This window comes from Metallococcus carri, assembly GCF_011440275.1.
In the GTDB taxonomy this organism is placed as follows: Bacteria; Actinomycetota; Actinomycetes; order Actinomycetales; family Dermatophilaceae; genus Metallococcus; species Metallococcus carri.
Map to the genome: position 1 here is coordinate 113,838 of NZ_JAAOIV010000009.1, position 54,774 is coordinate 168,611.

Below are 54,774 nucleotides of genomic sequence, written 5' to 3' on the forward strand. Positions count from 1 at the left end.
GGTGGAGCGGTAATTCTGTTCCAGCAGAATGGTTTTGGCGTCCGGGTAGTCCTCTTCGAACTCGACGATGTTGCGGATCGTCGCGCCACGGAAGGCATAGATCGACTGGTCGGCGTCACCGACGACACACAGCTCTGCCGGGGGCACCTGACCGACGGCTGGGTCGGGCGTGCCGGTGCCGACGAGCTCGCGCACGAGCACATATTGCGCGTGGTTGGTGTCCTGGTATTCGTCGACCAGGACATGCCGGAAGCGCCGGTGGTAGTGCTCAGCGACATCCGGGAAGGCCTGCAGCATGTGCACCGTCGTCATGATCAGGTCGTCGAAGTCGAGCGCGTTGGCCTGCCGCAGCCGCCGCTGATAACCGGTGTAGGCCTCGGCGAGCATCCGGTCCTGGTGCGAGGAGTCCTCGGCGGCGACCCGGGCGGCATAGGTCTCCTCGTCGACGAGCTCGTTCTTGAGGTTGGAGACCTGGTGGCTGAACGACTTGGGCGGATAACGCTTGGGGTCGAGGTCGAGATCGCGCACGACCATCGCCATCAGCCGCTGGGAGTCTGCCGCGTCATAGATCGAGAAGGACGACTTCAGCCCCACGGTCGCAGCCTCGCGCCGCAGGATGCGCACGCACGCGGAGTGGAAGGTCGACACCCACATCGCCTTGGCCGCCGGGCCGACGAGGGCCTCGACCCGCTCACGCATCTCGGCGGCCGCCTTGTTGGTGAAGGTGATCGCCAGGATCTGCCCGGGCTGGGCGTGCCGCTGGCCGAGCAGGTAGGCGATCCGGTGGGTCAGCACCCGGGTCTTGCCCGAGCCCGCGCCGGCGACGATCAGCAGCGGCGAACCCTCGTGCACGACCGCCTCCCGCTGCTGCGGATTGAGGCCCTCCAGCAGCGACTCCGGGTCGCGCATCGTGGGCCGGTTGGGCGCGGGCGGGGCCGCCTCCGATGCGTCGCGCGGGGCGTCGCTCGCCCAGGTCGGTATGCCGTGCTCGTCCACCTCGCCGATCCGCCCCGGCGAGCGATGTGGGGACGCCGAGTCGGCGCCGAAACCGGGCAGGGGAAGGTCGTCGAACAGGCTGCTCATCTCGTGCTCCAGCCTACGTGCCGGCACCGACAGCGGCTGGCGTGTGGGGGAAGCCTCGCCGGGACATCCGGCATACGCTCGGCGACGTGATCCGACTCGTCGACCCCGATCCGCAACGGCACGCCGACTGGCTGGCGGCCTACGACGACTTCGACGACGGCGCGGTGCGCCATGGTTTCGGGGTCTATCTGGAGGATCCGGCGCAGCTGCGCGACCCTGCCCATTTTGCCGAGGTGGTGCGCCGGCAGCTGGCCGGTGCCTATGGACGCGAACTGCCCGAGGGTTATGTGCCGGCGACCTGTTTCTGGATCACCGACGATTCCGACATCGTGCTGGGCGCGCTGCAGTTGCGGCATACGGTGGCCACGCCATTCCTGCTCAACGAAGGCGGCCACATCGGCTATGGCGTGCGCCGCTCGGCGCGCGGCCGAGGTGTCGCGACCGCGGCCTTGCGTGAGGCGGTGCGCCGGGCGCATGGTCTCGGCATCGACCGGGTCTTGCTGACCTGCGATCTGGACAATCTCGCCTCCGCCCGCACCATCGAGCGGTGCGGCGGCGTCCTCGAGGACGAGCGCGCCGGCAAGCGCCGCTACTGGATCCGGACGTCCCCGTGAACCTCGACGACGAAGCACATCCTGGGTGAGGCGTCGACTCCGGGCGGCGCGGGCCCGGCGGGTTGGCACTGAGCCCCCACCCCAACGGACGTACGATCGCCCTCGATGAACATCGACCACCTGCTGCAGACGATCCCGGCCGACGCCGTCTACGGGCTCGTCGGTCTGGTGGTCGGCATCGAGAGCCTCGGCATCCCGCTGCCCGGCGAGGTCGTGCTCGTCGCGGCGTCGGTGCTGTCCTCCCGCGGCGGGTCGCAGCTCACCCCGCACGGCATCGCCATCGGCGCGATCCTCGGGGCGGTCATCGGCGACTCGATCGGCTATGCCATCGGCCGGCGTTATGGCGACCGGCTCTTCCGGCTGCTCGCCCGTCGCTTCCCGCGGCATGTCAACGACGATGTCGTCGCCTATGCCGAACATGTCTTCCAGCGGTATGGCGTGCTCGCCGTCTTCTTCGGCCGGTTCGTGGCGCTGCTGCGCATCTTCGCAGGGCCGCTGTCGGGGATGTTGCGGCTGTCCTATCCGAAGTTCCTCGCCGCGAACGTGCTCGGCGCGATCTGTTGGGCCGGCGGCACCACCTATGCCGTCTATTACGCCGGCCGGGCCGCCGAGGCCTATCTGAAGAACTTCTCGTATGCCGGGCTCGCGCTCGCTGTCATTCTCGGCATCCTCGCCTCGACCGTGCTCCGGCGGCGGCTGGAACGCAATGTCGAAGCCTTCGCCGCCTCCCGGCGGGCCGAGAAGGACAACCCCTCCACCGCCCCCGCCTGAACTTCTCGTTGGTTGAGCGAGGACGAGGCGCCAGCCGAGTCCGCGTCGAAACCCGATGAACCCAGGAGGTTTCGACTCGCTCCGCTCGCTCAACCGACGAAGAAGGTGCCCGCTCGCTCAACCGACGAAGAAGGTGCCCGCTCGCTCAACCGACGAAGAAGGTGCCCGCTCGCTCAATCCACGGGGCGCCGCGGCATACCCTCGACGTCGTGGACGCCATCGACGCCGCCTTCGCCGCGATCGACCGGCGCGGGTTCCTGCCCGAAGGCACCGCTGACCCGCGGGTCGATGCGCCCATCGAGATCGGGCATGGCCAGACCAACTCTCAGCCCCGCACGGTGGCCGACATGCTGCGCTTGCTGCAGCCGCACCCCGGGCAGCGCGTGCTCGATGTCGGCTCCGGATCCGGTTGGACCACAGCGCTTTTGGCTCACCTGGTGGGCGCGTCGGGTGAGGTGTTCGGTGTCGAGATCGTGCCGCAGCTGGTCACCTTCGGTGCCCGCAACCTGGCCGCCACCGACCAGCCGTGGTCCTCGATCCGGGCCGCCGCGCCGGGCAGGCTCGGCCTGCCACAGTTCGCGCCCTTCGACCGCATCCTCGTCTCGGCATCCCCGCCCGAGCTACCGCAGCAACTGGTCGACCAGCTCGGTCCTAGCGGCCGGATGGTCATCCCGGTCGCCGGCGAGATGCTGCTGGTGCGACGCGTCGGAGCCGAGGTCGAGGTGACCCGGCACGGCCGTTACCGGTTCGTGCCCCTGCACGCGTGAAGTGTCCGCGTGTGCGCACCACGGCTGGTGCGCACGCGCGGACACCGGGCCAGCTCCGGCATACCCCCTAGAGCAGACCGAGCGCGGTGAGTTCGGCCTCGTCGAAGACGCGCGACCGGATCAGGAAGCGCACGCCCTCCGGCGCCTCGAGGGAGAACCCGCTTCCTCGGCCAGGCACCACGTCGAGCGTCAGGTGGGTGTGCTTCCAATATTCGAACTGCGACTCCGACATGTAGAACGGCACCGGCTCGACGACCCCGTCAATGCGCAACTCCTGCAGCAACACATCGACGTCACCGATGAGGAAGTCGCCGTCCGGATAACACATCGGCGCGCTCCCGTCGCAGCAGCCGCCGGACTGGTGGAACATCACCGGTCCGTTGCGCTCCACCAACCGGCGGATCAGTTCCGCGGCGGCCTCGGTGTAACCCACCCGCTCGACCTCGGTCATGTCCGCTCCTCTCACCGATGAATTCAGCTGCCGATCGACAAGGGGCAGCACGCACGAGCGGCATACCGCCCCCTGGTTCGATCAACGATTCGGTCGACGATCCGCACGGGCGAGCCTGCGAGCCGATGCGGGGAGGAGCCGAATCAAAGGACATCTGATCGAACGGGGCGGTACGCACGCGAGCGCGAGCGAGCGGCATACCGCCCCCGTTCGATCAGAAGAAGCCGAGCGCGTCGGGGCTGTAGGAGACCAGGAGGTTCTTGGTCTGCTGGTAGTGGTCGAGCATCATCTTGTGCGTCTCGCGCCCGATGCCGGACTGCTTGTAGCCGCCGAATGCCGCGTGCGCCGGGTAGGCGTGGTAGTTGTTCACCCACACCCGACCGGCCTTGATGCCGCGGCCCATCCGGTATGACGTGCCGCCGTCGCGCGACCACACACCGGCGCCGAGACCATAGAGGGTGTCGTTGGCGGTCTTGAGCGCGTCCGCCTCGTCGTTGAACTGCGTCACCGACACGACCGGGCCGAAGATCTCCTCCTGGAAGATCCGCATCGAGTTGTCGCCCTCGAAGACCGTGGGCTGCACGTAGTACCCGCCGTCGAGGTCGCCACCGAGCTTGGCGACCTCGCCGCCGGTGAGCACCTTGGCGCCCTCCTCCTTGCCGATCTCGAGGTAGGACTTGATCTTCTCCAGCTGGTCGTTGCTGGCCTGAGCGCCCATCGTGGTGTCGGTGTCGAGCGGGTTGCCCATCTTGATCTTCTCGACGCGGGCGACGGCGTCCTTCATGAACTCGCTGTAGATGCTGCTCTGCACGAGTGCGCGAGAGGGACAGGTGCACACCTCACCCTGGTTGAGGGCGAACATCGCGAAGCCCTCCTGCGCCTTGTCGTAGAACGCATCCCGTTGTGCTGCAACGTCTTCGAAGAAGATGTTCGGGGACTTGCCACCGAGTTCGAGGGTGACCGGGATGAGGTTCTGGCTGGCGTACTGCATGATCAACCGGCCGGTGGTGGTCTCGCCGGTGAAGGCGATCTTGGCGATCCGCTTGTTGCTGGCGAGCGGCTTGCCGGCCTCGGTGCCGAATCCGTTGACGACGTTGAGGACGCCGGGCGGCAGCTGGTCGCCGATGAGCTCCATCAGCTTCAGGATCGACCACGGGGTCTGCTCGGCCGGCTTCAGCACGACCGCGTTGCCGGCGGCGAGCGCCGGTGCGAGCTTCCAGACCGCCATCAGGATCGGGAAATTCCACGGGATGATCTGGCCGACCACGCCGAGCGGCTCGTGGTAGTGATAGGCCACCGTGTGCTCGTCGATCTCGCTGATCGTGCCCTCCTGGGCGCGCAGCACCCCGGCGAAATACCGGAAGTGGTCGATCGCAAGCGGTATGTCGGCCGCGAGGGTTTCGCGGACCGCCTTGCCGTTGTCCCACGACTCGATGACCGCGATGTCCTCGAGGTTCGCCTCCATGGTGTCGGCGAGTTTGAGCAGCAGGTTGGCGCGCTCGGTCGGCGCGGTGCGGCCCCACGAGTCGGCCGCGTTGTGTGCGGCGTCGAGGGCGGCCTCGATGTCCTCGGCGGTGCCCCGGCCCACCTGGGTGAAGACCTGACCGGTCTGCGGGGCGTAGTTGTCGAAATACTCGCCCTTCTTCGGCGCGACGAACTCGCCGCCGATGAAGTGGCCGTACTTGTCCTCGACCTTGATCTGCGAGCCGGAGCTTCCCGGCCGTTCGAACACGGGCATTGCGGGCTTCCTTTCGCCATCGGGGCGGGCTCGCCCCGGCTGCCCGTGACGCTAATCACACCGACGTTGCAATCACGTTGCACCAGAAAGCTCTACTCCCGCCGTGGCGGGTGGTGGCGGCTTCAGCTGCAGGCAGCCGCGCTGCCATTCGTACGCACGCAGGTGTACGCCGCGCTGTCATTGGTCGTGTCGGAGTTGGCGTTGCCGTTCGTGGTCCCGACCTTGAGGGTGGCCGTCGCGGTGTTGTTGCCGCCGATGGACGACAGCGCCACGCCGAGTGTCCAGCACGCCCCGGCAGCCAGCGTGCCGGTCGTGGTGAAGGTGTAGGTCGTGCCGGCCTGGACCACGGTGCTGTTCGTGACCAGCGTCCCGGACAGCGCCACGGAGGTTGTGCCCGTGACGGTCAGGGTGAAGGTGCTGCCGGACGCGAGTGCCGAGCCCACCGCGCAGACGCTGAAGTTGACGGTCGCGGAGTTGTTGCTGCTCGTGTACCCCGCACCCGTCACGGCGACGTCCTGCAGCGAGCTCGCCTGCGCCGCGGCGGGACGCCCGACGATCAGGACGGGCGTCGCCCACGCGGTCCCCTTGACCACGGCGCGGCGTGACATCTGTGCCATCTGAAGCCCTCTCTCAGGATTGCCGCCTACGGTACGGATCGGGAGGCCGGAACCACTCATCGATGCAGCTTTGTTTCGCAGATCTGCACGGAATGGAGGAACCGATGCCTGCAGACAACGCCCGCACGTTCAACGACCCTCGGGTCGTCGCCGTCTACTCGGCCACGGGGTGGCTCGACCCCGGCGAGGAGCGCAGCATCCGTCGGGTTGCCCGCGAGTGCCGCGGCGGCCGCATCGTCGACCTCGGCGTCGGCACCGGCCGCACGACGGGTCTGCTCACCTTGCTCAGTGACGACTATGTCGGCCTGGACTATGCGCCGCGCATGCTGGCGAAGGCGCGCGAACGCTTCCCCGGGGTCGACCTGCGCGACGGTGACGCGCGCCGGCTGGACGGCATACCTGATCACAGTGCGCGACTGATCATGTTCTCCTACAACGGAATCGACGCGGTCGCTCATGAGGATCGGGCCGGCGTGCTGGCCGAGATCGTGCGCGTCCTCGAGCCCGGCGGGTATGCCGTCCTGTCCAGCCTCAACCTGCACGGCCGGTCCGCGCGGCCCCGCTTCCACCGGCTGCTGTCCCGCGACGAGGGGCTGCTCACGCCCATCCGCCGAGCGCGCCGGCTGGGCCGGTCAGCGCTCAACTACCGGCGGGCCCAAAGTCACGTGCGGCGCGGCGATGGCTGGGCGCACCTTCCCCTCGACGCCCACGAATGCGGCGTGCTCGCGCACTTCTCGACGCTCTCCCGGCTGCGCGAGGAGTGGGCGACGGCAGGGCTCACCGTGGTTGCGATCTACACCGACAGGGGCCGGGACGTGACCGCCGACGAGGACAGCGACGCCGACTACTTCCACTACGTGCTGCGCGCCGCCTGATCGAGCCTGCGCAGGTGTGTAGCGGCCAGGGTGCGCATCGGGCCGCTGGCCAGCCCGGCGAGCGCACGCCATGCGCCGAGGTCGTCCGCGCCCCACTCCGAGCGCGTCCAGGTGGCCAGCAGGTCCGGCCGGCAGGATGTCGCCACCGCCCGCGACAACGCCGCGTGCACCCGATCGCGGATCTCGACCACCCCGGGCGCCATCGAGTGCGGCAGCAGCGGCCCCGGATAAGCCCGCACCGCTCCAGCCACGTCCCCCACCGCGACCATCGCCTCGACGGCCGACCAGTCGGTGGCGACCTGCACGGTCAGCCGGTAGGGCCGCGACCCGAGCACGTCATCGCCGAGCACCTTGCGCAGCCGGATCAGCTCGGCCCGCACCGTCGACTCCCCACCGTCGGATTCGTAGAGCTGACAAGCGATTTCGTCACCGCGCAGGCCATCCGGGTGCTCGGTGAGCACCGCCACGATCTCGCTGTGCCGCGGGCTCAAGACCGTATGCCGACCGCCTCCCCGGACCGTCAACGCGTCGGCTCCCAGCCCGGTGAGCTCGGTGCCGCTCGGCGGCGGGTCCGCCAGGGCGAAGCCGGCATCGGCCCGCACCAGCTCCCACTCGGCGAGGCGAGCGGCGGCCCGCAGCATCGCCATGGTCTGCGGCACCGCGATCGCGTCACCGCCGGTCACGTCGACCGCTCCGACGATGCCACCGGTGCGCAGATCACGGATCGGCACGGCGGCACACGACCAGCGGTGCACCGACTCCCGGAAGTGCTCGGCGCCGAACACCTCCACCGGCCGCCCGAGCGCGAGCGCCGTGCCCGGCGCATTGGTGCCGGCGAGCCGCTCGTCCCAGGTCGAGCCCTCGACGAAACCGATGCCCTCCGCCTGGCGCAACGCCGACCGGCTGCCCTGGACGAAGAGCAACTGACCGAGTTCGTCCGCGACCGCCATCAACGCATCGCACCGCTCGGCCGCCTGGCCGACGACATCCTGCAGCACCGGCAACGCCCGCCAGAGCGGGTGCTGCGCGCGGTGTTCCCGGAGCGCGTCCGGGTCGAACACCACCGGTGCCTCGACCTCTTCGCGGCGCACGCCCGCGGCCGACGATCGCATCCAGGATGCGGTCACCAGGGGCCGGACGGCGTGCTTCATCCCACCAGTAGAACCCGCCGCCGAACCGATGGGAAGGGTGAACGGGTGAAATCAGCCGGTATGCCGGTGTCGCTGCTGGTCGCGGGCGCGCTCGTATTCGGCGATGACCATGTCCACGACGCTCGGCCAGGACTCCTTGGGCAGCTGGGTGCGGTTGGTCTCGGTCATCCGCTCGCGCAGCGGCTCGTCCCGCCCGAGACGCACCAGCGCTTCGACCATCGCCGCGTCGTCACCGCACAGCACCCCGTTGACGCCGTCCGCGACGAACTCGGACACGCCGCTGCGCCGCGGCGCCACCACCGGCAGCCCGGTCGTGCGCGCCTCCAGCGCGGCGATGCCGAAGGCCTCGAGTTCGGCCGGCGCGATGTAGAGATCGCTGGTGCGATAGACCTCGCGCACCTCGTCCCGGGTTCGCCGCCCCGGCGCGGAGAACCACGACCTCGCGCCCTTGGCCGCCACCGCCGCCTCCAGCCGGGGTCGCAACGGCCCCTCGCCCAGCACCTCCAGCCGCAGGTCCACCTCGGGCGCGCGCCGCCTCGCCTCTGCCACGATGTCGAGCAGTTCCAGCGGTCGTTTGCGGCCGGCCAGCCGCATCGCCGACACGACCCGCACCGGGTCGCCCGTCGCGCGCACCGGCCGCTCCCCCGGCTGCCACTGGGACACGTCGATGCCGTTGGGCAGGATCGACACCGGATGCCGCGGCCCGGCCAGATCCATGATCGGCAGCGCCGCCGGCCCAGACACTGCGGACAGCGCCACGCCCTGGCGAGCCCAGCGGCCGACATACCCGAGCAGTTTGATCGGCGTGGTCATCCAGCTCTGCATGGAGTGCCAGGTGACGGCGGTCGGCAGCCCGATCTGGTCGGTCACCCGCACCGCGTCATTGGCGAAGGGCGCCACGACCCCGAGGTGGACGTGCGCGACGTCATACTGCCCGGCGACGAGCAGCCGGCGCAGCGTCGGGGGCGCGAGTGGATTGATCGGCAGTCCGCGCGGCATCGGGATCGCCAGCCGGTGCACCGGGACCCCGTCGATGAACTCGCATTCATTGCGCTTCTGGCCCGGTTCGCGGGTCGCGGTGAAGGCCGTCACCTCGTGGCCCGCCGCGCGCAGATGGCGCGCGAGGTCGTGCACCTGCACCTCGATGCCACCCAATCGCGGCAGGTAACAGTCCGAGATCAGGGCCACCTTCACGGGCTCGATGATCCCATGCGTGACAATGGCGCCGATGTCGCACACGCTCGTGGCCTTCCACGCCCACCCGGACGACGAGGCGCTGCTCACCAGCGGCACCCTCGCCAAGGCGGCCGCCGCCGGTCACCGGGTGGTCATCGTGGTGGCGACCGACGGCGCGGCCGGGCTCGCGTCGGTCGACTTCCGTGGTGACGGGCAGCTCGCGCAGCGCCGGCTGGCCGAGTTGCGGCGCAGCGCGGAGGCGCTGGGGGTCGCGGACGTCATACATCTGGGGTATGCCGACTCGGGCATGGGTCCGCAGGAAGCTCCCCCCGGCTCGTTCGTCGCGGCGCCGGTGGAGGAGGCGGCGCAGCGTCTCGCGCGGATCCTGCGCGACCAGCGTGCCGACGTGCTGATGACGTATGACGCCCAGGGTGGTTACGGCCACCGCGACCACGTGCGCGTGCACCAGGTCGGGGCCCGCGCGGCCGAACTCGCGCCGGTGCGCCGGGTGGTGCAGGCGACCGTGCCGCGCGACACGATCGTGCGGGCGCTGCGGCTGGCCCGCCGGGTCTACCGGTTCCCCGCCGACTTCGACGCGGCGGCCTTCGAGCGGGCCTTCAGCCCGCGCTCGCAGATCACCCACCGGGTCACCGTGCTGCGGCAGATCCGCGCCAAGCGCGCCTCGATGCGCGCGCACGCGTCGCAGGCCTCGGCCGATGACGGGGCCGACCGCACCCTGGCGGCCTTCCTGCGCATCCCGCGGCCGCTCTACGACCTGGTCTTCGGACGCGAGTGGTTCATCGACCCGGCCCACCGCGGCCCGGTCGCCCGTGACATCTTCGACGGGCTGCCATGACCGAGCATCCGGCCTTTCCCAGCATCGGCTGGCGGCAGGTGCTGCAGGCCCTGGTCGGCATCGCGGCCGCGGTGGCCATCATCGCCTTCGGTATGCCGTTCTTCGCGCACACCAGTTGGTCGCGGATCCTCAGTCACCTCGGCCAGGTCGGCTGGCTGGCCGGGCTCGAACTGTTCGGGCTGATGGCCTTCGGGCTGTGGTGCTACACCTTCACCCTCACCGGATCGCTGCGCGGCCTCAGCCACTCAAAAGCGTTGATTCTCAACGTTGCCGGCTCCGCGGTGAGCAACCTGCTGCCGGGCGGCGGTGCGGTGGGCGCGGCCGCGAGCTATCTGATCCTGCGGTCATGGGGTTTCGCCCGGCGCGACATCTCCACCTCGGTGATCGTCACCTCGGTGTGGAATGTGCTCGCCCGCGTCGCCATGCCGCTGCTCGGTGTCGCGGTGGTCGCCGAGGCCGGCAACGCCCTGCCCAAGGGCGTGCGCACCGGCGCCTTCGTCGGCGGCAGCACCGGCCTGGTGGTGCTGCTGGCCTTCATCGCGGTGCTGATCAGCCCGGGCGCGACCGCGCGCCTCGGCCGCATTCTGGACCGATCGATCGGCGCCCTGCTGCGCCGCACCCGCCGCGGCGCGCGCGTCAACCTCGCCGAACTGCTGGTCGACCAGCGCAGCCGCATCTCCACGGTCACCGCGCATGGCTGGCTGCCGATGACCTTCGGCGTGGTCGCCTTCCTCGGCATCTACTACCTGCTGTTCGTGCGCTGCCTGACCGCGGTCGGGGTCACCTTGTCGTGGTCGGACCTCTTCGCGGCGTATGCCGTGGGCCGGTTGCTCTCCGCGGTCGGCGTCACCCCCGGCGGACTCGGGATCACCGAAGCGGGCACGCTGGCGGTGCTGGTCGCGTGGGGAGCCGAACCCTCCAGCGCCGCCGCGGGCGTGCTGGTGTTCGCGCTCTTCTCTCACCTGCTGGAGGTGCCGATCGGCGCGCTCGGGTGGCTCGCCTGGTGGCTGTCACCGAAGGTCGAACCGAGCGACCCCTGACGGGGGGCGGGCTCCGGACGCGGGTCGAAGCGGTCGGCCCACAGCGCCGCCCACCACACCACGAGCGCGCACCCACCGGTGACGGTCACGGTCACGAAGGCGTCGAACAGATACATCGCGGCGCTCGCCCCGTTGAAGCGGTAACCGATGAGCCCGAAGATGAATAGCCACGCCCCGACCATCGCCAGGATGCTGGCGGCCAGCAGCGGCCACGGGCGGCCCGAGCTCAGCCGAGTCGTCGAACGGGCCCGCAGGGCGAGGACACCGGCGGCGCCGAGACCCAGCCAGGCCAGGCAGACGAGCGCCGCGGCATACACGTCCGAGGGCCGGTGCCAGTAGGCCGCCACCGTGCCCATGCCGATGCTGACCGCGACGAACCCGGCCGCGGCGACGGCATACGGTCGGGCGATCCGCGGGACCGCCCAGACCGAGGCGACGGCGAGGATCACCCCGGTGGTGGAGTGCCCGCTCGGCAGCGTGTTGGGGCCGGTGACCGCGTGGAAGACGTAGTTCTTCAGCACCTGGGTGGTGACCGACGCGCCCGCGATCATCACCGGGATCGCGGCGGCGACCGCCCACCGGCGCTGGATCGCCGCCAGCACCGTGCAGACCAGGGTCGCCTGGATCAGATGCGGCACCGTCACGATCGACAAGAAGAGCACCATCCGGTCGTAGCGGGCGATGGTGCCACCGACGGAGTACATGCCGAGGGTGTCCCACTGGCGGCCGGTGTAACTGTGCAGCGCGAACCGCATGAGCACCCACATCCCGGCGAGTGAGAGCAGCGCGATACCGAGCAGGTGCAGCGCGGGACGCAGCACTGAACGGTCCGGTGGGGCGGTCGGCATACCCCCTAGTGTGCGGCCTCGACCTATGCCGCACCTGTGCTTCCCCGAGGTGCTACTCCCACTCGATGGTGCCCGGCGGCTTGCTCGTCACATCGAGCACGACCCGGTTGACCTCTTCGACCTCGTTGGTGATGCGACCGGAGATCTTGGCCAGCACGTCATAGGGCAGCCGCGACCAGTCGGCCGTCATCGCATCCTCCGAGGACACCGGCCGCAGCACGATCGGGTGGCCATAGGTGCGGCCGTCACCCTGGACGCCCACCGAGCGGACGTCGGCGAGCAGCACGACCGGGCACTGCCAGATGTCGCGGTCCAACCCGGCAGCGGTCAGTTCTTCACGAGCGATCTTGTCCGCGCGGCGCAAGACGTCCAGCCGCTCCTCGGTGACCGCGCCGACGATGCGGATGCCCAGGCCGGGGCCGGGGAAGGGCTGGCGCCAGACAATCCCTTCGGGCACGCCCAGCTCGAGACCGACCTGGCGCACCTCGTCCTTGAAGAGCGACCGCAGCGGCTCGATCAGCTCGAACTGCAGGTCGTCCGGCAGGCCGCCGACATTGTGGTGGCTCTTGATGTTCGCGGCGCCCTCGCCGCCGCCGGACTCGACCACGTCGGGGTAGAGCGTGCCCTGGACCAGGAATTTCACCGGATGGCCGTCGGCCTCGGCTGAGCCGACCACCTCACGCGCCGCCCGCTCCAGGGCGCGGATGAACTCGCGGCCGATCGCCTTGCGCTTCTCTTCGGGGTCGGTCACCCCGTCGAGCGCCTCGAGGAACTGCTTCTTGGCGTCGTTGACCACCAGTTTCACCCCGGTCGCCTCGACGAAATCCTGCTCGACCTGCTCGGCCTCGCCTTCGCGCAGCAAACCGTGGTCAACGAAGACGCAGGTCAGCTGGTCCCCGACGGCCTTCTGCACCAGCGCCGCCGCGACCGAGGAGTCGACGCCACCGGAGAGCGCACACAACACCCGGTCCTCGCCGATCTGCTCGCGGACCTGCTCGACCAGGGTCTCCACGACGTTCTCGGCGGTCCAGTCGCCGGTGAGCCCGGCTCCGGCATACAGGAAGTTCTCCAGCACCCGCTGCCCGAAGGTGGAGTGCATGACCTCGGGGTGCCATTGCACGCCATACAGCTTGCGTTCGTCGTCCTCGAAGGCGGCCACGGGCGCGCCGGGCGTCGTCGCGGTCACCCGCACGCCCTCGGGCGGTGTCGAGGCGGAGTCGCCGTGGCTCATCCAGACCGACTGTTCGCTGGGCTGGCCGTTGAACAGCGTGGAGCCGGTGTCGCTGATGTTGGCCATCGTCGAGCCGTATTCGCGCAACCCGGTGCGCTCGACCTCACCGCCGAGCGCCCGCACCATCGACTGGAAGCCGTAGCAGATGCCGAAGACCGGGACGCCCGCCTCGAGCAGGGCCGGGTCGAGCGGCGGCGCGCCATCGGCATACACCGAGGACGGACCACCGGACAGGATGATCGCCGCGGGCTCGCGCGCCAGCAGCTCGGCGGCGTCGGCAGTGTGCGGGACGACTTCGCTGTAGAGGTTCGCCTCACGCACGCGGCGGGCGATCAGCTGGGCGTATTGCGCACCGAAGTCGAGGACCAGAACGGGGTGGTCTTGCAAGGGGGACGTCACGCGCCCAGGGTAGTCGGCTGCCGCCGCTCGCCTTCCACGCCGGCCAGCGTCCGCTCGACGTCGGCGGCCATCTTCCGCTCCACCCAGAAGGACAGGAACGGCACGCAGCCCGCGAGCATCACCAGGACCATTTTCCCGAGCGGCCACCGCACCTTGAACGCGAGGTTGGCCACGGCAGCGACATACGCGAGGAAGAGCAGACCGTGCGGCTGCGGCCACCAAGCGAGCGCCTTGTTGTCGAAGCCGTAGTTGAGGATCACCTCGGCGACCATGAGCAGCAGGCCGATGCCCACGAGGATCGCGGTGACCTTGAAGAGCGTGAGCGCGCGGCGCACGCTGTCGGGTTCGATCAGGTCGGTCTGGGTCATGAGGAGGTCGTCTCCGTATGCCGGGTGCTGCGGTCGGCGTCCATTGTCACCTGCTCGGCTGTGCTGCTGTCCGGCTGGTCCCCCGGGGTGTCCGCCGTCGCGTTTCCGGCGGCGCGACGGCGGAGTCCGTCGCGGTAGTCGTCACGGACCATGCGCCACCAGATGTAGACCGCGAAGAGCGCGAACACCCACCACTGCAGGGCGTAACCGAGGTTGCGGATCTGCAGCCCGCTCACCGCCGGGCGCGGCGGCGGGAACGGCTGCACCGGCGCGACGGTCACCGCGGGGCGCTCAGCTGTCATGAAGACGAAGGCGTTGTAGAACGAGCCGCCCCAGGCCGAGAGAAGTTCGGCCAGGTTCACCGTGCTGAGTTGCCCAGGCGGGGATTGTTCGCTGGCCGGGGATTCCCCGGGTGCGAGGGCGCCGTCCAGCGTCACCTGAGCGCTCGTCGGAGCCGGTATGCCGGAGGTCGTGGTGACGAAGCCGCGCACGATCGGGATCGTCGCTCCGGTCGAGGCGACCCGGAAGCCGGTGACCACCCAGTAGCCCTGACGGCCCTGGTAGAGCCGCCCGCTGACCAGCACCTGCTGGCCGGGGTTGTAGCGGCCACGCACCGTGACCTTGCGCAGCGACCCGTCCTTCGGGAATGGCTGGTGCGGCGTGACGATCTGCTCGAGGGCGACGCGCGGCCGGTCGGTGGTCTTCTCGGCGGCGCGGGTGCCCTTGTCGCGGGCGACATTGAGCTGCCACAGGCCGAGCAGGCTGAAGGAGACTACGATGACGACGAGGACCGCGAAAAGCCCCAGCCAGCGGGGCTTGAGCGCGGTCCGGAGCATGGCGTCCAGCCTACGTCGGCCCGTTCCCCCGACCCCGGCCGCTCCCACGACACCCGTAGTAGAGGAATCCGGCGGCTATAGCGACCGCCGCCCGCGTCCGCTCCCACGACACCCGTAGTAAAGGAATCCGGCGGCTATAGCGACCGCCGCCCGCGACCGGCATACGACTCAGGTCGGCAAGCCGCCGCACATCTGCAGCGCGAGCACGACCTGGCGCATGAAGGCGTCCGGCTGCAGCCGCAACCCCATCAGCGGGATGCGCAGCACCCGATTCTCTTGCAGGACAACGTGATTCTGACGCAACGCGTCGTTGATCGGGTTCAGCCCCTCACCGTGGTGGATGCCGTCGATCTCCACCACCAGGCCGCATGGCCAGCGCACATCGAGGTAGACGCGGCCGTTCGGCCCGTGGCAGAGCGCCTGTCGTTCCGGCTCCGGCAGGCCGTACTCGCGACAGAGCTGGGCGAAGTCCAACTCACCCATCGACTGCGCTCCATTGCCGATGTCGAAGGCCATCTGTTGGATGAAGGCGCGCCGAGCGCGGGTCCGCGTCGACGCCGCCGCCGCCATGAGTTGCTCGCCGCTCAGCAGGCGCTGCTGCACCGCCATCACCATCACGAGTGCCGCCTGCGCGTTCGAACGCGCCCAGCCGGCCGCTCTGATCGCCGCCACCCCGACGCCCACGCACGGCAGCGGCCCACCGTCGAGTTCGCCCTCGGTGCGCCGGTTGATGTTGTGCACCAGGACCCCGGGCACCTCCAGGCGCGCCTCGAACCGCGGCACCGAGACGTGCACGAGTTCGTCATCGAAATTGCTGAGCCCGGCCGCCGCGAGCGCGGTCACACCATCGAGCGCCGCCGTGCGCCCGACCTCGAGCACGGCATGCCACCAGGTCGTGTCGTCGCCGTGCATCGACGGGATGGCCGCGACGGTCTGCGCGCCGCGCACCTCCCAGCGGTGGGCGTCGAGCTCGGCCCGGATTGCGGCGCGGCTCACCGCCAGTTCAGCCAACTGTCGGCGCGACACCAAGCCGCCCTGACATCGCGCCACTGCCTCGACTCGGGCCCGCCGCGCCAGTCGTTCGTCTCTCGTGGTCATCGCCCCAGGGTTGGGCAATCACGGGTCGCGCCGCGGGGCGCGAACGCAACCTGTGGATAACCCCGGGCGGCGGCCCGGCGGCTATAACCACCGGATTCCTCTACTACGGGTGTCGTATGCCGGCGGCTGGCCGGCCGCTATAACCGCCGGATTCCTTTACTACGGGTGTAGGGCGTCAGGAGACCGCCGGCATACCGAGCGGCACCGTGTGACCCGACACCCGGCCGGCGAGCCCAGGCACCCGTCCCGGCCGGGGCTCGAACCGGCGATAGGGCTCGCCCTGCGCGGGTCGCTCGTCGACTTCTCCCTTGGCCGGCCACATCGACATCGCCCGCTCAGCCTGCGCGGTGATCGTGAGCGAGGGGTTGACGCCGAGGTTGGCCGACACCGCCGTGCCGTCGACGATGTGCAGGCCGGGATAACCCCACACCCGGTGGTAGGCGTCGATCACACCGGTCTCCGGCGACTCCGAGATCGGCGCGCCACCGAGGAAGTGCGCCGTCAGCGGTATGCCGAAGATCTCGCCCCACGTGCCACCCGGGATCGCCGTGACGCCACCCATCTCGGTGAGTCGCGCGGCAATGGCGCGAATTGCCTTGTGCCCGTTGGGAATCCACGAGGGGTTGGGTCGACCGTGACCCTGCGTGCTGGTCAGCCGCAGCTTGCCGAACCGCTTGCGCGCCGACACGGTGATCGAGTTGTCGAGGTTCTGCATCACGAGGGCGATGATCGTCCGCTCGCTCCACCGCGGCCCGAAGGCCGCACGCAGGTTGGTGATCGGCGCCTTGACGAAGTCCACCGTGAAGGATCCGAGGCGACCCGGCAGGGCCTTGTCACCCGGCACGAGCAGCGTCGACAGCAACCCCATGAGGTTGGACCCCGGGCCGTAGCGCACGTTCTCGACGTGGGTGGTGTCGTCGACATGGAAGGAGGTGGTGATCGCGACGCCCTTGGCGATATCCATCGACGGCGGCACCTTGGCCGCGGCCGCACCACCGAGCGCCTCGGAGTTGGTGCGGGTGAGCACACCGAGCCGATCGGACATCCGCGGCAGGCGACCCTGCGCGACGATCGTGTGCAGCAACGTCTGGGTGCCCCAGGTGCCCGCCGCAAGCACCACCTGTCCGGCCGTCACGCTGCGTCGATCCTTCTTCAGCCAGGCGCCCGAGGTCTCGGTGGTGACGCGGAAACCGTTGTCTCCCAATGCTTCCAGGTCGACCACCGTGCGCATCGGCTCGATCCGCACCCCCAGCCGCTCGGCGAGCGCAAGGTAGTTCTTCATCAGCGTGTTCTTGGCACCGACGCGACAGCCGACCATGCAGTTGCCGCACTCGGTGCAGCCGGTGCGGGCCGGGCCCTCACCGCCGAAGTAGGGATCGGGCACCTGCTGGCCCGGCTCGCCGAAGAAGACCCCGACGGGCGTATGCCGGAAGCTGTCCTCGACTCCCAGATCGCGCGCGGCTTCGCGCATCAGCCGTTCAACCGGCCCATTGATGGTGTTGTCGACCACGCCGAGCATCTGCGAGGCGACCTCGTAGTGCGGGCTGAGCTCTTCCTCCCAGTCGGTGATATTGGCCCATTGCGGGTCCTTGAAGAACGGGCCGGTGGGTTTGTAGAGCGTGTTCGCGTAGTTGAGCGAGCCACCTCCGACACCGGCGCCGGCCAGGATCATCACATCGGGCAGCTTGTGAATCCGTTGCACGCCAAAGCATTTCAGCGCCGGCGCCCACAGATAGCTGCGCACTCGCCACGAGGTCTTGGCGAAGTCGGCATCCTCGAACCGGCGACCGGCCTCATAGACCAGCACCGAGTAGCCCTTCTCGGCCAATCGCAGCGCACTCACCGCGCCGCCGAAGCCGGAGCCGACGACAACGACGTCGTAGTCAACAGTGGTCATGACAGCCGTCCCATCTTCATCGCTCGCATGCTCGTGGTCATCAGCTTCGCCCAGGATTTCTCGGTGAGCGGTTTGCGCACCTCGAAGCCCATGAGGTGCTGCACGGTGACGTTCTGGCTCTCGGTGTACTTCAAGATGCCCTCGGCGCCGTGCCGGCGGCCGAGCCCGGAATCGCCCATGCCGCCCATCGGTGAACCGTTGCTCGCCCACGCGGCGGCATACCCCTCGTTGACGTTGACCGTGCCGGCGTGGATCGCCTCACCCAGGCGCCGGCCGCGGCGCAGGTCACCGGTCCACACCGAGGCGTTGAGGCCGTAGGGCGAGGCGTTGGCGAGCTGGATCGCTTCGGCGTCGCTGCTCACCGGGTGCACCGCCACCACCGGGCCGAAGGTCTCGTCGCCGAAGCACGCCATACCCTCGGTGACTCCGGCGAGCACGGTCGGCTCGTAGACCCACGGGCCGATGTCCGGGCGGGCCTTGCCGCCGGTGAGCACCTGGGCGCCCTTGATGCGAGCGTCCTCGACATGCGCCTCGACCCGCTCGAGCTGTTCGGGGCTGATGAGCGAGCCCATGTCGTAGCCCCAGTCCAATGCGGTGCCGATCCGCATCTGCTGCACCCGCTCGACGAACGCGGCGGTGAACTTGTCGGCGATCTTCTCGTGCACATAGAGGCGCTCGATCGAGATGCACAGCTGCCCCGCGGAGGAGAAGCACGACCGCACGGCGCATTCCGCCGCTCGGTCGATGTCGGCGTCGTCAGCGACATACATCGGGTTCTTGCCACCGAGCTCGAGCGAGGCGCCGACCAGGCGTTCGGCAGCCCGCGCCGCGACGGTGCGCCCGGTCTTGGTCGAGCCGGTGAACATCACATAGTCACCACGGTCCAGCACCGCCTGACCCACCGTCGAACCGCTGCCCAGCACCACCTGCAGCAAGCCCTCGGGCAAGCCGGCCTCGTCGAAGAGCTCGACCGCCCGCAGCGCCGTCAGCGCAGCCTTCTGGTCGGGGCGCAGCACGACGGCGTTGCCCGCCAGCAGCGCAGGGATCGCGTCGGTGATCGACATCGACAGCGGGTAGTTCCACGGGCCGACGATGCCGACGACGCCCTTCGGGTGATGCAGTTCGCGCGACTGGCTGAGCACCGGAATCGCGCCGAGGTGACGTCGCGGCTTGAGATAGCTGGACGCCTTGCGGGCGTAATGCCGGCACACGCCCGCGGTGTCGAGCACCTCATCGAAGGCGTGCCGGCGGGCCTTGCCCGACTCCAGTTGGATGAGGTCGAGCAGTTCGTCCTGGTGCTGCAACACCAGGTCGTGCAAGCGCAGCAGAACCGCCGAGCGCGTGCGCAGCGGGGTGCGCGCCCACCGCTGCTGCGCCGTCCGCGCCGCGCGATAGGCGACCTCGACGTTCTCGACCGTGCTGGTCGGCAAGGTGGCGAGCACCGAGCCGTCCATCGGCGTGATGCACTCCTGCGTGGGCGCCGACGGGGAGGCCACGACGCGACGGGCGAGCCGCGCGGCCAGGCCGGGCGGCACGGCATACCGCGAGGAGGAGGTCCGGGGAGGTGAGCTGACTGCCTGGGTCATTACTCCAGAGTAAGCAGAGTGACCCACCCTGTGGGCCAAGTCACAAAAGTTGTCTCATCAGCTGTGCTGGTAGGGCGCGACGACGACTTCGACCCGCTGGAACTCCTTGAGATCGGAGTATCCGGTGGTCGCCATCGACCGCCGCAGCGCACCGACCAGGTTGCTCGTGCCGTCGGCGCTGGCCGCCGGGCCGGTGAGGATCTCCTGGAGCGAGCCGACGGTGCCGACCTCGACGCGTTCGCCCCGCGGCAGTTGCGGGTGGTGTGCCTCTGCGCCCCAGTGAAATCCGCGCCCGGGCGCGTCGGTCGCGCGCGCGAGCGCCGCTCCCAGCATCACCGCGTCCGCGCCGCAGGCGACCGCCTTGACGACATCTCCGCTCGTGCCCATGCCGCCGTCGGCGATCACGTGCACATAGCGTCCGCCGGTCTCGTCCATATAGTCCCGGCGCGCAGCCGCGACGTCGGCGACGGCGGACGCCATCGGAGCATGTATGCCGAGTGCTCGCCTCGTCGTGTGCGCCGCTCCCCCGCCGAAGCCGACGAGGACACCGGCGGCTCCGGTGCGCATCAGGTGCAGCGCCGCGGTGTAGGTCGCGACCCCGCCGACGATGACCGGCACGTCGAGCTCGTAGATGAATCGCTTGAGGTTGAGCGGTTCGGCGCGGCCGGAGACATGCTCGGCGGACACGGTGGTGCCGCGGATGACGAAAATGTCGACCCCGGCATCGACGACGGTCCGCCACAACTCCTGGGTGCGTTGCGGCGTGAGCGCTCCCGCCACGACGACACCGGCATCGCGAATCTCCTTGAGCCGCAAGGTGATCAGGTCCTCGCGGATCGGCTCGGAGTAGATCTCGCGCATCCGCCGGGTCGACTCGGCCGGGTCGAGACCGGCGATCTCGGCGAGCAGCGGCTCGGGGCTTTCGTAACGGGTCCACAGGCCCTCGAGGTCGAGCACCGGCAGACCGCCGAGCTGGCCGAAGGCGATGGCGCTCGCCGGGGACATCACCGAGTCCATCGGCGCCGCGACCACGGGCAGCTCGAAATGGTAGGCGTCGATCTGCCAGGCGGTGGAGACCTCTTCGGGGTCTCGGGTGCGTCGCGAGGGCACGATCGCCACGTCGTCGAAGGAAAAGGCCCGGCGGCCGCGCTTGCCCCGGCCGATCTCGATCTCAGTCACCGGTGGAGCCTATCGGCCGCCGCCGACGGTGAGCCGCCCTGCCGCGCGGCGGCGGTCGCGATAGCCGCCGGATTCCTCTACTACGGGTGTCGTATGCCGAGCTCGGGCGGCGGTCGCGATAGCCGCCGGATTCCTCTACTACGGGTGTGGTGGCGTCAGGCTCCGCATTCGCGCGATGTCGGCCCGCAGAAGGTCACCGGGGCGTTGCCGTCGCCCGTCAGCAGCAGGTTGCTCACCATGTCCTGGCGCAGCCGCAACGTGCTGGCCGTGCCGACCTTCGGCGCAGGCTGCGAGCGCTCCCACGCCGGTCCGGTGGTGAAGCTGGTCAGCACGATCGGCATGACTCGGGTGCCGTCGGCGAGCACGCGCTCCTTGGCCGGCTGCAAGCGGTAGGTCGCGACCCACCCGTTGGTGCAGCACCCGGAGTCGACGCGCTCGGTGGCTGTGCCGTCGGCCCGCACCGTGAGCATGCGGGTGTGGCCGTACCACGCACGCGTCCACACGGCCGGCACGGCATACGCCGATGTCGACTGCGTGGCGGTGGCCGACGGGGGCGAACTCGTCGGCGCGGGCACGACCACCGTGGTGGTCTCGGTGGCCGTTGGTGCGGGCGCGGTGACCGTCGAGGTCGACGTCGGCGCCGGCGCCGCAGCGCTCGAGGAGTCGGCCCCGCTCGACGCCGGCGTGCTCACCGAACTCGTCGACGTGCTCGAGCTCGTCGTCGCCGGGCCGGTGGTCACCTCGGTGTTGCAGGCGGTCACGCTCAGCCCGATCACCCCGGCGATCAGCAGCTTCTTCACCATGGTCTTCATCCCCCTCGGTATGCCGACCGCCTCACCCTGAGGCGGCCTGTTGCCTTGCCGAGAAGTCTGTCGGCGACGCTCTTCGGCCGCCATCAGACCCGGGTGGAAGTTCGGCCGGAATCGGCCTACGACCGGGTCCCAGCTGTGCCGGGTCAGCCGGAGTAGTTCGGCGCCTCGACGATGCCCTGCACGTCGTGCGGGTGGGACTCCTTCAGCCCGGCGGTGGTGATCCGGATGAACTGACCGCGCTCCTGCAACTCGGGGATGGTGCGCGCCCCGACATAGAACATCGACTGGTGCAGGCCGCCGACCAGCTGGTGCAGCACGCTGCCGAGCGGCCCGCGATAGGGCACCCGACCCTCGATGCCCTCGGGCACCAACTCGTCGTCGGAGGCGACATCGGCCTGGAAGTAGCGGTCCTTGGAGAAGGACTTCTTGCCGCGCGAGGCCATCGCCCCGAGCGAGCCCATGCCGCGGTAGGTCTTGAACTGCTTGCCGTTGATGAGCATCAGGTCGCCGGGTGATTCCTCGCAGCCGGCGAAGAGCGAGCCGATCATCACCGTGGACGCACCGGCGACCAGAGCCTTGGCGATGTCACCGGAGTGCTGCAGACCGCCGTCGCCGATGACCGGCACGCCGGCCGGGCCACACGCCTGGGCGGCTTCGTAGATCGCGGTCACCTGCGGCACGCCGACGCCGGCGACGACCCGGGTGGTGCAGATCGAGCCCGGCCCGACGCCGACCTTGACCGCGTCCACCCCGGCGTCCACCAGGGCCTGCGCGCCGGCCCGGGTGGCGACATTGCCGCCGATGACCTGCACGTAGCGGGTGGCCGGGTCGGACTTGAGCTTCTTGATCATGTCGAGCATGAGCCGGGCGTGACCATTGGCGACATCCGGCACGAGGATGTCGACACCGGCCTCGACCAGGCGGGCGGCGCGGTCCCAGGCGTCACCGAAATAGCCGATGGCCGCCGCGACGAGCAGGCGGCCCTGGTCGTCCTTGGTGGCGTGCGGGAACTGCTCGGACTTCACGAAGTCCTTCACCGTGATCAGCCCGGCGAGGGTGCCGTCGTCGTTGAGCAACGGCAGTCGCTCACGCTTGTGGCGGCGCAACAGGGTCGTCGCGTCGTCCCGGCTGATGCCGACCGGCGCGGTGACCAACGGCATCGGGGTCATCATCTCGTGCACGCGCGTCGTGGCCCATTCCGCGACGGGCGTGAAGCGCAGGTCGCGGTTGGTGATGATGCCGATGAGCTTCTGGTCGGCGTCGACCACCGGCAGCCCGGAGACGCGGTAACGGCCGCACAACTGGTCGAGCTCCTCCAAGGTGGCGTCCGGCCCGATCGTCACCGGGTTGGAGATGATGCCGGTCTGGGTGCGCTTGACCAGGTCGACCTGCTCGGCCTGATCGTCGATCGACAGATTGCGGTGCAGCACACCGATGCCGCCCTGCCGGGCCATCGCGATCGCCATCCGGGCTTCGGTGACGGTGTCCATGGCGGCGGACACGACGGGGACCCGGATCGTCAGTTCGCGAGTGAGCTGGGCAGTGGTGTCGACCTCGCTGGGCACGACATCGGTCTCGCCGGGCAGCAGGAGCACATCGTCATAGGTCAGGCCGAGCTGACCGAAGTGGCCGGGGACGTCGAACGCGGAGGAGGCAGGCGACATACATCAAGGATAGGAGCCCGCCGCCGGTGCTCCGACCACGGCCGGATGTGGCTCAGCGAGCGGCCGGGTCGGGCACGACCATCCGCGACGGCCTGGCGGCCTGTGTCGGCACCGACGGTGTGACGCGGTCCGACTCGCCGGTGGGCTTCACCGGCGGACTCGGGCGGCCGCGCGTCACCGAGCTCGATGGGGTCGGCACGAGCGACCGGCTCGGGTTGGGCCCGGTCTCCTTGGACGACGACGGCGAGGACGTCGGGGTGCTCGTGCTGGTCGGCGACGGAGTCCGGCTCGGCGGAGCCGGAGTGGTCGTCGGGGTGCTCGTCGGGGCCGGAGTCGTCGGCTGCGGCAGCGGCGAGGTCGGCACGGTCGTCGGCGCGGTGGCCGAGGACGACGGCACGCGTGCGGACGTCGAGGTGCCCGGCAGGCCCACGCCGCCCCGCGTCGGCGTCCAACTGGAGCGCGGCGACCACGGGGTCTCGCGGGTCGCCGAAGCGGTCGGCGTCGCGGTGGCCGCGGAACTGCCCGGTGCGGTGTGCGAGGAGGTTGCCGTGCCGCTGCCCGCCGGTGCGCTGGCCCGGCTCGTCGGCGCGCCCGGGCGCGGGCTATCGCCCGGCTGCGGTGTCGCATCGGAGCCGAAGACGAGCAGTCGCGTCGCCTGGCCGAGCTGGCGCAGCACCGGCACCTGGGTGCCGGACACCGCGGCGGCGACTCCGCCCATCGACAGCGTGCCCAGGGCGATCAACGCCGCAGCGCCGACGCGCACGCTGCCGCGCCGGGTGCCGCGGGCATAGCGCCCTGCCGCGCGGGCGGGCGGAGCGTCGATCGCGCTCGTCCAGGCCTGCAGCAGTTCGGTCGTGGCGTCGGTATGCCGGACCGGCTCGCGTCCGCCGAGCGCGTTCAGCAGTTCGTCGTCATGGCGGATGTCGTCGATCGAGGGCGTCACGGGCGACCCCCTTGTGTGGCGACGAGCTGGCGCAGCTTGGTGAGCGCGCGGTGCTGGGCGACGCGGACGGCACCGGCCGACATACCGAGAGCCGACGCAGTTTCTTCGGCGGACAGGCCGACGGCGACTCGGAGCACGAGGATCTCGCGGTGCTGCTCACTGAGCGCGTCGAGGAGGCGGCCGAGCTCGGCGGCGGTCTCGAGGTTGAGCGCGACGGCCTCAGGACCGGGCGCGAGGTCCTCGGTGTCGGGCACCTCGTCGGTCGGCGCGGGCAGTCGGTAGATGTCTCGCTGCAGATCGGCGACCTTGCGGGCAGCGATGCGGTAGACGAACGCCTCGAAAGGGGCGCCCCGGTCGGCATACCGCGGCAGGGCGGTCAGCACGGCCACGCACACCTCCTGGGCGATATCCGATGCAGCATCGCCGGTGCCGGAGTAGCGCCCGAGCCGGGCTCGCGCATAGCGCAGGGCGATGCGGTGAACGCCGGCCATGAGTTGCTGCGTTGCGGTGTCCTCGCCGGCCTGGGCGAGCGGCACCAGATCGCGCAGCGGTGTCTGCGCGTCCACCGATGACATCGCATCGGGAGGCGCAGACGTTACGACCGGGTTGTCGAAAGAAGACGTCGCCTGCGACACGCAGTGCTCACCACCTTCGCTGCCGACTGCCGGTCTGCCCGGTCCAGAGTAGGCGGAGCGGGCCGCCGAAGGTCAAGTGCGAGTAAAGAATGTTGGGGACAACCGACCGGCCCGGTCCCACGCGGAACCGGGCCGGTCGGCTGGTGTGCAGCGGTCAGTGCGCGTGACCGTGACCGGCCGCGGCCGGCTCTTCTTCCTCCGGCTTGTCGACCACGAGGGTGTCGGTGGTGAGCACCATCGAGGCGATCGACGCGGCGTTGCGCAGCGCGGAGCGGGTCACCTTGACCGGGTCGATGACACCGGCCTTGATCAGGTCGCCGTAGTCACCGGTGGCGGCGTTGAGGCCCTGACCGGCCGGCAGCTCCGAGACCTTGGAGACCGCGACATAGCCCTGCAGGCCGGCGTTCTCGGCGATCCAGCGCAGCGGCTCGGCGGCGGCCTTGCGCACGATCGTGGCGCCGGTGGCCTCGTCACCCTCGAGGGACAGGCCGTCGACCGCGGACACGGCGTGGATGAGCGCCGAGCCACCACCGGCGACGATGCCCTCCTCGATCGCGGCGCGGGTCGCGGAGATCGCGTCCTCGATGCGGTGCTTCTTCTCCTTGAGCTCGACCTCGGTGTGCGCGCCGACCTTGATCACGCAGACGCCGCCGGCGAGCTTGGCGAGGCGCTCCTGCAGCTTCTCGCGGTCCCAGTCGGAGTCGGTGCGCTCGATCTCGGCCTTGAGCTCCTTGACCCGGCCCTCGACGTCGGCGGCATTGCCCTGGCCGTCGATGATCGTGGTGGTGTCCTTGGTGACGACCACGCGACGCGCCTGGCCGAGCACCTCCAGACCGACCTGGTCCAGCTTGAGGCCGACCTCTTCGGCGACGACCTGGCCGCCGGTGAGGATGGCCATGTCCTGCAGCATCGCCTTGCGGCGGTCGCCGAAGCCGGGCGCCTTCACCGCGGCGACATTAAAGGTGCCGCGGATCTTGTTGACCACCAGGGTCGAGAGCGCCTCACCGTCGATGTCCTCGGCGATGATGAGCAGCGGCTTGCCGGCCTGCACGACCTTCTCCAGCAGCGGCAGCACGTCGGCGATGGCCGAGATCTTGCCCTGGTTGATCAGGATGTAGGCGTCCTCGAGGACGGCCTCCATGCGCTCGGGGTCGGAGACGAAGTAGGGGGAGATGTAGCCCTTGTCGAACTGCATGCCCTCGGTGAACTCCAGCTCGGTCTGCGCGGTCGAGGACTCCTCGACGGTGATCACGCCGTCCTTGCCGACCTTGTCGAAGGCCTCGGCGATGAGCCCGCCGATCTCGGTGTCCTGCGCGGACAGGGAGGCGACCTGGGCGATCTCCTCCTTGCCCTCCAGCTCGCGCGCGGTCTGCAGCAGCTGGTTGTTGACCGCCTCGACCGCGGTGTCCATGCCGCGCTTGAGCGCGGCCGGGGCGGCGCCCGCGGCGACATTGCGCAGGCCCTCCTTGACCATCGCCTGGGCGAGCACGGTCGCGGTGGTCGTGCCGTCACCGGCAACGTCATTGGTCTTGGTGGCGACCTCCTTGGCGAGCTGCGCGCCGAGGTTCTCGTAGGGGTCCTCGAGCTCGACCTCACGGGCGATGGTCACACCGTCGTTGGTGATCGTGGGAGCGCCCCACTTCTTGTCGATGACGACATTGCGGCCCTTGGGACCGAGCGTCACCTTGACCGCATTGGCGAGCGCGTCGACTCCGCGCTCGAGCGCCTTGCGGGCGTCGTCGTTGAATTCCAGGGTCTTGGCCATTGCGTTTCCTTACGAAAGCTTCGGGTATGACGTGAACGGCGCCCCAGCCTCGACCCGCCAGGAGCGGGCGAGCCGGGGCGCCGTCATACGTTGATCAGGGGTGCGAGACCGTCACTTCTCGACGATCGCGAGGACGTCGCGCGCCGAGAGGATGAGCACCTCGTCGCCGCCGACCTTGACCTCGGTGCCGCCGTACTTGGAGTAGATGACGCGGTCGCCGACCTTGACGTCCATCTCGACGCGGTTGCCGTTGTCGTCGATGCGGCCCGGGCCGATCGCCAGGACCTCACCCTCCTGCGGCTTCTCCTTGGCGGTGTCCGGGATGACCAGACCCGAGGCGGTGGTCTGCTCCGCCTCGACCGACTTGACCACGATGCGATCCTCGAGCGGCTTGATGTTCACCGACACGGCGATCCTTTCTGTCACGCGCCCGCCCGGCGGGCGTTGGAAGATGGTCCCGCGGCAGCTCCCGGGCGACTTCGCCGACCGCCGTCGCGGGGGTCGATCGGCGAGCGTCGCCTGGCACTGTCGCAGGCTGAGTGCCACTGCTGAATCTAGGCTCGCGATTAGCACTCGGTCAACTCGAGTGCCAACTGGGTGTCCACCCCATGGATCGCCGGCTGGACGGTCGACACGATTCACCTGGCCGCCACCGGGCTCGGTGACAATGGGGGCTATGAGGCAGCTCGGCCAGTACCCCGCTCCCCTGCGCACGATCGCCCACCTGTCCGACCCGCATCTGCTCGCGGGCGGCCGATTCCTGTATGACGCGGTCGATGTGCTCGACAACCTGCGCCGCACGCTCGCCCAGGTGGAGCGCTGCGGCCGCCGGATCGACGCGCTGTTGTTCACCGGCGACCTGGCCGACCTCGGTGAGGACGATGCCTACGAACGCCTCAAGGCCGCGGTGTTGCCGGTCGCCGACCGGCTCGGCGCGGAGGTGATCTGGGTGATGGGCAACCACGACGAGCGGCCGCCATACGCCCGAATCCTGTTCGGGGAGAACGAAACTGTCGATGAGCAAGACCGGGTCTACGACCTCGGCGGGCTGCGGGTGATCGCGCTCGACACCTCCGTGCCGGGGCACAACCACGGCGAGCTCACGCCCGGCCAACTCGACTGGCTGCGCGCCGAGCTCGCGACGCCGGCGGAGCTTGGCACGCTGCTCGCGATGCATCACCCGCCGATCCCCTCCCCGATCGAGCTGATGGCGATCTTGGAGTTGCGCGACCAGGACGCCTTCGCCGGTGTGGTGCGGGGCACCGACGTGCGCGGCATCCTCGCCGGACATCTGCACTATGGCGCGCACAGCACCTTCGCCGGTGTGCCGGTCTCGGTCGCGGCTGCCTCCTGCTATTCGCTGGACGCCGGCGCTCCGGGCGGCCTGATCGTCGGCGTCGACGGCGGCCAGGGTTTTGATCTGGTCGATGTGTATGCCGACCGCGTGGTCCACTCGCGCATCCCGCTCGGCTCCCCGCCGATCGTCAACGAGTTCACCGAGCGGGTGGGTGAGGCGCTCGCCGCCCTCGAACCCGCCGAACGGCTGGCCGCCTTCTCCCGCAAGGACTCCACCTGGTCACCGGGGGCGGACTGACCCGGGCACAATGACCGGCATGGACCCCGCCCTCGTCGCTCGACTCACCTCCGGTGAGGGTGCCGGTCTGCTCGCGTCCCTTCCCCCGTATGACGAATCGCAGGCGCTCTCGCTCGGATTGCGTTTGCGCACAGCGGGATTCGACGACGAGCTCGTGGCCGCGGCGCTGACCCAGTCGCGGCTGCGCGCCCGCGGAGGGGCGAAGTTCGGCGCGGACGCCAACCGCCTGCTCTTCACCGCGGACGGCCTGGAGCAGGCGACCCGTCCACAGATCGCCGCGACCCATGCCGACCGGTTCGTCGCCGCCGGTCTGCGCACGGTCCATGACCTGGGGTGTGGAATCGGTTCGGACGCAATGGCTTTCGCGGCTGCGGGCCTCACAGTGTGCGCGGTCGACGCGGACCCGGGCACCGCCGCGATCGCCGCGGCGAACCTTCGCCCCTGGCCGTCGGCGTCGGTGAGCACACAGACGGCCGAGTCGGTGCGCCTGCCTCGCGGCGGGTCCGCGCACGGTGTGGGCGCGTGGCTCGACCCGGCTCGCCGCACGACCGGCATCGCCGACATCACCGGGCGCACCCGCCGCACCTTCGGGCTGGACGAGCTCGCACCCTCCTGGGAGTTCGTGCAAGAGGTCGGCCACCAGTTGCCCGGCGCCGGTGCGAAGCTGTCGCCCGCCTTCCCCCACGCCAAGGTGCCGATGGGCGCGGAGGCCCAGTGGACGTCATACCGCGGGGAGGTCCTGGAGTGCGCGATCTGGTTCGGGGCGCTAGCGACCCATGCCGGCCGGTCGGCGCAGGTGATCACCCCGCGCGGGACCTACCGGCTGACCGACGCGGCCTGTGAGGGCCGGATTCCCACGGCCGCGCGGTTGGAGGATCTGCGCGGGCATCTCTACGAGGCCGACCGGGCGGTCGTGCGTGCCGGGCTCACCGAGGTGCTCGTGCGAGCCGTCGACGGACTCGAGCTGGCGATGGGTTCGGGCTATGTCACCTCACCGCACGAATTCGCCCTGCCGTGGGCTCGCCGCTACGCCGTGACGGAGGCAATGCCGTTCAATGTCAAGGCGATTCGCGCCTGGTTGCGCGACCACGATGTCGGGCGAGTGACGCTGAAGAAGCGCGGCGTGACCACCGACGAAGTAGCCTTCCGGCGGCAGCTGCGACTGTCCGGTTCGCGTGAGGCGACGGTGCTGCTCACTCGGGTCAACACGGCGCAGGTCGCCTTGATCCTCACGCCCAGCCCGCACTGATCTCCCTCGAACTCCACGGCGTCACCAGGTGACGACTCGCGGCCGCCAGACCTAGTCTTGCCGTCATGCCGATGACCCCTGCCCTGCTCGACCTGTCCGGACGCACCGCGCTGGTGACTGGGGCCGCCAGCGGCATCGGTGCCGCCTGCGTCGACCGTCTCGCCGCCGCGGGAGCCAGGGTGTATGCCGTGGACCGCGACGCAGCGGCTCTCGAGCAGCTGGCTGCCCGGCTGGGTGCAGGGACTGCGGTGGTCCCGGTCGTGACGGACCTGGCCGACCTCGACGCGGTCGACGCATTGCCGTCCGACGCCGACGTGCTGATCAACAACGCGGGCATCCAGCACGTCAGCCCGATCGAGGAGTTCCCGACCGACACCTGGGACCTCATCATCCGGCTGATGCTGACCTCCCCGTTCCGGCTCATCCGCCGCACGCTCCCGCACATGTACGCCCAGGAGTGGGGTCGCATCGTCAACCTGTCGAGCGTCCACGGACTGCGCGCCAGCGCCTACAAGTCCGCCTATGTCGCGGCCAAGCACGGCCTCGAGGGTCTGTCGAAGGTGACCGCCCTGGAGGGCGGCCAGCACGGCGTCACAAGCAACTGCGTCAACCCGGCATACGTGCGAACTCCTTTGGTGGAGAAGCAGATCGCCGACCAGGCCCGCACCCACGGCATCGACGAGGACCAGGTCGTCGAGCAGGTCATGCTCGCACCCGTCGCGCGCAAACGGCTGGTCGAGCCGATCGAGGTGGCCGAGCTCGTGGCCTTCCTGTGCAGCCCGGCCGCGGAATCGGTGACCGGGTCGTCGTTCTCCATGGACGGCGGATGGTCGGCCCACTGACCGGCAGACCTCCAACCCGCACCGACCGACCTACAGTGGCCGGTATGCCGTTCGCTCGCACCCGCCGCCTGCTGCCGCCGGCCTCGCTCGCGATCGCCCTCACCGTGGCCGGCTGCAGCCAAGGCGCCGACTCGTCCTCGACCGCACCGTCGGGCTCGTCATCGGCTTCGCCGGCGGGCCCGTCCTCTGCCGCGTCGACCTCGGGCCTGGCCCAGTCGGAGAGTTCGCCGCCCCAGTCGTCGAGCGCGGTGCCGAGCAGTCCGGCAACCGGGCGGTCGTCTGCATCCCAGACCTCCTCGGCGCCGACGTGTGTCTCCTCGGCAGTCGGTCGCCTGACCCCGCAGCAGCGGGCGGGTCAGTTGGTCATGGTCGGCATCCAGGCGGGCTCGGCGCCGTCGGCCGTCGATCAGGTGATCCGCGATGCGCGCATCGGCAATGTGCTGTTTCTCGGCGGCTGGAGCTCGACCACCAGCGTGCGCGCCGTGAGCGATCACGTTCAGGCTCAAGCGAATTCGCGCTCCACGGGCGGGGTGCGCTTCCTCGTCGCGGCGGACCAGGAGGGTGGCGAGGTGCAACAGCTGCGCGGCCCCGGCTTCACCCGCCTGCCGTCGGCGCTGCGCCAGGGCACGATGACCTCCGCCGAACGACAGCGGCTGGCCGGCACCGTCGGTCGTGAACTCAAGGCCGCCGGAGTCAACGTCAACCTGGCGCCGGTCGCCGACACGGTGCCGGCCGGGACGGCGTCGAGCAATGCTCCGATCGGACGGTTCGGTCGCGAATACGGCACTGACCCGACCACGGTCGGGGCGTCGGTGCGCGATGTGGTGACCGGCCTGCATGGCGCCGGAGTGTTGGCCACGGTGAAACATTTCCCCGGCCTCGGCCGGATCCGCTCCAATACCGACTTCTCCGCGACCGGCATCACCGACGCGCAGACCCGGCGTCGTGACCCCTATTTCGCCCCCTTTGCGACCGGCGTCGGCGCGGGCGCCGGCCTGGTGATGGTCTCCTCGGCGCGCTATCCGCGTCTCGATGCGAACGCACCGGCGGTCTTCTCACCCACGGTGCTGACCACGGTGTTGCGCGGAGACCTCGGTTTTAGCGGGGTCGTCATCTCCGACGATCTGGCCGCGGTCGCGGTGCGTTCGGTCCCGGTCGGCGAACGGGCCGTCCGACTCGTGGCCGCCGGCGGCGACATCGCCCTCACCGGCCGGCCGGCGGACGCCGCGACCATGGCCAACGCGCTGGCGGCCAAGGCGGCGGCCGACCCGGCCTTCGACGCCCGGGTGCGCGCAGCCGTCACCCGCGTGCTCGCGCTGAAGGCGCGCCAGGGCCTGCTGCCCGGCTGCCGGGGCTGACCAGACGCGAAGGTGGGGCGTCCGAGGACGCCCCACCCGTCATACCCGCTTGGCGAGATCAGGTGCCGTCGACCGTCTTCGCGGCGGTGATCAGCCCGGTCATCAGGGTCGTGCTGGTCTTGGTCACCGCATCCCAGGAGACGAGGGACGTTGCCGTCTGCGGCACGGTCGTCACCGGGCCGCCGATGACCTTGCTGCCGTAGGCGCCGCCCAGGGCGGCCCAGGTCGGTCCCACCGGCCGATTGGTGGCGACGTCGTAGGTGCGAACGGTGTTGTCGCCACCACTCTGGCGGGCGAGGCGCGGGCTGGTGTTGTAGGCCTTGTCCAGCCCGACGGGGGTGAGGTAACGCTCCGGGGTAGCCGTGCGATAACCCTCCGCGTAGACCTGCCATGCGCCGAAGCCCGAGGGCACGCTGCACAACATCTGGAAGTTGGTGGCATCGAAGCCGCCCACCGGCTTGCAGTCCTCGTACGGCTGCGGCTTGTCGACGGTGCGGACGAGTCGCTGCGTCGCCATGTCGTAGACGTTGACCGACTTGCCCTGGGGTGCACCCACGACGAGGCTGCCGCCGAGCGGGCTGACCGTGCTGCCGAAGCCTCCGTTGATCGCGAAGGACGACAGCTTGGCGCCGGTCACCGCGGAGTAGGTCGTCGCCTGGGTCGCGGTCACCGCCACGACCTTGTCGGCGTAGAGGTGGATCTTGCCGGGCACCTCGAGGATGCGCAGCGCCCGGGTCGAGGTGTTCCACACCGCCACCTTCTGGCCAGTGGAGGTCTGCCGCACGGTGGCGACATAGCGAGCGTCATAGGACACATCCGCGATCCCGGCGTTGTCGGAGACCTCGCCGATGTACTTCGCGCCGCCGGTCGGCGAAGCCAGGAAAAGCTGACCCTGGTTGTCATAAGCACCGGTCTGATGCTTGATCACCGCGGTCCAGCCCAGCGCCTTGCTGCCCTGCGCCGGCACCGACAACTCGGTCGCCGCCTGAGCGCCCGGCATACCGGCCAAGGCGACACCGCCAACGGTGGCGGAGAGTGCGATGCTGCCGACAAGGGCGCGGATTCGGTTGTGAGACATGGTCTTTCCCCCTTCAGGTATGTCGAGGTTTCACCCCTGCGGTGTCGCTTCCCGACGACGACAACTCTGCTGGGCGCCGCAGGGACTCGCCATCAGACCCGGGTGGAAATCCGGGGAGGGCCGGTCCTAGGACCTGCTCAGACCACCGAGACCGAGCTGACCGGCAAGGAGGAGTCGGTGCCCAGGCCCAGCCCGGCCGGCGGGAGCCCCCGGGCGACGACCTGGGCACCCAGCGCAGCGACCATCGCACCGTTGTCGGTGCACAGCCGCACCCGTGGCACCCGCAGGTTGATGCCGGCGGTAGCGCACCGCTCTTCGGCCATCGCGCGTAACTGGGAGTTGGCGGTCACGCCGCCGCCGATCTGCAGATCGGTGATGCCGTGCGTCCGACAGGCGTCAATCGCCTTGCGCGTCAACACATCTGCGACTGCCTCGGCGAAAGACGCGGCGACATCAGCGACGGGCACGTCGAGCCCCGCGCGCTCGCGCTCCTGGACCCACCGCACCACGGCCGTCTTGAGCCCGGAGAAGGAGAAGTCGAAGCGATGCCGCTCCAGGTCACGACCCGACGTCAGGCCGCGCGGGAACCTGATGGCGGTCGAATCGCCTTGTGTCGCAAGGCGATCCAGATGAGGACCACCGGGATAGGGCACGCCGAGCACTCGAGCGACCTTGTCGAAAGCCTCCCCCGCCGCGTCGTCGATGGTGCGACCGAGCGCCTCCACATCGGTGGCGATATCCCGCACGAGCAGCAGGTCGGTGTGTCCTCCGGACACCAGCAACGCCACGGTCGGCTCGGGCAGCGGGCCGTGGTCGAGGACGTCGGCGCACACATGGGCACACAGGTGGTTGACGCCGTAGAGCGGACGGTCAAGCGCCCAGGCGACGGCCTTGGCGGCCGAGACTCCGACCATGAGTGCCCCGGCCAGCCCGGGGCCGGCGGTGACAGCGACGGCATCCACGTCCGCCAGCGTCAATCCGGCGTCGGCACAGGCGCGTTCGAGCATCGGGACGATCGCTTCGAGGTGGGCACGGCTGGCCACCTCCGGCACCACACCACCGAAGCGCACGTGCTCGTCGACACTGCTCGCGAGGGCATCACCGAGCAGCGTCGTGCCGCGCACGAGAGCGACTCCGGTCTCGTCACAGCTGCTCTCGATGCCGAGCACGATCGGCTCGCTCATGCCGCACCTCCGATGAACCGGCGCATCACGATGGCGTCCTCGCCCTCCGGTTGGTAGTAGCGGCGTCGGACCGAGATCTGCTCAAAACCGTTGCGAGAGTAGAGATCCCGGGCCCGGGCGTTGCTGTCGCGCACCTCGAGCATGAGCGCCGACGCACCCGAGTCCTCCGCCTGGACGACCATCCAGTCCAGCAACATGCGCCCGGCTCCGCCACCCTGGGCGTCGGCGGCGACACCGATGGTCATGACATCGGCGACCTCGCCCGGGCAGTCCACACCGGCATAGGCAACGACCCGATCGCCTTGCACGCCAACCCGATAGCGGCGCTGCGGCCGACCGGCCAACTCCGCCCACCAGGTCGTCTCGGGCCAGGCATCACGTGGGAAGAGCTCTCGATCCAGCGCCACCAGCTGCGGGATGTCGGGCCAGGCGAGCTCCCGATAGTCGATCATCGCGGCAGCACCGACTTCGGTCCGGTCGAGGGCTGCGCGTCCGGTGCGCGCAGGTAGAGCGGCCGCACCGGCAACAGGTCCTCGCCCGTGGCGAGCGCACGCGCCGCGAGCCGCCCCAGCGCAGCGGCCGAGGCGTCCAGCACGTCGACCGGGGTGGGAAACAGGTCGGGATAGAGCTCCGGCCCGCGACCGGCCGTCGGAAGCTCCCGCAACTCCTCGGGCAGATCGCCCGGCCGGGCGACCTCGGGACCGGTCACGCGCGCTCCCCCGGCATACCTCGCCCAATAGACCTCGCGGCGGCGAGCGTCGGTCGCGACGAGGAAATCCGGCGAATCCACCTGTGCCGCAACGGCATCCAGACTGCAGACGCCATACGCGGGTATGCCGAGCACATGTGCCAGGGTGAGCGCTGTCGCGATGCCGACCCGCAGGCCGGTGAACGGGCCCGGCCCGACGCCGACGGCGATCGCTTCGAGGTCGGTGCGGGCGATCCCCGAAGCGCGCACCGCCTCGTCGAGGCAAGGCGCAAGGATCTCGGTATGCCGCCGCGCGTCGAGCTGGGTGCGGTCGGCCAGCACCGCGTCGTCATCGAGGACCGCGACCGTGACCGCCGTCGTCGCCGTGTCGAGGGCCAGCAGCTTCACGACAGCTCCCGCACGATCTGTTCCGAGCGAGGACCGTTGGCATGCAACGTGATTCGCCGGTGTTCGCTGGCTGGGTCGGCCACCAGCGTGATCTCGAGATGGTCGTCGGCAAGCACGTCGGCGATGCCCGACCCCCACTCGATGATCGTCACTGAGTCCTCCAGCGAGGTGTCCAGGTCGAGGTCGTCCAGCTCGGCCGAGCCACCCAGCCGGTAGGCGTCGACATGCACCAGGGCGGGGCCGTCGGCGAGCGAGGGATGCACGCGAGCGATGACGAAGGTCGGGGAGGTGATCGGCCCACGCACCCGAAGCCCCTCGGCGACGCCCTGGGTGAAGGTCGTCTTGCCCGCTCCGAGGTCGCCGGTGAGGATCACGACGTCGCCGGCCCGCAGCACCGTGCCCAGGCGGCGACCCAGGTCTTGGGTCTGGGCGCGGTCGGTGGCCACCTGCTCGGTCATGGGGAGACCTTCGAGCCGGAGGACGAGCCACCACCGGCCGATCGTCCGCGCTTGCCGCTGGTGCGCTTCACACCCTCCCGGGCTCGCGCCACACGGTCTTTGGCATGGATGTCGACGATGTGTTTGGCCACCGCGCGTGCCCTGTGGCGGCCGCGCGAGGTGCCCGCGGCACGCTCGGCGCGCTGGACCAGGCCGACCAGCTCCCGGTCGACGATGTCGGGAAACTCAAGAGGCAGCACGTGACCGGCCCCCTCCACCACGATGTATTCGGCGTGCGGCATGGCCGTGACCAGCACGTCGCCGTGTTCGCGCGGCGTGATGCGGTCCTGGGTGCCATGCATCACCAGCGTTTCGATGCCGTCGAACCGCGCGAGCACGGCCCGCAGGTCGTGGGCGAGCAGCCGCGGCAGGAACGCCGAGATGACCTCCATGCGCGTCTGGAAGATCATCTGCGCGGTGTGCTGCACGATCGCCATCGGCACCGTGGTGCCGAACGAATAACGGTGCACCAGAAAGTATTCGACATCCTTGCCCGCGGCGAGGGTGCGATCGACCAGATCCTGCTGGCTGGACAGCCGCCGCATCGCACCGGGGCCGAGCTTGTGCACGACGCGGCCCAGATTGCGACCCAGCCCGAAGTCGAGATCCTGCAAGCCGCCAGACGAGGTGGAGATGAAGGCTGCGCCAATCACCCTGTCTCCCAACAGTTCTGGGTGTTGCTCGGCCAGCGACATCACCGCCATACCGCCCATGGAGTGGCCGACGAGGACGACTGGATCGTCGCCCGGGACCGCCTCGGCGAGGACGGCGCACAGGTCGCGACCCAGTTGCGGGATCGTGTAGGACTCGGGGTCACCCGCTTCGGACAGACCATGCCCCCGGTGGTCCCACAGCACCACGCGATAGCCGGCCTTACGCAGGGCCTGACGCTGGTAGTGCCACACCGCGCGGTTGTGGGTGTAACCGTGACACAACACCACGGTGACTGGCGAAACCTGTTGTCCCGGAACGGGATCGGGATGGTCGACCTCGACATGCAAGGGAACCTCGCCGGAGATCGCCACGTGTTCCTCGTCCGGCACGTCGGTGAAGTCGAGCTCCGTGCCGAGCCGCTCCGCAGTCCGCCGGCCACGCAGCAGCCGGTCGGTCGCGAGACCGGCAGCGGTGGCGGCCACGCCGACGCCGAGACCCAGCAGACCGCGTTCGAGCGCGCTCACGCCTGCCCCTTGTAGACCCGCGGGAGCCGGCTGCTCATGCGCGCAACGATCTCGTAGGAGATGGTGTCGGCGGCCTCGGCCCAGTCCTGCGCGGTCGGCGCGTCGGCGCCGAAGAGCACGACCCGGTCCCCCGCCTGCACCGGCAGCTCGCCGACGTCCACCACGAATTGATCCATGCACACCCGGCCGGCAATCGTGAACCGCTCCCCGTGCACCACGACCGGTCCGCGGTTGGACGCGTGACGGGGCACGCCGTCGACATAACCGCACGGGATGTCGATGACGGTCGTCTCCTTGTCGGTCACATAGGTGTGCGCGTAGCTCACCCCCTGACCGGCCGGAATCCGTTTGGCGACAGTGACATTCGCCGACACTTCCATTGCTGGCACCAGCCCGAAGTGCGCGGAGTCGCCGAGGTCGGGCACGGGAGAGAGGCCGTAGACGGCCAGGCCCGGACGCACCATGTCCCAGGCTGCGGCGGGCGTGGTGAGGGTGGCGGCGGAGTTGGACATATGCCGCACCTCGAGCCGCAAACCGGCCCGCTCGCAGTCCCGCACCGCATCGGCGAAGCGCTCCTGCTGGGCAAGCACCGTCGGGTGGGTCGGCGCATCCGCGAACGCGAAGTGAGTGAAGACGCCCGTGACCCGCACGGCCTCCTCGGCGTCCAGCCGCGCCGCCGCCTCCAGCAGCAGCGGCCAGTCCTTGCCGTAGGCGCCGTTGCGCGCGAGCCCGGTGTCGACCTTGAGCTGCACCCGGGCCGGCCGTCCCACGGTGCGGGCCGCGGCAGCGACCGCTTCGAGCTCCCAGATCGCCGGCACCCCGAGGTCGATGCCCTCGCGGACGGCGTCGGTGAAGTCCAGCCCGGGCGCGTGCAGCCAGCTCAGGATGGGCGCGCTGATGCCCGCAGCCCTCAGGGCCAAGGCCTCCGACAGTTGGGCAACCCCCAGCCAGGTGGCGCCCCCGCGCAGAGCGGCGCGGCCAGCGGGCACCAGACCATGCCCGTAGGCGTCACCCTTGACGACAGCCATCACCTCGGCCGCCCCGGCATACTCCTTGAGGCGCGCGACATTGTGGGCGATGGCGTCCAGGTCGATCGTCGCGCGCGCCGGCGCCCCACCTTCGAGTGCGGTCATGATCCGTCCAGTGTTCCATCCACCTCGCGCCCCTCGGGGACGTGGTCGCTATTGCCGCCGGATTCCTCTACTACAACGGTAGAAGAGGAATCCGGCCGCTATTGCGAGCGGGGCCGCGCGGTGAGCAGGGCCGCGATGGTGGGGCCGAGCGCGTGCGCCACGTCGAGCGCGCGCACCGGACCGCCGGGATTAGCGCGCCGGCCGGCCGCGCCGTGCACCAGCGCTGCGAGCGCGCCGGCCACCCCGGGCTCGAGCCCTGCGGCCAGCAGCATCCCGGCGAGCCCGCCGAGCACGTCGCCGGAGCCCGCGGTCCCCAGCCACGCGGGAGCGTCCGCCTGGGTGCGCACCGGTTGCCCGTATGCCGATGGGCTCACCACCGCGGTCACCGCACCTTTGAGCAGCACGGTCACGCTGAGGTGGTCGGCCACGGCTTGAGCCCCCGCGACGCCGGCAGGTTCGTCGAGGTCGAGGCGTTCGATGAGGCGCTTCAGCTCGCCCGCGTGCGGCGTGAGCAGGGTCGGTGCCGAGCGGGGCGCGGACAGCAGGTCGAGACCGCCCGCGTCGATCACCATCGGCAGGTCACCGGCGAGCTGCTCGCGAGCCACCGACAACTGCGTCTCGTCGGCATCCTCGGCCGACCACCCGGAGCCGAAAACGTAAGCCTGACAACGCCCGTCACCGAAAACCGCCTCCGGCACCGCCGCGCGGAGCAATTCGGCCGGGTGGTCGGGGCCGACATACCGCACCATCCCGGCACCCGCCGTGACGGCCGCGGTCAGCGACAGCAAGGCAGCCCCGGTGAAGGCCGAACTGCCGGTGATCGAGCCCAGCACGCCGCGGGAGTATTTGTCGTCGGCCGGTCCGGGCACCGGCCACAGGTCGGCGACATCGTCGTGGGTGAGGCGCTCGACGGCCGGCGTGGAGGACGGTTCGGCCACCCCGATGTCGACCACCGTGAGCAGCCCGACGGCCGGCTCGGTCGCCGGCATCAGGTGGCAGGGTTTGAGCAGGGAGAAGGTCACCGTCTCGTCGGCGAAGATCGAGTCGGCGCCCACCAGCCCCGCCGGGTCACATCCCGATGGCAGGTCGACCGCGATGAGATAGGCCTCGTCACCGATCAGGTCGGGCAGCTCGCGCAGATGATCCGGCAGCCCCGGGGAGCCGCCGATGCCGACGATCCCGTCCAGCACCACGTCGGCCTCGGCGAGGGCCGACCGCACCGAGTCGGCAGCCGACCCCGAGCGCCACTCGAGCACCACCGCACCAGCCTCCCGCGCGGCCGACAGGCCGGCGGTGTGCTCGCGCGAACCCACCAGCACCACAACGACATTCGCGTCCGAGGTGGCCAGGTGTGCGCCCGCCCAGAGCGCGTCCCCACCGTTGTCACCCGACCCGGCAAGCACGACCACCCGATCGCCCCGCTCCTCCAGCCGGGTGAGCGCGACTTCGGCGAGGCCGCGGGCAGCCCGCTGCATCAGCTCGCCCTCCTCGAGCCCCTCCATCGCCGCGGCTTCGGCGGCACGGACGGCAGGGACGGCATACGCGCGCATCATGCGGGGGCTCCTTCGACGATGACGACGGCGACGGCGACTCCCCCATCATGGGAGATCGACAGGTGGACGCGGTCGACTCCGAGGTCGGCCGCGCGTGCGGCGACCGTGCCGGAGATCGCGAAGGAGGGCTGGCCGTGCTCGCCGCGGACCACGACCGCGTCATGCCAGGCCATCCCCGCCGGCGCTCCGAGCGCCTTGGCGATGGCCTCCTTCGCGGCGAACCGGCCCGCCAGCGAGACCGGCGGCAGATCGAGCTCGGACTCGACGAAGAGGCGGCCCGCGAGCGTCGGGGTGCGCTGCAGCGTCGCCGTGAACCGCTCGATGTCGACGACGTCGAGCCCGACCCCGAGGATCACTCGACGGTGACCGACTTGGCCAGGTTGCGCGGCTGGTCCACGTCCAGGCCCTTGGCGGTGGACAGTTCGAGCGCGAAGACCTGCAGCGGCACCACGGTGAGCAGCGGCTGCAGCAGCGGGGAGGTGTGCGGCACCCGGATCACCTCGTCGGCGAAGGGCACGACGGCCTCGTCGCCCTCCTCGGCGATGACCAGGGTGCGTGCACCGCGCGCGCGGATCTCCTGGATGTTGGAGACGACCTTGCCGTGCAGACCGTGCGGGGTGTCCGGCCCCGGCACCACGATGAAGACCGGCTGGCCGGGCTCGATCAATGCGATCGGGCCGTGCTTGAGCTCGCCCGCGGCGAACCCCTCGGCGTGGATATAGGCCAGCTCCTTCAGCTTCAGCGCGCCCTCCATCGCCACCGGGAAACCGACCTGGCGACCGAGGAAGAGCACCGAACGGGTGTCGGCCATGAACCGCGCGATCTCGCGCACCCGGCCCATCGTGTGCAGCAACTGGTCGATCTTGCCCGGCACCTCGTGCAGCTCGCTCATCACCTGGCCGGCGTTGTCGGCATGCACCCCGCCGCGCAGCTGCGCGAGGTAGAGACCGAGCACGTAGCACGCGGTGATCTGGGCGAGGAAGGCCTTGGTCGAGGCCACCGCGATCTCCGGGCCGGCGTGGGTGTAGAGCACCGCGTCGGACTCGCGCGGGATCGTCGAGCCGTGGGTGTTGCAGATCGAGATGGTGAGCGCACCGAGGTCGCGGGCGTGCTTGACCGCCATCAGCGTGTCCATCGTCTCGCCGGACTGGCTGATCGACACCACCAGGGTGCGCTCGTCCACGATCGGGTCGCAGTAGCGGAACTCGTGCGCGAGCGCGACCTCGACCGGGATCCGGGTCCAGTGCTCGATCGCGTATTTGGCCACCATCCCGGCGTATGCCGCGGTGCCGCACGCGACGATCGTGATCCGGTCGACCTGGCGCAGTTTCTCCTCGGGGATCCGCAACTCGTCCAGGCTCAGGGCACCGGACTCGTCGGTGCGCCCCAGCAGGGTGTCGCCAACCGCCTGGGGCTGCTCGTTGATCTCCTTCTCCATGAAGGTGTCGTAGCCACCCTTCTCGGCGGCCGCGGCGTCCCAGGTGACCTCGAAGGTCTTGCCCTGGGCGGGCGTCCCGTCGAAGCCGATGACCTCGACCGAGTCCGGGGTGATGGTGACGATCTGGTCCTGCTCGAGCTCGAGGGCGTTGCGGGTGTAGCCGATGAAGGCCGCGACATCCGAGCCGAGGTAGTTGGCGCCGTCGCCCAGGCCGACGACCAGGGGGCTGTTGCGTCGGGCACCGACGACGACACCCGGCTGATCGGCGTGCACCGCCAGCAGGGTGAACGCACCTTCGAGGCGGGCCACCACGTCACGCATCGCCTTGGTGAGGTCCCCGGCATACGTCTGGGCGAGCAACTGGGCCACGACCTCGGTGTCGGTCTCCGACGCGAACTCGACGCCGGCGTCGGCCAACTCGCTCTTCAGCGCGTGGAAGTTCTCGATGATGCCGTTGTGGATCAGCGCGAACTTGCCGTTCGTGCCCCCTCGGTGGGGGTGGGCGTTGGCGTCGGTCGGGCCGCCGTGCGTCGCCCACCGGGTGTGCCCGATCGCCGTGCGTGAGGCGGGCAGCGGGTGGGCCTCGATCTCGGCGGTGAGGTTGGCGAGCTTGCCGGCGCGCTTGCGCACCTCGACCTCGTCCTCGCAGACGAGCGCGACGCCCGCCGAGTCATAGCCGCGGTATTCCAACCGCGCCAAGCCCTCCATCACGACGTCGAGGGCGACGTCACCGTCCTCACGCCCGACGAAACCGACGATTCCACACATGGCCAACAGGGTAGGGCCTCGCCCAAGCACGCACCGCACGGCATCGTCCGACACAATGACGGGCGTGTCCCGCGCCCAACTCGCCGCCGAGTCGCCCTACCTGGAGTTCGATCGGCAGACCTGGGCCCGGCTGCGCGACGCGCACCCGATGAGCCTGACCGCACGCGACGTGCGGCGGCTGCGCGGCACCGGTGACCAGGTGGACATGGAGGAGGTCGAGCAGATCTACCTGCCGCTCTCCCGGCTGCTGAACTTCTATGTCGGCGCCACCTCGCGGCTGCACCGGGTCACCTCCGACTTCCTCTGCGAGCGCCCGGACAAGACGCCCTTCGTCATCGGCGTCGCCGGATCGGTCGCCGTGGGCAAGTCGACCACGGCGCGGATCCTGCGCGAGTTGCTCGCGCACTGGCCGGACACCCCACGGGTCGAGTTGGTCACGACCGACGGTTTCCTCTTCCCCAACGCCGAGCTCGAGCGGCGAAACCTGTTGGAGCGCAAGGGTTTTCCCGAGTCCTACGACCGCCGGTCCTTGGTGCGCTTTGTCGCCGAGGTGAAATCCGGCCGGGCCGAGGTGACCGCCCCGGTCTACTCCCACCTGACCTACGACATCATCCCGGGCGAGCGGATCGTGGTGCGCCAGCCGGATGTGCTGATCATCGAGGGGCTCAACGTGCTGCAGCCCTCGGTGCCGGTGCCGGGCCGGCGTAACACCCTGGCGGTGTCGGACTATTTCGACTTCTCGGTCTATGTCGACGCGCACGAGCAGGACATCAAGAACTGGTATGTCGAGCGCTTCCTCGGTCTGCGCGAAACGGCCTTCGCCGATCCCGAGTCCTATTTCCACCGCTACGCCTCGCTCACCGACGAGCAGGCGGTGCAGCGGGCCGGTGAGATCTGGGAGGCGATCAACGCCCCCAACCTGGTCGAGAACATCGTGCCGACCCGCAGTCGCGCGACGCTGGTGCTGACCAAGGACGCCGATCACAAGGTGCGCCGGGTCCGGTTGCGCAAGCTGTAGCGCCTCAGCGGCTGTGCTCGTCCTCGAAGGCGTCCTGCTCGGCGAGCCGCTGCTGCGAATCCTCGTCCTCGTCGTCTTCGAAGAGGTCAGCGTCGTGGTCGTAGTCGTCGTAGTCGTCCTCGGCGGTCGCCGCATCCGCGCGCCGCTGCCGCACCCACAGGGCCAGCCAGATGCCAGCGAAAACCGCGAGCACGCCCAGCCCGCACAACAGGCCACCGAACACGCTGAACAGCAGCCGCGACGCGGAGGTCGCCGGCTGGCCACCCTTGTCCTCGTTGGCGAAGGTGGGTGCCATCGAGTTGCCCCACGCCGCGCCTCCGACGCCGGCTACCACCGACAACAGCAGGGCGATCACCCAATAGATCGCGGCCGCCGCCTTGTTCCTCACCATGTCGGTGAATGTACCGGGGCGCGGTGAACTTCCACGCACCTTCCCTCAGACGACGACGCTGAGCGCCAGCACGAGCAGGAAGCCGACCACCGAGATCACCGTCTCCATCACCGACCACGACTTGAGGGTCTGCCCGACGGTCAGCCCGAAGTACTCCTTGACCAGCCAGAAGCCCGCGTCGTTGACGTGGCTGAAGAAGAGCGACCCGCAACCGATCGCGAGCACCAGCAGCGCCACGTTCGAGGGCGTGAGCCCGCCGGCCAGCCCGCTCACGATGCCGGCCGCGGTGATCGTCGCCACCGTCGCCGAACCGGTCGCCAGCCGTATGCCGACCGCCACCAGCCAGCCGAGCAACAGCACCGGCAGGTGGGCGGAGGAGGCGGCATCGGCGATCACCTTGCCGACGCCCGCGTCGACCAGCAGCTGCTTGAAGCCGCCGCCGGCCGCGACGATCAGGATGATGCCGGCGACACCCGGCAATCCGCGGGCGAGCGAGTCGCTGGCCCCGCGGGTGCCCATGCCGGTGCCGACGCCGAGCAGCAGGTAGGCCACGATCACCGCGATGAGCAGCGCGACAACCGGCGTGCCGAGCACATCGAGGATGCTCTTGACGATCCCGTCACTCACCCACAGGTTGACGATCGCGGCCGGGAGCATGAGCAGCACCGGCACCAGCACCACGAAGATCGCCGCGCCGACGCCTGGCTGGCGGTGCTTGGCCGGGGCGGCCAGCCCCGGCTCGCTGCCCTGCTCACCGGGCACACTCGGCGCGCCGGCAGCCCCGGCGGGCAGCGGCATCATCTTGTTCAGCACGATCGCGAGCAAGGGCCCGGCGACGATCAGCGTCGGCACCGCGACGATCAGCCCGTAGATCAGGGTGAGCCCCTGGTCGGCCTTCAACGCCGCGATCGCGGTCTGCGGCCCGGGGTGTGGCGGCACCAGCCCGTGCAGGATCGACAAGCCGGCGAGCGCAGGAATCCCGATGAGCAGCAACGGCATACGCGTGCGACGTGCGATCAGGATGACGATCGGGACGAGGATCACCACGCCAATCTCGAAGAACATCGGCAGCCCGATAACGGCCGCGACCAGCGCGATGCCCCAGGGCAGCATCCGGCGCGGCAGGCGGTCGGTGACCGCGCCGACGACCCGGTCCGCGGCCCCGGACTCGGCGAGCATCTGCCCGAGCATCGCGCCGAGCGCGATGAGCAGGCCGACCGACCCGGCGGTATTGCCGACACCCTTGATCACGCTGTCGATGGCGTCCGCGCCGGGCACCCAGGCCACCAGCGCCAGCACGGCGCAACCGAGCAGCAGCGACACGAAGGGGTGCAGCTTCAGCACGGTGATCAGCAGCACGACGGCGGCGATCGAGGCGAGGGCCGCCAGCGCGAGCTGGCCGGAGCCGGCCTGACTGATGGGTGGATCGGCGGCGAGGAGGCTCACAGTAGGCACGGCGCACAACAGTAGAGCCGCCGCTCCCCGGAGGGGAACGGCGGCTCTGCTCAGCCGGGGAGTCGGCTCAGTACCAGTTGGTGGCCACCGAGTGCGCCCACGCACCGCACGGCGTGCCGTAGACCGAGGCGATATAACCCAGGCCCCAGCGGATCTGGGTGGCGGGGTTGGTGCGCCAGTCCGCGCCGGCGCTGGCCATCTTGCCGCCCGGCAGCGACTGCGGGATGCCGTAGGCACCCGAGGAGGCATTGGTCGCGCCGACGTTCCAGCCCGACTCCTTGTTCCACAGGTTGTTGAGGCAGCCGAACTGACCCTGACCCCAGCCGTATGACGCGAGCATGGACTGAGCGATCGCGCGCGGGTCACCGCTGTAGATCACCGGCCGCGCCGACTCGCGCGAGGTGGTGGGGCCGGCCGAACGGGAGCTCGGGGCCTTCGTGGCCTTCGTCGCTTCGGCCGCCTTAGCGGCCTTCTTCGCCTGGGCGGCCTTCTTGGCCTGCTCGGCCTTCTTGGCAGCGGCCTGCTGCTGGGCCAGCTTGCGCTGGGCGGCGGCCTTGGCGGCGGCGCGCGCGGTGGCGGCGGCGGCGCCGGCCTGGGCGCGCTTGGCCGCCGCGGCCTTGGCCAGGGAAGCGGCGGTGGTGCCGCGCTGGGCGTTGGCGGCCTGGCGGGCGGCGATGGCCTTGGCCAGCGCGTCGTTCTTCGCCGAGGTGTCGAGGGCGACGCCACCGGCTGCGGCATCCGCACCGACGGCGGGGGCGGACCCGGCGAGGCGCAGGGCGCCGACGCTGCTGCTGCCCTGCGCCAGGTCGGTGGCGGAGGCGTAGGTTGCGGCGGCCACGGTGACCACGGAGATGGAGGCGGTTGCGGCGACCGCGGGGCGGCGCAGCGTGGCGAGTCCGCCGGCGCGACGAGCGCGGTGGCGACCGGAGTAGGACATGTGAACCCTTCTGTCGGACCGTCCGGCCGCGCCCCCATGTGGCGACGTGAACGGCGTCGAACAACAACCTGGCAGCAACAGCCCGGCTGCTGCGGACGTCCGCACGCCGGGCCGTTATCAAACCGAGATAACCCCTTCACCTTGCCCGAAACCGCCGGAAAACCCAAATCTCACCGCAGAATCTGTGGAGAAACTGGCGCCGGAGTGACGAATGTGACGCACGGGGTGGCCGGCCGGCCACCCCGTGCATCACGCGTCGATCAGGTTCAGGCGTCCGGGCCCTCCAGCAGGTCGGTGACCAGCGCCGCGATCGGGCTGCGCTCGGAGCGGTGCAAGGTGACATGGCCGAAGAGCGGGTGGCCCTTGAGCTTCTCGATCACCGCCGCGACGCCGTCGTGCCGGCCGACCCGCAGGTTGTCGCGCTGAGCGACGTCATGGGTGAGCACCACCCGGGAGTTCTGCCCGATCCGGGACAAGACGGTGAGCAACACATTGCGCTCGAGCGACTGGGCCTCGTCGACGATCACGAAGGCGTCGTGCAGCGAACGGCCGCGAATGTGGGTGAGCGGCAGCACTTCGAGCAACTCGCGGTCCAGCACCTCCTCGACGACCTCCCGGGACACCACCGCCGAGAGGGTGTCGAACACCGCCTGCGCCCACGGCCCCATCTTCTCGTTCTCGGTGCCGGGCAGATAGCCGAGCTCCTGGCCGCCGACGGCATACAGCGGCCGGAAGACGATCACCTTGCGGTGCTGGCGGCGCTCCATCACCGCTTCCAGCCCGGCGCACAGCGCAAGGGCGGATTTGCCGGTGCCGGCCCGGCCGCCGAGCGAGACGATGCCCACGTCGAGGTCGAGCAGCAGGTCGAGGGCGATGCGTTGTTCGGCGGACCTGCCGTGCAGGCCGAAGGCGTCCCGGTTCCCGCGCACCAGCCGCACCGACTTGTCGGCCATCACCCGGCCGAGGGCGCTCCCCCGCGGGCCCAGGATCACCAGCCCGGTGTTGGTCGGCAGTTCGGCCGCCTCGGCGTGCTCCATCCGGCCCTCGTCATAGAGCGCGTCCATCTCCTCGGCACCACACTCGAGCTCGACCATGCCCGTCCAGCCGGAGTCGGTGGTGAGCTCGGCGCGATACTCCTCGGCCTGCAGGCCCACCGCCGAGGCCTTCACCCGCATCGGCAGGTCCTTGCTGACGACGGTGACATCGCGACCCTCGTCGGAGAGGTTCTTGGCGACCGACAGGATGCGAGTGTCGTTGTCTCCCAACCGGAATCCGGCCGGCAGTGAGGACGGGTCGGTGTGGTTGAGCTCGACCCGCAGCGTGCCGCCCTCCCCGATCGGGACGCTGTCGTGCAGGCTGCCGTGCTCGATCCGCAGGTCGTCGAAGAGCCGGAGAGCGCTGCGCGCGAAATAGCCCAGCTCGGGGTGGTGGCGTTTGGCCTCCAGCTCGGTGATCACCACCACCGGCAGCACGACCTCGTGCTCGGCGAACTTGGTGGCCGCTCGCGGATCGGACAGGAGCACCGACGTGTCGAGGACGTACGTCTTGTTGGTGGCTCGCTTTGCAGTCATACCGACTCCTCCTGCCGCGCGGCTGAACGTCACCGCTGGGCTAGTCGCGGATGCGGGGCCGGGACCGGGCTCTCCCGATGCGGAGAGCCGGTGCCGGCCCTCCGTCCGCAGCCAGGTTTCGCTGCATCGAGTGGGCCTCCCGAACGCCCCGGCGGGGTGCCGGTGCGTTGCCTTCGACGGTAGGCGCGCTCGGGCGTGTCATGCGGCGACGCGCCGCACCGCGCGCACCTTCTTCACGGACTGTTCACACCGGGCCAGTCCCCCGTCGCACCATCCGTCCCACCTGTCACATCGGGTATGCCGGGGCTAGCCGTCCGCGACCGACCGCAGCCGGGCCGCCTCGCGCGTCAGATGGTCGCGCTCGGCGAGGTTCGTCGCGAGGCGAGCGGCGTCGGCATACAGCCCGGCGGCTCGCCACGGGTCGCCGGCCTTCGCAGTGAGATAGGCCTCCGCCGCGGTATGCCGGGGCGTGCATGCGTCGACCGCCCGCAGCGCCGCCAACCCAGCCGCAGCCCCGTCTGCCTCGCCGACGGCGACCGCCCGGTTGACTCGCACGACGGGGGTGTCGGCGTGCCGGAGCAATTCGTCATACCACTGCACGATCTGCACCCAGTCGGTCTCCTCCGCGCTCTGCGCGTCGGCGTGCAGCGCGGCGATGGCGGCTTGGGCCTGGTATTCACCGACCGCGTCGCGGGCCAGGGCGGACTGCACCAAGGCCACGCCCTCAGCGATCGCCGCGGTGTCCCAGCGGGAACGGTCCTGCTGCGGCAACGGCACCAGCCGGCCTTCGGGGGTCAACCGGGAGTCACGCCGGCCGTGGTGCAGCAGCATCAGCGCGAGCAGCCCGGACACCTCCGGGTGGTCGGTCATCGCGCGCAGCTGCCGCGCCAGCCGGATCGCCTCAGCGGACAGGTCGAGGTCACCGGTATACCCCTCGTTGAAGACGAGATAGAGGACCCGCAGCACGTTCGTCGGATCGCCCGGGGTGTTGAGCGGCACGCCGGCGAGCTGTCGCTTGGCCCGACTGATCCGCTGGGCCATCGTTGCCTCCGGCACGAGGAAAGCCCGCGCGATCTGTGCCGTGGTGAGACCGCCCACCGCGCGCAACGTGAGCGCGACCGCGGAGGTCGGCGACAGCCGCGGGTGCGCGCACAGGAAGAACATCGCGAGCGTGTCGTCACGCTCCGCGGCCGGGCCGGCCTCGGGTTCGGCATCGACGACGGCCTCCCGCCGACGGCGCGCCGCCTCCGATCGGATGGCGTCGAGGTGGGCCCGCCATGCGACGGTCACCAGCCAGGCTTTGGGATCGCGTGGCGGATCGGTCGGCCACGCCGCGAGCGCCTTGATCAACGCCTCCTGCACAGCGTCCTCGGCCGACGCGAAGTCCACTCCGCGCCGGACGAGGACACCGATCGCCGCGGGGATCAGTTCTCGCAGATCGTTCACTCGGCCGGCCCGGGCGCCTCGTTGAGGAAGGGGCGGACCTCCAGCCATTCGTAGATCGGCGCGCCGCCGGGGCCGGGCGCGGCGGACAACTCGCCGGCGAGCTCGACCGCCCGGTCCCAGGACTCGACGTCGATGACCATCCAGCCGGCGATGAGGTCCTTGGTCTCGGCGAACGGGCCGTCGACTACGGCCGGCTGCCCCGCGCCGCCATACCGCACCCACGCGCCCTCGGGTGCGAGGGCCTGCCCGTCGACGAACTCGCCGGTGCCCCGCAGCCGCCCGGCGAAATCGTGCATGTACCGCATGTGGGCGTCGACCTCGTCCGGGGTCCAGGTGTCCATCGGCCGGCAGTCGACCACGGGGGCCGGCGCGTTGCCGCTGCGGTAGTGCTTCAACAACAGGTACTTCGCCATGGTGTGCTCCTTGTCTTCGGTGCGGACACCCGGGGGACGGAGCCGAGCGGGCGTTCTCGACATACCTGACCAGAAAAGTTCGGATCGAGGTATGCCGACCGCGGCGCGCCTAGGAGCCGAACCGTCGTTCGCGGGCGGCATACGCCCGCAGTGCCCGCAGGAAGTCCACCCGGCGGAAGTCGGGCCAGAACGCCTCGCAGAAGTAGAACTCGCTCTGGGCGCTCTGCCACAACAAGAATCCGCCCAGGCGTTGCTCGCCGGAGGTGCGGATCACCAGGTCGGGGTCGGGCTGGCCCTTGGTGTAGAGGTGGGCCGCGATGTGGTCGACATCGAGCACCTCGGCGAGTTCTTCGATCGAGGTGCCATTGCGGGCGTGTTCCTGCAGCAGCGACCGCACCGCGTCGGCGATCTCGCGGCGGCCGCCATACCCGACCGCAATGTTGACGATCAGCCCGTCGACATCTCTGGTCTGCTCGGCGGCTTCGCGCAGCACCTCCGCGGTGTGCGGCGGCAACATGGCAAGCGCTCCGACCGGGTTCAGCCGCCACCGGTGGTGCGAGGCGAGCTCGCGCACGACGCCCTCGATGATCGACAGCAGCGGCACGAGCTCGGCGGCGGGCCGGTTGAGGTTGTCGGTGGACAGCAGCCACAGCGTGACGACCTCGACCCCGGCCTCCTCGCACCAGCCGAGCAGCGGGGCGATGTTGTCGGCGCCGGCCTGGTGGCCCGAGGCGGTGTCGGCGCCGCGGGCCTTGGCCCACCGACGGTTGCCATCGAGCATCACCCCGACATGCCGCGGAAGGTTCTCGGTGGGCAGCGATTTGGCGAGATGTCGTTCATACGCGCTGTAGACCAGGTCACTGACCCCGCGCATGCTCGCCCCTTCCACCTGGATCGTCCGCCACCGACAGACTAGGCCAGCCCGGTGAGGTGGCCACGCGCACGCTACTCCCGCGTCGCGCCCCGGAGCCCTACCCTGGTCGGTGTGAGAGACGCGATCGAGGACGCTGCCCAGCACGTCCAAGACGAGGCTGCGGCGCTGGTCGCACGCGTCAAACCGAAGCTGCGCGGCTGGTTGCACCTCGGCATGGCACCGCTCGCGCTCGTCGGTGGGATCGTGCTGATCGCCTTGGCGCAGAACGCTCGCGGCCGCATCGGTGCCGCGGTGTTCGCGGTGTGCGCGGTGCTGTTGTTCGCCACCTCGGCGACCTATCACCGGGGCCGCTGGTCGCCCCGGGTGGAGAAGCTGCTCAAGCGCGCCGACCACGCCAACATCTTCCTCATCATCGCCGGCACCTACACCCCCTTCGCGCTCTGCCTGCTGCCCCGCGAGCAGGCGACGACGCTGCTGCTGATCGTGTGGGGCGGCGCCATCGGCGGGGTGCTCTTTCGTGTCTTCTGGGTGGGTGCCCCGCGCTGGCTCTATGTGCCGATCTATGTCGCGCTCGGCTGGGTGGCGGTGTTCTACTTCGGCCCGCTGATGAAGGCGGGCGGACCGCTGGTCATGACGCTCATCGCCCTCGGTGGCGTGCTCTACACCTTGGGCGCCGTGGTCTACGGATTCAAACGCCCCGACCCGTCACCGCGGTGGTTCGGCTTCCACGAGATCTTTCACGCCTTCACCGTGCTGGCTTTCGCCGCGCACTACATCGCGGCCTCGATCGCGGTCTACCACCCGGTCGCCGGCAGCTGACCTACGGTTGCTCGTCCGCGTCGCGCTGGGGAGGCTCGTCGCGCTGGGGAGGCTCGTCGCGCTGGCGGCGCTGGTCGCGCTCCTCGCGCAGCCGCACGCCGCGCAGGTGAGTGCTCATGCTGCGAAACAGCAGCCAGCACACCAACCCGAGACCGAAGAGCACCAGGAAACCCCAGATGCCCGCGGTGACGTCCGTGCTCTGCGAGCCCATCAGGCGGATTCCTTGCGAGCCACGATGTCGTCGCGCAGCAGGGCGGGCGGATCGGTCGCCATCCGGTCGGCCTCGGCGACATCCTGCGGCAGTCCCGCGAACAGGTCGTCCTCGTCCGCGGGAGTCCGGACGTATGACGCGGCCAGGTCGAACTCCTCGGTCGGCCAGATCGTCGCCTGCTCGGCCGCCGACAACGCGAAGAAGCTGCCGTCGGGGTCGATCTGGGTGGCGTGCGCGAGCAACGCCCGCTCCCGCGCCCCGAAGTAGTCGGCGACCTGAACACGCGTCGTCACCCGGGTGGGCTCGCGCTCCTCCCACCGCTTGAGCCACTCCTCGAAGGGCGACTCACCGTCGCGGGTCAGCAGCGCCTCGTGGAAGGCAGCGATCTTCTCGCGGCTGAACCCACGGTCGTAGTAGAGCTTCAGCGGTTGCCAGGCTTCGCCGGCGTGGGTGAACTGCGAAGGGTCACCGGCGGCCCGGAAGGCCGCCACCGACACGTCGTGACACATGATGTGGTCCGGGTGCGGGTAGCCACCGTTCTCGTCATACGTCGTCATCACGTGCGGCTTGAAATCCCGTATGACGCGCACGAGCGCCTCGGTGGTGACATGCAGCGGCTCCAGCGCGAAGCACCCTTCGGGCAGCGGCGGCAGCGGGTCACCCTCGGGCAGGCCGGAGTCCACGAAACCCAGCCAGACGTGCTCGATGCCGAGCACCTCCTGGGCCCGCTTCATCTCCTCGCGGCGCACCTGCGGCAGATCGCGCAGGATGTCCGCGTCGTCCTTGAGCCGCGGGTTGAGCACGTCACCGCGCTCGCCGCCGGTGCAGGTCGCCACCATGACCCGGTGCCCTTCGGCGACATAACGGGCCATCGTCGCCGAACCCTTGCTGGACTCGTCATCGGGGTGGGCGTGCACGGCAAGCAGCCGCAGGCGTTCGGGCACCGGAAGTCACCTCACGATCGGGCGGTGTTGGACCGCCGCCTATCCTCTCATCCCATGGCACTCCCCCGACCTGCGCCCGGCCAGGGCCGTTGGTGGTTCGTCGGCATCGTCGCGGGCCTGCTCGCGTGCGGTGCGGCGGTGTGGTTCGGGATCTCCGCGACGCGGGGGCTGTCCTGGTCCGACGCCGGCTTCGACAACCCGGTGCCCAACAACCGGATCACGATGCGCTTCGACGTCGTCAACCAGGACGGCCGCCCGGTGCGCTGCACGTTGAAGGCGATGGACATCCGGCACGCGCAGGTCGGGATCACCACCGTCGACCTGCCGGCGAGCAGCTACCAGAGCACCCGTTATCAACGCACCATCCCCACGGTCGCGCAGGCAGTCACCGGCACGGTCGTCAACTGCGAGTACAAGTGACATCTGGCGTTCACTTGCTAGACTGACGTACTCACATCAGGTCTGGACCGCGGCCCCTCGCCCTGTTCACGGGCGGCATACGGGCGGCCCGCCGGTCCGGACCTCGACTTTTGCGGCGCCGCTGACCAGAAGGCGGCGTCGCCCCACGAAGACATCAAGGAGAGACCGTGACCAGCACTGCCGACACGTCGTCGACCTTCCTCACCCAGGAGGCATACGACCGACTGAAGGCCGAGCTCGACCACCTCACGGGCGAGGGCCGCCACGACATCGCGCAGAAGATCGAAGAGGCGCGACTCGAGGGCGACCTGAAGGAGAACGGCGGCTACCACGCAGCCAAGGAGGAGCAGGGCAAGATGGAGGCCCGCATCCGCCAGCTGACGCAGCTGCTCGACAACGCCGTCCTGGGCTCGGGTGACCCCGCCAAGGGCACGATCACCCCGGGCATGGTGGTGAGCGTCGAGATGTTCGGCGACAAGGAGAAGTTCCTCCTCGGCAGCCGCGAGATCGCCGACGGCGACTCCGACCTCGACGTTTTCAGCGAGAAGTCCCCGCTGGGCGCCGCCATCAATGGCAAGAAGGTCGGCGACACCACGAGCTACGAGGCGCCGAACGGCAAGACCGTCGAGGTGAAGATCCTCGAGGCGGAGAACTACCGCCCCTGATCGGCCTGCATCGGCGAGGCGCTCCCTGTGCTGTTAGGGAGCGCCTCGCTGCTTGCCGACCGGGCACTTATCGCCGCCCCAGCGGGCGCCTATCGCCGCTTGCTGCGCCCCGATTGCACCGCCACCCACGGACGGTAGCGAGCACCCGCGTCAGCGTCCGCGCCCCAGCGCACCTCTGCTGCACCGAGCCACGGACCCCGAGCAACACCCCGGCCAGCGTCCGCGCCCCAGCGCACCTCTGCTGCACCGAGCCACGGACCCCGGGCAACCCTCCGCCAGCGTCCGCTCCCGCCCACTGGCCGTCGGCATACCGAGCCGTATGCCGGGGCCTACTTGCCGACCGCTCGCGAGTACGCCCGGATCGACAGCGGCACGAAGACCGCCAGCATCACCACGATCCAGATCAGCGTGTAGAGCTCGGCGTGCTGCAGCGCCCAGGTGTACTTGGTCGCGGCCTCGAGCTGGCCACGGCTGGTGCCCGGCGGCTGCAGCGCGAAGAGATTGCCGAAATGCTCGCGCGCGACGAGCGTGATCGAGGAGACCGGGTTCCAGCCCGAGATCGTCTTCAGCACGCCGGGCAGGCTGCGCCCGGGCACGAAGGTGTCGGCGATGAAGGTCGCCGGGAAGATCACCATGAACGCGGCATTGTTGACGATCTCCGGCGCGCGCACCTTGAGCCCGATGAACGCCATCACCCAGCTGAAGGCATAGGCGAACAGCAGCATCAGCCCGTAGGCGATCAAGGCATTCACCGCCCCGTCACGCAGGCGCCAGCCCACGGCCAGGCCGGTCAGTGACATGACGACGAGCACGAGCAGGTTGTTGGCGACATCGGCCAGCGTGCGTCCGAAGAGCACCGCCCCCGGGTGCATCGGCAGCGTCCGGAACCGGTCGATCACGCCCTTTTGCATGTCCTCGGCCATGCCGGCGCCGGTGATGGTGGCACCGAAGATGATGGTCTGGGCGAAGATGCCGGCCATCATGAATTCGCGATAGCCGGCCGCGTCCCCGTCACCGGCCAGGCTGCCGAAGACGAAACCGAAGAGCAGCACGAACATGATCGGCTGCAGTGTCGCGAAGATCAGCAGGTCGGGCACCCGCTTGATCTTGATCAGGTTGCGGCGCGCGATCGTCATACCGTCGGCGAAGAAGGTGCTCACGACGCGGCCTCCTGCTCGTCGTCCTCGGCTCGGTGCCCGGTGAGCGCGAGGAAGGCGTCGTCCAGCGTCGGACGTCGTATGCCGATGTCCTTGACCTCCACCCCCGCTTCGTCGAGCAGGCGAACGCCCTCGATCAGCGAGCGCGTGCCCGCGCGGACGGCCACACTCACCCGCCGGGTGTGCTCGGTGATGTCGGCATCACCGTGACCGACCCGCTCCAACAACCGACGGGCGTCGTCCAACCGGGCACCGTCGGCGACGGTGACCTCGAGCCGCTCACCGCCGACCTCGTCCTTCAACTGGTCGGCCGTGCCGTGGGCGATGACCGTGCCGTGGTCGACGACCACGATGTCGTCCGCGAGCCGGTCGGCCTCCTCCAGGTATTGCGTGGTGAGCAGCACCGATGTGCCGCCCGAGACCAGATCGGCGATGACCTCCCACATGTCGCCGCGGCTGCGCGGGTCAAGGCCGGTGGTCGGTTCGTCGAGGAAGATCACCGGTGGTCGCGCAACCAGCGCGCCGGCCAGGTCGAGTCGCCGGCGCATGCCGCCGGAGTAGCCCTTGGCCGGCCGGTCGGCGGCGTCCTCGAGCCGGAACTGGCGCAGCAGCTCGCGAGCTCGTGCCTTGGCCTCCCGGCGCGGCAGGTGGTAGAGCCGGCCGACCATTTCCAGGTTTTCGTAGCCAGTGAGATATTCGTCGACCGCGGCGTACTGCCCTGACACGCCGATGCGCCGGCGCACCTCCTGCGGTTGCTTGATGACGTCGGCGCCCGCGACGAAGGCGTGCCCGGCGTCGGGGCGGATCAACGTGGTGAGCACCCGGACCGTGGTGGTCTTGCCCGCGCCGTTGGGTCCCAGCACGCCGAGAACGGTGCCCTCGGGCACCTCCAGCGAGACCCCGTCGATGGCCTTGACCGTCTTGTAGTGCTTGACCAGGCCATCGGCGATGACGGCGGGCTGCGGTGACATGGCGTCAGCCTGCCACTGCCCGCCGACATACCCCAGTTCGGCGCGCCAGGAGAGGGCAGGTCACCCCTCGGCGCTGCGGTCACCGGGAGTTCGAACAGGTGGGGGATGCGGCGC

At 69.9% G+C, this 54,774-nt stretch carries 56 protein-coding genes and 1 pseudogene (1 of these 57 cut by a window edge); 16 read left to right on the forward strand and 41 right to left on the reverse strand.

The window, feature by feature from the left end:
* Positions 1 to 1,083, reverse strand: partial view of a DNA helicase PcrA gene (gene pcrA, locus G9U51_RS12600; RefSeq protein ID WP_166197285.1) — the start only. Its footprint begins 1,350 nt before the window's first position; the window shows 1,083 of its 2,433 coding nt (coding positions 1-1,083); its start codon is at positions 1,081 to 1,083; the stop codon falls past the left edge of the window.
* An 86-nt stretch (positions 1,084 to 1,169) separates the two neighbouring features.
* Between pcrA and G9U51_RS12605 the strand changes: the two genes are divergently transcribed.
* From G9U51_RS12605 to G9U51_RS12615, 3 genes are all read left to right on the forward strand, one after another.
* On the forward strand, positions 1,170 to 1,697 hold the full coding sequence (locus G9U51_RS12605; RefSeq protein WP_166197286.1) for a GNAT family N-acetyltransferase: 528 nt from the start codon (positions 1,170 to 1,172) through the stop codon (positions 1,695 to 1,697).
* Between the two features lie 105 nt (positions 1,698 to 1,802).
* Positions 1,803 to 2,468: a DedA family protein gene (locus tag G9U51_RS12610; protein ID WP_166197287.1), complete on the forward strand. Its 666-nt coding sequence runs from the start codon at positions 1,803 to 1,805 to the stop codon at positions 2,466 to 2,468.
* A gap of 209 nt (positions 2,469 to 2,677) precedes the next feature.
* Positions 2,678 to 3,235: a protein-L-isoaspartate O-methyltransferase family protein gene (locus G9U51_RS12615; RefSeq protein WP_166197288.1), complete on the forward strand. Its 558-nt coding sequence runs from the start codon at positions 2,678 to 2,680 to the stop codon at positions 3,233 to 3,235.
* A gap of 67 nt (positions 3,236 to 3,302) precedes the next feature.
* Here G9U51_RS12615 and G9U51_RS12620 read toward each other — a convergent pair whose 3' ends face one another.
* The 3 genes from G9U51_RS12620 to G9U51_RS12630 form a co-directional block, all read right to left on the reverse strand.
* Positions 3,303 to 3,686 carry a DUF779 domain-containing protein gene (locus tag G9U51_RS12620; protein ID WP_166197289.1) on the reverse strand — a complete coding sequence of 128 codons (384 nt, stop codon included), beginning with the start codon at positions 3,684 to 3,686 and terminating at the stop codon, positions 3,303 to 3,305.
* A 214-nt stretch (positions 3,687 to 3,900) separates the two neighbouring features.
* Positions 3,901 to 5,424, reverse strand: coding sequence for an aldehyde dehydrogenase (gene adh, locus G9U51_RS12625; RefSeq protein WP_166197290.1), 1,524 nt, complete (start codon positions 5,422 to 5,424; stop codon positions 3,901 to 3,903).
* Positions 5,425 to 5,546: 122 nt separating this feature from the next.
* Positions 5,547 to 6,041 (reverse strand): hypothetical protein, encoded by a 495-nt coding sequence (locus G9U51_RS12630; protein ID WP_166197291.1) that lies wholly within the window; start codon positions 6,039 to 6,041, stop codon positions 5,547 to 5,549.
* A gap of 104 nt (positions 6,042 to 6,145) precedes the next feature.
* On the opposite strand from G9U51_RS12630, the gene G9U51_RS12635 reads away from it, so the two are divergent.
* The gene (locus G9U51_RS12635; RefSeq protein ID WP_166197292.1) at positions 6,146 to 6,916 is read left to right on the forward strand and encodes a class I SAM-dependent methyltransferase; all 771 of its coding nucleotides are present in this window, start codon (positions 6,146 to 6,148) and stop codon (positions 6,914 to 6,916) included.
* Here G9U51_RS12635 and G9U51_RS12640 read toward each other — a convergent pair.
* Positions 6,895 to 8,067, reverse strand: coding sequence for a sigma-54-dependent transcriptional regulator family protein (locus tag G9U51_RS12640; protein ID WP_166197293.1), 1,173 nt, complete (start codon positions 8,065 to 8,067; stop codon positions 6,895 to 6,897). The two genes, G9U51_RS12635 and G9U51_RS12640, sit on opposite strands and share 22 nt — an antisense overlap.
* 51 nt (positions 8,068 to 8,118) lie before the next feature.
* Positions 8,119 to 9,261 carry a glycosyltransferase family 4 protein gene (locus G9U51_RS12645; protein ID WP_166197294.1) on the reverse strand — a complete coding sequence of 381 codons (1,143 nt, stop codon included), beginning with the start codon at positions 9,259 to 9,261 and terminating at the stop codon, positions 8,119 to 8,121.
* A 34-nt stretch (positions 9,262 to 9,295) separates the two neighbouring features.
* Here G9U51_RS12645 and G9U51_RS12650 point away from each other — a divergent pair, with 34 nt between their 5' ends.
* Together G9U51_RS12650 and G9U51_RS12655 are read left to right on the forward strand one after the other, a co-directional pair.
* On the forward strand, positions 9,296 to 10,099 hold the full coding sequence (locus G9U51_RS12650) for a PIG-L deacetylase family protein (RefSeq protein ID WP_407941440.1): 804 nt from the start codon (positions 9,296 to 9,298) through the stop codon (positions 10,097 to 10,099).
* Positions 10,096 to 11,139 (forward strand): lysylphosphatidylglycerol synthase transmembrane domain-containing protein, encoded by a 1,044-nt coding sequence (locus tag G9U51_RS12655; protein WP_166197295.1) that lies wholly within the window; start codon positions 10,096 to 10,098, stop codon positions 11,137 to 11,139. The genes G9U51_RS12650 and G9U51_RS12655 overlap by 4 nt, the downstream gene beginning before the upstream one ends.
* On the opposite strand, the gene G9U51_RS12660 is transcribed toward G9U51_RS12655, so the two are convergent.
* The 9 genes from G9U51_RS12660 to G9U51_RS12700 form a co-directional block, all read right to left on the reverse strand.
* Positions 11,058 to 11,987 carry a phosphatase PAP2 family protein gene (locus G9U51_RS12660; RefSeq protein WP_166197296.1) on the reverse strand — a complete coding sequence of 310 codons (930 nt, stop codon included), beginning with the start codon at positions 11,985 to 11,987 and terminating at the stop codon, positions 11,058 to 11,060. The two genes, G9U51_RS12655 and G9U51_RS12660, sit on opposite strands and share 82 nt — an antisense overlap.
* Positions 11,988 to 12,039: 52 nt before the next feature.
* On the reverse strand, positions 12,040 to 13,617 hold the full coding sequence (guaA, locus tag G9U51_RS12665; protein ID WP_166197297.1) for a glutamine-hydrolyzing GMP synthase: 1,578 nt from the start codon (positions 13,615 to 13,617) through the stop codon (positions 12,040 to 12,042).
* Positions 13,614 to 13,985, reverse strand: coding sequence for a DUF3817 domain-containing protein (locus tag G9U51_RS12670; protein WP_166197298.1), 372 nt, complete (start codon positions 13,983 to 13,985; stop codon positions 13,614 to 13,616). Before G9U51_RS12670 ends, guaA begins: the two co-directional genes overlap by 4 nt.
* Complete coding sequence (locus G9U51_RS12675; protein ID WP_166197299.1) at positions 13,982 to 14,821, reverse strand: SURF1 family protein; 840 nt, start codon at positions 14,819 to 14,821, stop codon at positions 13,982 to 13,984. Before G9U51_RS12675 ends, G9U51_RS12670 begins: the two co-directional genes overlap by 4 nt.
* 168 nt (positions 14,822 to 14,989) lie before the next feature.
* Positions 14,990 to 15,919 (reverse strand): hypothetical protein, encoded by a 930-nt coding sequence (locus G9U51_RS12680; RefSeq protein ID WP_166197300.1) that lies wholly within the window; start codon positions 15,917 to 15,919, stop codon positions 14,990 to 14,992.
* Positions 15,920 to 16,094: 175 nt separating this feature from the next.
* Positions 16,095 to 17,816: a GMC family oxidoreductase gene (locus G9U51_RS12685; protein WP_166197301.1), complete on the reverse strand. Its 1,722-nt coding sequence runs from the start codon at positions 17,814 to 17,816 to the stop codon at positions 16,095 to 16,097.
* Positions 17,813 to 19,402: a succinic semialdehyde dehydrogenase gene (locus G9U51_RS12690; RefSeq protein WP_166197302.1), complete on the reverse strand. Its 1,590-nt coding sequence runs from the start codon at positions 19,400 to 19,402 to the stop codon at positions 17,813 to 17,815. The genes G9U51_RS12685 and G9U51_RS12690 overlap by 4 nt, the downstream gene beginning before the upstream one ends.
* A gap of 57 nt (positions 19,403 to 19,459) precedes the next feature.
* The gene (locus G9U51_RS12695; protein WP_166197303.1) at positions 19,460 to 20,581 is read right to left on the reverse strand and encodes a GuaB3 family IMP dehydrogenase-related protein; all 1,122 of its coding nucleotides are present in this window, start codon (positions 20,579 to 20,581) and stop codon (positions 19,460 to 19,462) included.
* Between the two features lie 155 nt (positions 20,582 to 20,736).
* The gene (locus G9U51_RS12700) at positions 20,737 to 21,051 is read right to left on the reverse strand and encodes a hypothetical protein (RefSeq protein ID WP_166197304.1); all 315 of its coding nucleotides are present in this window, start codon (positions 21,049 to 21,051) and stop codon (positions 20,737 to 20,739) included.
* Here G9U51_RS12700 and G9U51_RS12705 point away from each other — a divergent pair.
* Positions 21,050 to 21,424, forward strand: a complete 375-nt coding sequence (locus G9U51_RS12705) for a hypothetical protein (protein ID WP_166197305.1) — start codon at positions 21,050 to 21,052, stop codon at positions 21,422 to 21,424. The two genes, G9U51_RS12700 and G9U51_RS12705, sit on opposite strands and share 2 nt — an antisense overlap.
* A 112-nt stretch (positions 21,425 to 21,536) precedes the next feature.
* On the opposite strand, the gene guaB is transcribed toward G9U51_RS12705, so the two are convergent.
* Positions 21,537 to 23,057, reverse strand: a complete 1,521-nt coding sequence (guaB, locus tag G9U51_RS12710) for an IMP dehydrogenase (protein ID WP_166197306.1) — start codon at positions 23,055 to 23,057, stop codon at positions 21,537 to 21,539.
* Between the two features lie 26 nt (positions 23,058 to 23,083).
* Between guaB and G9U51_RS12715 the strand changes: the two genes are divergently transcribed.
* The gene (locus G9U51_RS12715; RefSeq protein ID WP_166197307.1) at positions 23,084 to 23,848 is read left to right on the forward strand and encodes a hypothetical protein; all 765 of its coding nucleotides are present in this window, start codon (positions 23,084 to 23,086) and stop codon (positions 23,846 to 23,848) included.
* Positions 23,849 to 23,877: 29 nt separating this feature from the next.
* Here the strand turns inward: G9U51_RS12715 and G9U51_RS18030 are convergent.
* The 4 genes and pseudogenes from G9U51_RS18030 to groES all read right to left on the reverse strand — a co-directional run.
* Positions 23,878 to 24,000 (reverse strand): annotated as a pseudogene (locus G9U51_RS18030) (anti-sigma-D factor RsdA); the annotation flags it as partial.
* Positions 23,997 to 24,575 (reverse strand): RNA polymerase sigma factor ShbA, encoded by a 579-nt coding sequence (shbA, locus tag G9U51_RS12720; protein WP_166197308.1) that lies wholly within the window; start codon positions 24,573 to 24,575, stop codon positions 23,997 to 23,999. The gene shbA and the pseudogene G9U51_RS18030, both read right to left, overlap by 4 nt.
* A 214-nt stretch (positions 24,576 to 24,789) precedes the next feature.
* On the reverse strand, positions 24,790 to 26,400 hold the full coding sequence (gene groL, locus G9U51_RS12725) for a chaperonin GroEL (protein WP_166197309.1): 1,611 nt from the start codon (positions 26,398 to 26,400) through the stop codon (positions 24,790 to 24,792).
* A 111-nt stretch (positions 26,401 to 26,511) separates the two neighbouring features.
* Complete coding sequence (groES, locus tag G9U51_RS12730) at positions 26,512 to 26,808, reverse strand: co-chaperone GroES (protein ID WP_166197310.1); 297 nt, start codon at positions 26,806 to 26,808, stop codon at positions 26,512 to 26,514.
* Positions 26,809 to 27,076: 268 nt separating this feature from the next.
* On the opposite strand from groES, the gene G9U51_RS12735 reads away from it, so the two are divergent.
* From G9U51_RS12735 to G9U51_RS12750, 4 genes are all read left to right on the forward strand, one after another.
* The gene (locus G9U51_RS12735; RefSeq protein ID WP_166197311.1) at positions 27,077 to 27,994 is read left to right on the forward strand and encodes a phosphodiesterase; all 918 of its coding nucleotides are present in this window, start codon (positions 27,077 to 27,079) and stop codon (positions 27,992 to 27,994) included.
* Between the two features lie 19 nt (positions 27,995 to 28,013).
* Positions 28,014 to 29,243: a THUMP-like domain-containing protein gene (locus G9U51_RS12740; protein WP_166197312.1), complete on the forward strand. Its 1,230-nt coding sequence runs from the start codon at positions 28,014 to 28,016 to the stop codon at positions 29,241 to 29,243.
* Between the two features lie 65 nt (positions 29,244 to 29,308).
* The gene (locus tag G9U51_RS12745) at positions 29,309 to 30,085 is read left to right on the forward strand and encodes a 3-hydroxybutyrate dehydrogenase (RefSeq protein ID WP_166197313.1); all 777 of its coding nucleotides are present in this window, start codon (positions 29,309 to 29,311) and stop codon (positions 30,083 to 30,085) included.
* Between the two features lie 44 nt (positions 30,086 to 30,129).
* The gene (locus tag G9U51_RS12750; protein WP_207948280.1) at positions 30,130 to 31,443 is read left to right on the forward strand and encodes a glycoside hydrolase family 3 N-terminal domain-containing protein; all 1,314 of its coding nucleotides are present in this window, start codon (positions 30,130 to 30,132) and stop codon (positions 31,441 to 31,443) included.
* A gap of 58 nt (positions 31,444 to 31,501) precedes the next feature.
* Here the strand turns inward: G9U51_RS12750 and G9U51_RS12755 are convergent, their stop codons facing one another.
* The 10 genes from G9U51_RS12755 to glmS form a co-directional block, all read right to left on the reverse strand.
* Positions 31,502 to 32,521: a hypothetical protein gene (locus tag G9U51_RS12755; protein ID WP_166197314.1), complete on the reverse strand. Its 1,020-nt coding sequence runs from the start codon at positions 32,519 to 32,521 to the stop codon at positions 31,502 to 31,504.
* 137 nt (positions 32,522 to 32,658) lie between these two features.
* Complete coding sequence (gene tsaD / locus G9U51_RS12760; RefSeq protein ID WP_166197315.1) at positions 32,659 to 33,705, reverse strand: tRNA (adenosine(37)-N6)-threonylcarbamoyltransferase complex transferase subunit TsaD; 1,047 nt, start codon at positions 33,703 to 33,705, stop codon at positions 32,659 to 32,661.
* A complete protein-coding gene (gene rimI / locus G9U51_RS12765) occupies positions 33,702 to 34,157 on the reverse strand; it encodes a ribosomal protein S18-alanine N-acetyltransferase (RefSeq protein ID WP_166197316.1) in 456 nt (151 codons plus the stop codon). The genes tsaD and rimI overlap by 4 nt, the downstream gene beginning before the upstream one ends.
* The gene (gene tsaB, locus G9U51_RS12770; RefSeq protein WP_166197317.1) at positions 34,154 to 34,801 is read right to left on the reverse strand and encodes a tRNA (adenosine(37)-N6)-threonylcarbamoyltransferase complex dimerization subunit type 1 TsaB; all 648 of its coding nucleotides are present in this window, start codon (positions 34,799 to 34,801) and stop codon (positions 34,154 to 34,156) included. Before tsaB ends, rimI begins: the two co-directional genes overlap by 4 nt.
* Positions 34,798 to 35,259: a tRNA (adenosine(37)-N6)-threonylcarbamoyltransferase complex ATPase subunit type 1 TsaE gene (tsaE, locus tag G9U51_RS12775; protein WP_166197318.1), complete on the reverse strand. Its 462-nt coding sequence runs from the start codon at positions 35,257 to 35,259 to the stop codon at positions 34,798 to 34,800. The genes tsaB and tsaE overlap by 4 nt, the downstream gene beginning before the upstream one ends.
* Complete coding sequence (locus G9U51_RS12780; RefSeq protein WP_166197319.1) at positions 35,256 to 36,476, reverse strand: alpha/beta fold hydrolase; 1,221 nt, start codon at positions 36,474 to 36,476, stop codon at positions 35,256 to 35,258. Before G9U51_RS12780 ends, tsaE begins: the two co-directional genes overlap by 4 nt.
* Positions 36,473 to 37,609: an alanine racemase gene (alr, locus tag G9U51_RS12785; protein ID WP_166197320.1), complete on the reverse strand. Its 1,137-nt coding sequence runs from the start codon at positions 37,607 to 37,609 to the stop codon at positions 36,473 to 36,475. Before alr ends, G9U51_RS12780 begins: the two co-directional genes overlap by 4 nt.
* 98 nt (positions 37,610 to 37,707) lie before the next feature.
* Positions 37,708 to 39,162 (reverse strand): bifunctional ADP-dependent NAD(P)H-hydrate dehydratase/NAD(P)H-hydrate epimerase, encoded by a 1,455-nt coding sequence (locus G9U51_RS12790; protein ID WP_166197321.1) that lies wholly within the window; start codon positions 39,160 to 39,162, stop codon positions 37,708 to 37,710.
* A complete protein-coding gene (locus tag G9U51_RS12795; RefSeq protein ID WP_166197322.1) occupies positions 39,159 to 39,518 on the reverse strand; it encodes a holo-ACP synthase in 360 nt (119 codons plus the stop codon). The genes G9U51_RS12790 and G9U51_RS12795 overlap by 4 nt, the downstream gene beginning before the upstream one ends.
* Positions 39,515 to 41,368: a glutamine--fructose-6-phosphate transaminase (isomerizing) gene (glmS, locus tag G9U51_RS12800; RefSeq protein WP_166197323.1), complete on the reverse strand. Its 1,854-nt coding sequence runs from the start codon at positions 41,366 to 41,368 to the stop codon at positions 39,515 to 39,517. Before glmS ends, G9U51_RS12795 begins: the two co-directional genes overlap by 4 nt.
* A gap of 55 nt (positions 41,369 to 41,423) precedes the next feature.
* On the opposite strand from glmS, the gene coaA reads away from it, so the two are divergent.
* Positions 41,424 to 42,386, forward strand: a complete 963-nt coding sequence (coaA, locus tag G9U51_RS12805) for a type I pantothenate kinase (protein ID WP_166197324.1) — start codon at positions 41,424 to 41,426, stop codon at positions 42,384 to 42,386.
* A gap of 4 nt (positions 42,387 to 42,390) precedes the next feature.
* On the opposite strand, the gene G9U51_RS12810 is transcribed toward coaA, so the two are convergent.
* From G9U51_RS12810 to G9U51_RS12840, 7 genes are all read right to left on the reverse strand, one after another.
* Positions 42,391 to 42,777 carry a hypothetical protein gene (locus G9U51_RS12810; protein WP_166197325.1) on the reverse strand — a complete coding sequence of 129 codons (387 nt, stop codon included), beginning with the start codon at positions 42,775 to 42,777 and terminating at the stop codon, positions 42,391 to 42,393.
* Positions 42,778 to 42,822: 45 nt separating this feature from the next.
* Complete coding sequence (locus G9U51_RS12815) at positions 42,823 to 44,232, reverse strand: GntP family permease (protein WP_328823462.1); 1,410 nt, start codon at positions 44,230 to 44,232, stop codon at positions 42,823 to 42,825.
* Positions 44,233 to 44,299: 67 nt separating this feature from the next.
* A complete protein-coding gene (locus tag G9U51_RS12820; RefSeq protein ID WP_166197326.1) occupies positions 44,300 to 45,169 on the reverse strand; it encodes an aggregation-promoting factor C-terminal-like domain-containing protein in 870 nt (289 codons plus the stop codon).
* 266 nt (positions 45,170 to 45,435) lie between these two features.
* Positions 45,436 to 46,740, reverse strand: a complete 1,305-nt coding sequence (locus G9U51_RS12825) for a PhoH family protein (protein WP_166197327.1) — start codon at positions 46,738 to 46,740, stop codon at positions 45,436 to 45,438.
* 306 nt (positions 46,741 to 47,046) lie between these two features.
* Positions 47,047 to 48,234: an RNA polymerase sigma factor gene (locus G9U51_RS12830; protein WP_166197328.1), complete on the reverse strand. Its 1,188-nt coding sequence runs from the start codon at positions 48,232 to 48,234 to the stop codon at positions 47,047 to 47,049.
* Positions 48,183 to 48,599, reverse strand: a complete 417-nt coding sequence (locus tag G9U51_RS12835; RefSeq protein ID WP_166197329.1) for a YciI family protein — start codon at positions 48,597 to 48,599, stop codon at positions 48,183 to 48,185. Before G9U51_RS12835 ends, G9U51_RS12830 begins: the two co-directional genes overlap by 52 nt.
* A 109-nt stretch (positions 48,600 to 48,708) precedes the next feature.
* Positions 48,709 to 49,473, reverse strand: a complete 765-nt coding sequence (locus tag G9U51_RS12840; protein ID WP_166197330.1) for an isoprenyl transferase — start codon at positions 49,471 to 49,473, stop codon at positions 48,709 to 48,711.
* 111 nt (positions 49,474 to 49,584) lie between these two features.
* Between G9U51_RS12840 and trhA the strand changes: the two genes are divergently transcribed.
* Positions 49,585 to 50,292, forward strand: coding sequence for a PAQR family membrane homeostasis protein TrhA (gene trhA / locus G9U51_RS12845; protein WP_407941441.1), 708 nt, complete (start codon positions 49,585 to 49,587; stop codon positions 50,290 to 50,292).
* A 1-nt stretch (position 50,293) separates the two neighbouring features.
* On the opposite strand, the gene G9U51_RS12850 is transcribed toward trhA, so the two are convergent.
* Together G9U51_RS12850 and mca are read right to left on the reverse strand one after the other, a co-directional pair.
* Complete coding sequence (locus G9U51_RS12850) at positions 50,294 to 50,503, reverse strand: hypothetical protein (protein WP_166197190.1); 210 nt, start codon at positions 50,501 to 50,503, stop codon at positions 50,294 to 50,296.
* Positions 50,503 to 51,447, reverse strand: a complete 945-nt coding sequence (gene mca / locus G9U51_RS12855) for a mycothiol conjugate amidase Mca (RefSeq protein ID WP_166197331.1) — start codon at positions 51,445 to 51,447, stop codon at positions 50,503 to 50,505. The genes G9U51_RS12850 and mca overlap by 1 nt, the downstream gene beginning before the upstream one ends.
* Positions 51,448 to 51,501: 54 nt before the next feature.
* Between mca and G9U51_RS12860 the strand changes: the two genes are divergently transcribed.
* Positions 51,502 to 51,867: a DUF4307 domain-containing protein gene (locus tag G9U51_RS12860; RefSeq protein WP_166197332.1), complete on the forward strand. Its 366-nt coding sequence runs from the start codon at positions 51,502 to 51,504 to the stop codon at positions 51,865 to 51,867.
* A gap of 167 nt (positions 51,868 to 52,034) precedes the next feature.
* The gene (gene greA, locus G9U51_RS12865; protein WP_166197333.1) at positions 52,035 to 52,532 is read left to right on the forward strand and encodes a transcription elongation factor GreA; all 498 of its coding nucleotides are present in this window, start codon (positions 52,035 to 52,037) and stop codon (positions 52,530 to 52,532) included.
* 329 nt (positions 52,533 to 52,861) lie between these two features.
* On the opposite strand, the gene G9U51_RS12870 is transcribed toward greA, so the two are convergent.
* Positions 52,862 to 53,692: an ABC transporter permease gene (locus tag G9U51_RS12870; protein ID WP_328823464.1), complete on the reverse strand. Its 831-nt coding sequence runs from the start codon at positions 53,690 to 53,692 to the stop codon at positions 52,862 to 52,864.
* Positions 53,689 to 54,660 (reverse strand): ATP-binding cassette domain-containing protein, encoded by a 972-nt coding sequence (locus G9U51_RS12875; RefSeq protein WP_166197334.1) that lies wholly within the window; start codon positions 54,658 to 54,660, stop codon positions 53,689 to 53,691. The genes G9U51_RS12870 and G9U51_RS12875 overlap by 4 nt, the downstream gene beginning before the upstream one ends.
* Between the last annotated feature and the right edge of the window lie 114 nt (positions 54,661 to 54,774).

What these genes read in the sequence shown, in the direction of transcription:
- G9U51_RS12640 (WP_166197293.1), bottom strand. Translation starts at nt 8,067, where the DNA reads ATGAAGCACGCCGTCCGGCCCCTGGTGACCGCATCCTGGATGCGATCG.
- G9U51_RS12675 (WP_166197299.1), bottom strand. Translation starts at nt 14,821, where the DNA reads ATGCTCCGGACCGCGCTCAAGCCCCGCTGGCTGGGGCTTTTCGCGGTC.
- G9U51_RS12835 (WP_166197329.1), bottom strand. Translation starts at nt 48,599, where the DNA reads ATGGCGAAGTACCTGTTGTTGAAGCACTACCGCAGCGGCAACGCGCCG.
- tsaE (WP_166197318.1), bottom strand. Translation starts at nt 35,259, where the DNA reads ATGACCGAGCAGGTGGCCACCGACCGCGCCCAGACCCAAGACCTGGGT.
- G9U51_RS12850 (WP_166197190.1), bottom strand. Translation starts at nt 50,503, where the DNA reads ATGGGCTCGCAGAGCACGGACGTCACCGCGGGCATCTGGGGTTTCCTG.
- G9U51_RS12610 (WP_166197287.1), top strand. Translation starts at nt 1,803, where the DNA reads ATGAACATCGACCACCTGCTGCAGACGATCCCGGCCGACGCCGTCTAC.
- G9U51_RS12840 (WP_166197330.1), bottom strand. Translation starts at nt 49,473, where the DNA reads ATGCGCGGGGTCAGTGACCTGGTCTACAGCGCGTATGAACGACATCTC.
- G9U51_RS12830 (WP_166197328.1), bottom strand. Translation starts at nt 48,234, where the DNA reads ATGGCTGGAGGTCCGCCCCTTCCTCAACGAGGCGCCCGGGCCGGCCGA.
- adh (WP_166197290.1), bottom strand. Translation starts at nt 5,424, where the DNA reads ATGCCCGTGTTCGAACGGCCGGGAAGCTCCGGCTCGCAGATCAAGGTC.
- G9U51_RS12745 (WP_166197313.1), top strand. Translation starts at nt 29,309, where the DNA reads ATGCCGATGACCCCTGCCCTGCTCGACCTGTCCGGACGCACCGCGCTG.
- groL (WP_166197309.1), bottom strand. Translation starts at nt 26,400, where the DNA reads ATGGCCAAGACCCTGGAATTCAACGACGACGCCCGCAAGGCGCTCGAG.
- G9U51_RS12650 (WP_407941440.1), top strand. Translation starts at nt 9,296, where the DNA reads ATGTCGCACACGCTCGTGGCCTTCCACGCCCACCCGGACGACGAGGCG.
- G9U51_RS12740 (WP_166197312.1), top strand. Translation starts at nt 28,014, where the DNA reads ATGGACCCCGCCCTCGTCGCTCGACTCACCTCCGGTGAGGGTGCCGGT.
- G9U51_RS12755 (WP_166197314.1), bottom strand. Translation starts at nt 32,521, where the DNA reads ATGTCTCACAACCGAATCCGCGCCCTTGTCGGCAGCATCGCACTCTCC.
- glmS (WP_166197323.1), bottom strand. Translation starts at nt 41,368, where the DNA reads ATGTGTGGAATCGTCGGTTTCGTCGGGCGTGAGGACGGTGACGTCGCC.
- G9U51_RS12635 (WP_166197292.1), top strand. Translation starts at nt 6,146, where the DNA reads ATGCCTGCAGACAACGCCCGCACGTTCAACGACCCTCGGGTCGTCGCC.
- G9U51_RS12680 (WP_166197300.1), bottom strand. Translation starts at nt 15,919, where the DNA reads ATGACCACGAGAGACGAACGACTGGCGCGGCGGGCCCGAGTCGAGGCA.
- G9U51_RS12735 (WP_166197311.1), top strand. Translation starts at nt 27,077, where the DNA reads ATGAGGCAGCTCGGCCAGTACCCCGCTCCCCTGCGCACGATCGCCCAC.
- G9U51_RS12825 (WP_166197327.1), bottom strand. Translation starts at nt 46,740, where the DNA reads ATGACTGCAAAGCGAGCCACCAACAAGACGTACGTCCTCGACACGTCG.
- G9U51_RS12690 (WP_166197302.1), bottom strand. Translation starts at nt 19,402, where the DNA reads ATGACCCAGGCAGTCAGCTCACCTCCCCGGACCTCCTCCTCGCGGTAT.
- G9U51_RS12670 (WP_166197298.1), bottom strand. Translation starts at nt 13,985, where the DNA reads ATGACCCAGACCGACCTGATCGAACCCGACAGCGTGCGCCGCGCGCTC.
- G9U51_RS12620 (WP_166197289.1), bottom strand. Translation starts at nt 3,686, where the DNA reads ATGACCGAGGTCGAGCGGGTGGGTTACACCGAGGCCGCCGCGGAACTG.
- G9U51_RS12705 (WP_166197305.1), top strand. Translation starts at nt 21,050, where the DNA reads ATGCGGGTGTGGCCGTACCACGCACGCGTCCACACGGCCGGCACGGCA.
- G9U51_RS12700 (WP_166197304.1), bottom strand. Translation starts at nt 21,051, where the DNA reads ATGCTCACGGTGCGGGCCGACGGCACAGCCACCGAGCGCGTCGACTCC.
- G9U51_RS12630 (WP_166197291.1), bottom strand. Translation starts at nt 6,041, where the DNA reads ATGGCACAGATGTCACGCCGCGCCGTGGTCAAGGGGACCGCGTGGGCG.
- G9U51_RS12790 (WP_166197321.1), bottom strand. Translation starts at nt 39,162, where the DNA reads ATGATGCGCGCGTATGCCGTCCCTGCCGTCCGTGCCGCCGAAGCCGCG.
- G9U51_RS12655 (WP_166197295.1), top strand. Translation starts at nt 10,096, where the DNA reads ATGACCGAGCATCCGGCCTTTCCCAGCATCGGCTGGCGGCAGGTGCTG.
- G9U51_RS12860 (WP_166197332.1), top strand. Translation starts at nt 51,502, where the DNA reads ATGGCACTCCCCCGACCTGCGCCCGGCCAGGGCCGTTGGTGGTTCGTC.
- alr (WP_166197320.1), bottom strand. Translation starts at nt 37,609, where the DNA reads ATGACCGCACTCGAAGGTGGGGCGCCGGCGCGCGCGACGATCGACCTG.
- G9U51_RS12820 (WP_166197326.1), bottom strand. Translation starts at nt 45,169, where the DNA reads ATGTCCTACTCCGGTCGCCACCGCGCTCGTCGCGCCGGCGGACTCGCC.
- rimI (WP_166197316.1), bottom strand. Translation starts at nt 34,157, where the DNA reads ATGATCGACTATCGGGAGCTCGCCTGGCCCGACATCCCGCAGCTGGTG.
- G9U51_RS12810 (WP_166197325.1), bottom strand. Translation starts at nt 42,777, where the DNA reads ATGGTGAGGAACAAGGCGGCGGCCGCGATCTATTGGGTGATCGCCCTG.
- tsaD (WP_166197315.1), bottom strand. Translation starts at nt 33,705, where the DNA reads ATGAGCGAGCCGATCGTGCTCGGCATCGAGAGCAGCTGTGACGAGACC.
- G9U51_RS12685 (WP_166197301.1), bottom strand. Translation starts at nt 17,816, where the DNA reads ATGACCACTGTTGACTACGACGTCGTTGTCGTCGGCTCCGGCTTCGGC.
- G9U51_RS12660 (WP_166197296.1), bottom strand. Translation starts at nt 11,987, where the DNA reads ATGCCGACCGCCCCACCGGACCGTTCAGTGCTGCGTCCCGCGCTGCAC.
- G9U51_RS12875 (WP_166197334.1), bottom strand. Translation starts at nt 54,660, where the DNA reads ATGTCACCGCAGCCCGCCGTCATCGCCGATGGCCTGGTCAAGCACTAC.
- G9U51_RS12750 (WP_207948280.1), top strand. Translation starts at nt 30,130, where the DNA reads ATGCCGTTCGCTCGCACCCGCCGCCTGCTGCCGCCGGCCTCGCTCGCG.
- guaB (WP_166197306.1), bottom strand. Translation starts at nt 23,057, where the DNA reads ATGTCGCCTGCCTCCTCCGCGTTCGACGTCCCCGGCCACTTCGGTCAG.
- shbA (WP_166197308.1), bottom strand. Translation starts at nt 24,575, where the DNA reads ATGTCATCGGTGGACGCGCAGACACCGCTGCGCGATCTGGTGCCGCTC.
- coaA (WP_166197324.1), top strand. Translation starts at nt 41,424, where the DNA reads ATGACGGGCGTGTCCCGCGCCCAACTCGCCGCCGAGTCGCCCTACCTG.